General features: G+C 69.8%; 63 protein-coding genes (1 of these 63 running past the window's edge). 11 read left to right on the top strand and 52 right to left on the bottom strand.

Annotation, left to right across the window (positions count from 1 at the left end; all coding sequences use genetic code 11):
• Both ACZ7OO_RS39495 and ACZ7OO_RS39490 read right to left on the bottom strand, forming a co-directional pair.
• A protein-coding gene (locus ACZ7OO_RS39495; RefSeq protein WP_471512258.1) for a hypothetical protein crosses the window boundary here: on the bottom strand, positions 1-245 show its 5' portion. The gene continues 103 nt to the left of window position 1, outside the view; only the first 245 of its 348 coding nucleotides appear in the window; its start codon is at positions 243-245; its stop codon lies beyond the left edge, outside the window.
• Positions 242-709: a hypothetical protein gene (locus tag ACZ7OO_RS39490; RefSeq protein WP_471512257.1), complete on the bottom strand. Its 468-nt coding sequence runs from the start codon at positions 707-709 to the stop codon at positions 242-244. Before ACZ7OO_RS39490 ends, ACZ7OO_RS39495 begins: the two co-directional genes overlap by 4 nt.
• A 543-nt stretch (positions 710-1,252) precedes the next feature.
• Here ACZ7OO_RS39490 and ACZ7OO_RS39485 point away from each other — a divergent pair.
• From ACZ7OO_RS39485 to ACZ7OO_RS39465, 5 genes are all read left to right on the top strand, one after another.
• Positions 1,253-1,885: a hypothetical protein gene (locus ACZ7OO_RS39485; RefSeq protein ID WP_471512256.1), complete on the top strand. Its 633-nt coding sequence runs from the start codon at positions 1,253-1,255 to the stop codon at positions 1,883-1,885.
• A 93-nt stretch (positions 1,886-1,978) separates the two neighbouring features.
• Positions 1,979-2,965, top strand: coding sequence for a hypothetical protein (locus ACZ7OO_RS39480; RefSeq protein WP_471512255.1), 987 nt, complete (start codon positions 1,979-1,981; stop codon positions 2,963-2,965).
• 14 nt (positions 2,966-2,979) lie between these two features.
• Positions 2,980-3,897 carry a hypothetical protein gene (locus ACZ7OO_RS39475; protein WP_331725136.1) on the top strand — a complete coding sequence of 306 codons (918 nt, stop codon included), beginning with the start codon at positions 2,980-2,982 and terminating at the stop codon, positions 3,895-3,897.
• A gap of 23 nt (positions 3,898-3,920) precedes the next feature.
• On the top strand, positions 3,921-5,282 hold the full coding sequence (locus tag ACZ7OO_RS39470; protein WP_331725135.1) for a coiled-coil domain-containing protein: 1,362 nt from the start codon (positions 3,921-3,923) through the stop codon (positions 5,280-5,282).
• Positions 5,279-6,082, top strand: a complete 804-nt coding sequence (locus tag ACZ7OO_RS39465) for a 3'-5' exonuclease (RefSeq protein WP_331725134.1) — start codon at positions 5,279-5,281, stop codon at positions 6,080-6,082. Before ACZ7OO_RS39470 ends, ACZ7OO_RS39465 begins: the two co-directional genes overlap by 4 nt.
• 77 nt (positions 6,083-6,159) lie before the next feature.
• Here the strand turns inward: ACZ7OO_RS39465 and ACZ7OO_RS39460 are convergent, their stop codons facing one another.
• Positions 6,160-6,480 (bottom strand): SH3 domain-containing protein, encoded by a 321-nt coding sequence (locus ACZ7OO_RS39460; protein ID WP_405548094.1) that lies wholly within the window; start codon positions 6,478-6,480, stop codon positions 6,160-6,162.
• Positions 6,481-6,944: 464 nt separating this feature from the next.
• Here ACZ7OO_RS39460 and ACZ7OO_RS39455 point away from each other — a divergent pair, with 464 nt between their 5' ends.
• Complete coding sequence (locus ACZ7OO_RS39455) at positions 6,945-8,273, top strand: MFS transporter (RefSeq protein ID WP_405548093.1); 1,329 nt, start codon at positions 6,945-6,947, stop codon at positions 8,271-8,273.
• On the opposite strand, the gene ACZ7OO_RS39450 is transcribed toward ACZ7OO_RS39455, so the two are convergent.
• The 5 genes from ACZ7OO_RS39450 to ACZ7OO_RS39430 all read right to left on the bottom strand — a co-directional run bounded on the left by ACZ7OO_RS39450 (position 8,192) and on the right by ACZ7OO_RS39430 (position 12,326).
• Complete coding sequence (locus ACZ7OO_RS39450; RefSeq protein ID WP_405548092.1) at positions 8,192-9,601, bottom strand: TfuA-like protein; 1,410 nt, start codon at positions 9,599-9,601, stop codon at positions 8,192-8,194. The genes ACZ7OO_RS39455 and ACZ7OO_RS39450 overlap by 82 nt on opposite strands.
• Positions 9,598-10,770 (bottom strand): YcaO-like family protein, encoded by a 1,173-nt coding sequence (locus ACZ7OO_RS39445; RefSeq protein ID WP_331725130.1) that lies wholly within the window; start codon positions 10,768-10,770, stop codon positions 9,598-9,600. The genes ACZ7OO_RS39450 and ACZ7OO_RS39445 overlap by 4 nt, the downstream gene beginning before the upstream one ends.
• Before the next feature lie 102 nt (positions 10,771-10,872).
• On the bottom strand, positions 10,873-11,037 hold the full coding sequence (locus ACZ7OO_RS39440; RefSeq protein WP_266361575.1) for a hypothetical protein: 165 nt from the start codon (positions 11,035-11,037) through the stop codon (positions 10,873-10,875).
• Between the two features lie 33 nt (positions 11,038-11,070).
• Positions 11,071-11,685, bottom strand: coding sequence for a hypothetical protein (locus ACZ7OO_RS39435; protein WP_405548091.1), 615 nt, complete (start codon positions 11,683-11,685; stop codon positions 11,071-11,073).
• 5 nt (positions 11,686-11,690) lie between these two features.
• Complete coding sequence (locus ACZ7OO_RS39430; protein ID WP_331725128.1) at positions 11,691-12,326, bottom strand: hypothetical protein; 636 nt, start codon at positions 12,324-12,326, stop codon at positions 11,691-11,693.
• 229 nt (positions 12,327-12,555) lie between these two features.
• Here ACZ7OO_RS39430 and ACZ7OO_RS39425 point away from each other — a divergent pair, with 229 nt between their 5' ends.
• Positions 12,556-13,806 carry a transcriptional regulator gene (locus ACZ7OO_RS39425; protein WP_471512254.1) on the top strand — a complete coding sequence of 417 codons (1,251 nt, stop codon included), beginning with the start codon at positions 12,556-12,558 and terminating at the stop codon, positions 13,804-13,806.
• A gap of 320 nt (positions 13,807-14,126) precedes the next feature.
• Here ACZ7OO_RS39425 and ACZ7OO_RS39420 read toward each other — a convergent pair whose 3' ends face one another.
• The 17 genes from ACZ7OO_RS39420 to ACZ7OO_RS39340 all read right to left on the bottom strand — a co-directional run bounded on the left by ACZ7OO_RS39420 (position 14,127) and on the right by ACZ7OO_RS39340 (position 29,429).
• Positions 14,127-14,363 (bottom strand): hypothetical protein, encoded by a 237-nt coding sequence (locus tag ACZ7OO_RS39420; protein WP_331725126.1) that lies wholly within the window; start codon positions 14,361-14,363, stop codon positions 14,127-14,129.
• Between the two features lie 14 nt (positions 14,364-14,377).
• Positions 14,378-14,659, bottom strand: coding sequence for a hypothetical protein (locus ACZ7OO_RS39415; protein ID WP_331725125.1), 282 nt, complete (start codon positions 14,657-14,659; stop codon positions 14,378-14,380).
• A gap of 106 nt (positions 14,660-14,765) precedes the next feature.
• Positions 14,766-15,092 (bottom strand): hypothetical protein, encoded by a 327-nt coding sequence (locus ACZ7OO_RS39410; protein ID WP_331725124.1) that lies wholly within the window; start codon positions 15,090-15,092, stop codon positions 14,766-14,768.
• The gene (locus tag ACZ7OO_RS39405; RefSeq protein ID WP_471512253.1) at positions 15,092-16,762 is read right to left on the bottom strand and encodes a 3'-5' exonuclease family protein; all 1,671 of its coding nucleotides are present in this window, start codon (positions 16,760-16,762) and stop codon (positions 15,092-15,094) included. Before ACZ7OO_RS39405 ends, ACZ7OO_RS39410 begins: the two co-directional genes overlap by 1 nt.
• Before the next feature lie 142 nt (positions 16,763-16,904).
• Positions 16,905-17,510: a hypothetical protein gene (locus ACZ7OO_RS39400; protein ID WP_471512252.1), complete on the bottom strand. Its 606-nt coding sequence runs from the start codon at positions 17,508-17,510 to the stop codon at positions 16,905-16,907.
• A 98-nt stretch (positions 17,511-17,608) separates the two neighbouring features.
• Complete coding sequence (locus ACZ7OO_RS39395) at positions 17,609-18,361, bottom strand: nuclease-related domain-containing protein (RefSeq protein WP_331725121.1); 753 nt, start codon at positions 18,359-18,361, stop codon at positions 17,609-17,611.
• Positions 18,362-18,387: 26 nt separating this feature from the next.
• A complete protein-coding gene (locus tag ACZ7OO_RS39390; protein WP_331725120.1) occupies positions 18,388-19,266 on the bottom strand; it encodes a hypothetical protein in 879 nt (292 codons plus the stop codon).
• A gap of 12 nt (positions 19,267-19,278) precedes the next feature.
• Positions 19,279-19,662: a hypothetical protein gene (locus ACZ7OO_RS39385; RefSeq protein WP_405548090.1), complete on the bottom strand. Its 384-nt coding sequence runs from the start codon at positions 19,660-19,662 to the stop codon at positions 19,279-19,281.
• Positions 19,663-19,687: 25 nt separating this feature from the next.
• Positions 19,688-20,104: a histone-like nucleoid-structuring protein Lsr2 gene (locus ACZ7OO_RS39380; protein ID WP_331725206.1), complete on the bottom strand. Its 417-nt coding sequence runs from the start codon at positions 20,102-20,104 to the stop codon at positions 19,688-19,690.
• Between the two features lie 56 nt (positions 20,105-20,160).
• Positions 20,161-21,369, bottom strand: a complete 1,209-nt coding sequence (locus ACZ7OO_RS39375) for a peptidase M23 (RefSeq protein ID WP_405548110.1) — start codon at positions 21,367-21,369, stop codon at positions 20,161-20,163.
• Position 21,370: 1 nt separating this feature from the next.
• Positions 21,371-22,168, bottom strand: a complete 798-nt coding sequence (locus tag ACZ7OO_RS39370) for a hypothetical protein (protein ID WP_331725204.1) — start codon at positions 22,166-22,168, stop codon at positions 21,371-21,373.
• Positions 22,169-24,307, bottom strand: coding sequence for a hypothetical protein (locus ACZ7OO_RS39365; protein WP_331725203.1), 2,139 nt, complete (start codon positions 24,305-24,307; stop codon positions 22,169-22,171). It lies immediately after the preceding gene.
• 4 nt (positions 24,308-24,311) lie between these two features.
• Positions 24,312-24,923: a hypothetical protein gene (locus tag ACZ7OO_RS39360; RefSeq protein ID WP_331725202.1), complete on the bottom strand. Its 612-nt coding sequence runs from the start codon at positions 24,921-24,923 to the stop codon at positions 24,312-24,314.
• The gene (locus ACZ7OO_RS39355; RefSeq protein WP_331725201.1) at positions 24,920-27,466 is read right to left on the bottom strand and encodes an ATP-binding protein; all 2,547 of its coding nucleotides are present in this window, start codon (positions 27,464-27,466) and stop codon (positions 24,920-24,922) included. The genes ACZ7OO_RS39360 and ACZ7OO_RS39355 overlap by 4 nt, the downstream gene beginning before the upstream one ends.
• A gap of 14 nt (positions 27,467-27,480) precedes the next feature.
• Positions 27,481-28,032 carry a hypothetical protein gene (locus ACZ7OO_RS39350; RefSeq protein WP_331725200.1) on the bottom strand — a complete coding sequence of 184 codons (552 nt, stop codon included), beginning with the start codon at positions 28,030-28,032 and terminating at the stop codon, positions 27,481-27,483.
• On the bottom strand, positions 28,029-28,277 hold the full coding sequence (locus ACZ7OO_RS39345) for a hypothetical protein (protein ID WP_331725199.1): 249 nt from the start codon (positions 28,275-28,277) through the stop codon (positions 28,029-28,031). The genes ACZ7OO_RS39350 and ACZ7OO_RS39345 overlap by 4 nt, the downstream gene beginning before the upstream one ends.
• 36 nt (positions 28,278-28,313) lie before the next feature.
• Positions 28,314-29,429, bottom strand: coding sequence for a conjugal transfer protein (locus ACZ7OO_RS39340; protein ID WP_405548109.1), 1,116 nt, complete (start codon positions 29,427-29,429; stop codon positions 28,314-28,316).
• A 106-nt stretch (positions 29,430-29,535) separates the two neighbouring features.
• Between ACZ7OO_RS39340 and ACZ7OO_RS39335 the strand changes: the two genes are divergently transcribed.
• Positions 29,536-29,973 (top strand): helix-turn-helix transcriptional regulator, encoded by a 438-nt coding sequence (locus ACZ7OO_RS39335; RefSeq protein WP_331725197.1) that lies wholly within the window; start codon positions 29,536-29,538, stop codon positions 29,971-29,973.
• 256 nt (positions 29,974-30,229) lie between these two features.
• Here ACZ7OO_RS39335 and ACZ7OO_RS39330 read toward each other — a convergent pair whose 3' ends face one another.
• From ACZ7OO_RS39330 to ACZ7OO_RS39300, 7 genes are all read right to left on the bottom strand, one after another.
• On the bottom strand, positions 30,230-31,147 hold the full coding sequence (locus ACZ7OO_RS39330) for a lipopolysaccharide kinase InaA family protein (RefSeq protein WP_331725196.1): 918 nt from the start codon (positions 31,145-31,147) through the stop codon (positions 30,230-30,232).
• 117 nt (positions 31,148-31,264) lie between these two features.
• The gene (locus tag ACZ7OO_RS39325) at positions 31,265-31,576 is read right to left on the bottom strand and encodes a hypothetical protein (RefSeq protein ID WP_331725195.1); all 312 of its coding nucleotides are present in this window, start codon (positions 31,574-31,576) and stop codon (positions 31,265-31,267) included.
• Positions 31,577-31,685: 109 nt separating this feature from the next.
• Entirely contained in the window at positions 31,686-32,366 is a 681-nt protein-coding gene (locus ACZ7OO_RS39320; RefSeq protein WP_331725194.1) for a hypothetical protein, read from the bottom strand.
• Positions 32,363-32,560, bottom strand: coding sequence for a DUF5999 family protein (locus tag ACZ7OO_RS39315; RefSeq protein ID WP_331725193.1), 198 nt, complete (start codon positions 32,558-32,560; stop codon positions 32,363-32,365). The genes ACZ7OO_RS39320 and ACZ7OO_RS39315 overlap by 4 nt, the downstream gene beginning before the upstream one ends.
• A gap of 56 nt (positions 32,561-32,616) precedes the next feature.
• Complete coding sequence (locus ACZ7OO_RS39310; RefSeq protein WP_331725192.1) at positions 32,617-33,006, bottom strand: DUF6415 family natural product biosynthesis protein; 390 nt, start codon at positions 33,004-33,006, stop codon at positions 32,617-32,619.
• Positions 33,007-33,196: 190 nt separating this feature from the next.
• Positions 33,197-33,688, bottom strand: a complete 492-nt coding sequence (locus tag ACZ7OO_RS39305) for an ATP-binding protein (protein WP_405548107.1) — start codon at positions 33,686-33,688, stop codon at positions 33,197-33,199.
• Positions 33,685-34,170, bottom strand: a complete 486-nt coding sequence (locus tag ACZ7OO_RS39300) for a hypothetical protein (RefSeq protein ID WP_331725190.1) — start codon at positions 34,168-34,170, stop codon at positions 33,685-33,687. The genes ACZ7OO_RS39305 and ACZ7OO_RS39300 overlap by 4 nt, the downstream gene beginning before the upstream one ends.
• 556 nt (positions 34,171-34,726) lie before the next feature.
• Here ACZ7OO_RS39300 and ACZ7OO_RS39295 point away from each other — a divergent pair.
• The gene (locus ACZ7OO_RS39295; RefSeq protein ID WP_331725188.1) at positions 34,727-35,560 is read left to right on the top strand and encodes a helix-turn-helix domain-containing protein; all 834 of its coding nucleotides are present in this window, start codon (positions 34,727-34,729) and stop codon (positions 35,558-35,560) included.
• Positions 35,557-35,916: a DUF397 domain-containing protein gene (locus tag ACZ7OO_RS39290; protein WP_331725187.1), complete on the top strand. Its 360-nt coding sequence runs from the start codon at positions 35,557-35,559 to the stop codon at positions 35,914-35,916. The genes ACZ7OO_RS39295 and ACZ7OO_RS39290 overlap by 4 nt, the downstream gene beginning before the upstream one ends.
• Positions 35,917-35,981: 65 nt before the next feature.
• Here ACZ7OO_RS39290 and ACZ7OO_RS39285 read toward each other — a convergent pair whose 3' ends face one another.
• The 8 genes from ACZ7OO_RS39285 to ACZ7OO_RS39250 form a co-directional block, all read right to left on the bottom strand.
• Positions 35,982-36,221, bottom strand: a complete 240-nt coding sequence (locus tag ACZ7OO_RS39285; protein WP_331725186.1) for a hypothetical protein — start codon at positions 36,219-36,221, stop codon at positions 35,982-35,984.
• A gap of 126 nt (positions 36,222-36,347) precedes the next feature.
• Positions 36,348-37,511 (bottom strand): hypothetical protein, encoded by a 1,164-nt coding sequence (locus tag ACZ7OO_RS39280; protein WP_471512251.1) that lies wholly within the window; start codon positions 37,509-37,511, stop codon positions 36,348-36,350.
• Positions 37,511-37,927 (bottom strand): hypothetical protein, encoded by a 417-nt coding sequence (locus ACZ7OO_RS39275; RefSeq protein ID WP_331725184.1) that lies wholly within the window; start codon positions 37,925-37,927, stop codon positions 37,511-37,513. Before ACZ7OO_RS39275 ends, ACZ7OO_RS39280 begins: the two co-directional genes overlap by 1 nt.
• Before the next feature lie 21 nt (positions 37,928-37,948).
• Positions 37,949-38,968 (bottom strand): hypothetical protein, encoded by a 1,020-nt coding sequence (locus ACZ7OO_RS39270; RefSeq protein ID WP_471512250.1) that lies wholly within the window; start codon positions 38,966-38,968, stop codon positions 37,949-37,951.
• Entirely contained in the window at positions 38,965-39,165 is a 201-nt protein-coding gene (locus ACZ7OO_RS39265) for a hypothetical protein (RefSeq protein ID WP_405548105.1), read from the bottom strand. Before ACZ7OO_RS39265 ends, ACZ7OO_RS39270 begins: the two co-directional genes overlap by 4 nt.
• 56 nt (positions 39,166-39,221) lie before the next feature.
• Positions 39,222-39,368, bottom strand: coding sequence for a hypothetical protein (locus tag ACZ7OO_RS39260; protein ID WP_158708985.1), 147 nt, complete (start codon positions 39,366-39,368; stop codon positions 39,222-39,224).
• Positions 39,369-39,377: 9 nt separating this feature from the next.
• Positions 39,378-39,536, bottom strand: a complete 159-nt coding sequence (locus ACZ7OO_RS39255; RefSeq protein ID WP_405548104.1) for a hypothetical protein — start codon at positions 39,534-39,536, stop codon at positions 39,378-39,380.
• Between the two features lie 58 nt (positions 39,537-39,594).
• The gene (locus tag ACZ7OO_RS39250; RefSeq protein WP_331725182.1) at positions 39,595-39,759 is read right to left on the bottom strand and encodes a hypothetical protein; all 165 of its coding nucleotides are present in this window, start codon (positions 39,757-39,759) and stop codon (positions 39,595-39,597) included.
• A gap of 270 nt (positions 39,760-40,029) precedes the next feature.
• On the opposite strand from ACZ7OO_RS39250, the gene ACZ7OO_RS39245 reads away from it, so the two are divergent.
• On the top strand, positions 40,030-40,830 hold the full coding sequence (locus ACZ7OO_RS39245) for a GntR family transcriptional regulator (RefSeq protein WP_331725181.1): 801 nt from the start codon (positions 40,030-40,032) through the stop codon (positions 40,828-40,830).
• A 326-nt stretch (positions 40,831-41,156) separates the two neighbouring features.
• On the opposite strand, the gene ACZ7OO_RS39240 is transcribed toward ACZ7OO_RS39245, so the two are convergent.
• From ACZ7OO_RS39240 to ACZ7OO_RS39185, 12 genes are all read right to left on the bottom strand, one after another.
• Complete coding sequence (locus ACZ7OO_RS39240; protein ID WP_331725180.1) at positions 41,157-43,373, bottom strand: DUF2637 domain-containing protein; 2,217 nt, start codon at positions 43,371-43,373, stop codon at positions 41,157-41,159.
• Between the two features lie 244 nt (positions 43,374-43,617).
• Entirely contained in the window at positions 43,618-43,941 is a 324-nt protein-coding gene (locus ACZ7OO_RS39235; protein ID WP_331725179.1) for a hypothetical protein, read from the bottom strand.
• 113 nt (positions 43,942-44,054) lie between these two features.
• Positions 44,055-44,570 carry a hypothetical protein gene (locus ACZ7OO_RS39230; RefSeq protein WP_331725178.1) on the bottom strand — a complete coding sequence of 172 codons (516 nt, stop codon included), beginning with the start codon at positions 44,568-44,570 and terminating at the stop codon, positions 44,055-44,057.
• Positions 44,560-45,342, bottom strand: coding sequence for a ParA family protein (locus ACZ7OO_RS39225; RefSeq protein ID WP_266665153.1), 783 nt, complete (start codon positions 45,340-45,342; stop codon positions 44,560-44,562). Before ACZ7OO_RS39225 ends, ACZ7OO_RS39230 begins: the two co-directional genes overlap by 11 nt.
• Before the next feature lie 273 nt (positions 45,343-45,615).
• Positions 45,616-46,320, bottom strand: coding sequence for a hypothetical protein (locus tag ACZ7OO_RS39220; protein WP_331725177.1), 705 nt, complete (start codon positions 46,318-46,320; stop codon positions 45,616-45,618).
• A gap of 4 nt (positions 46,321-46,324) precedes the next feature.
• Positions 46,325-47,146, bottom strand: coding sequence for a hypothetical protein (locus ACZ7OO_RS39215; protein WP_331725176.1), 822 nt, complete (start codon positions 47,144-47,146; stop codon positions 46,325-46,327).
• Positions 47,147-47,186: 40 nt separating this feature from the next.
• The gene (locus ACZ7OO_RS39210) at positions 47,187-47,594 is read right to left on the bottom strand and encodes a DUF6211 family protein (RefSeq protein WP_331725175.1); all 408 of its coding nucleotides are present in this window, start codon (positions 47,592-47,594) and stop codon (positions 47,187-47,189) included.
• Positions 47,595-48,243: 649 nt separating this feature from the next.
• A complete protein-coding gene (locus tag ACZ7OO_RS39205; RefSeq protein ID WP_331725173.1) occupies positions 48,244-49,362 on the bottom strand; it encodes a hypothetical protein in 1,119 nt (372 codons plus the stop codon).
• Between the two features lie 240 nt (positions 49,363-49,602).
• Positions 49,603-50,631, bottom strand: coding sequence for a phosphoadenosine phosphosulfate reductase domain-containing protein (locus tag ACZ7OO_RS39200; protein WP_471512249.1), 1,029 nt, complete (start codon positions 50,629-50,631; stop codon positions 49,603-49,605).
• A 55-nt stretch (positions 50,632-50,686) separates the two neighbouring features.
• Positions 50,687-52,198, bottom strand: coding sequence for a hypothetical protein (locus tag ACZ7OO_RS39195; RefSeq protein ID WP_471512248.1), 1,512 nt, complete (start codon positions 52,196-52,198; stop codon positions 50,687-50,689).
• A 120-nt stretch (positions 52,199-52,318) separates the two neighbouring features.
• Complete coding sequence (locus tag ACZ7OO_RS39190) at positions 52,319-53,086, bottom strand: hypothetical protein (protein ID WP_471512247.1); 768 nt, start codon at positions 53,084-53,086, stop codon at positions 52,319-52,321.
• A gap of 99 nt (positions 53,087-53,185) precedes the next feature.
• Positions 53,186-53,755 carry a hypothetical protein gene (locus ACZ7OO_RS39185; protein ID WP_331725169.1) on the bottom strand — a complete coding sequence of 190 codons (570 nt, stop codon included), beginning with the start codon at positions 53,753-53,755 and terminating at the stop codon, positions 53,186-53,188.
• Between the last annotated feature and the right edge of the window lie 199 nt (positions 53,756-53,954).

Genomic DNA, 53,954 nt, shown 5'->3' with positions numbered 1-53,954 from the left:
TGACAGTGCTGGTCACGGCCGGTCTGGGGCACCTGTTCCAGGGCGGTCCGGATCGCCTCGCGGGCCTCGTCCAGTGCGGCGGGCCGGCTGGGGGCCTCCTGCAGAAGCTCCAGCGCCCGGCTCAGGGTCGCCCGGCCGAATGCCAGGCCGGGCAGCTCGGCGAGCGGGACCAGGTCCTCGCGCTGGGTGTCCGCCGCGTCGGCCTCCATGCACCACCGGCCGTACGGCATCCGGTCGTCGGTCACTCGCCGTTCTCCGGCCGCTCGACGGTGAACTCGACGCGCTGGACGCCGAAGTCGTCCGTGACGGCCCGTTCCTCGTACGAGAGGCCAGCGGCGTCCAGTTGGGCCCGGTACAGGTCGACGGCGTTGGTCTTCCCGCTGTTCAGCGGGCCCAGGATGGCGGCGATGGCGGCCCCCTCGGCGCCGTCCAGGATCGTCACCGGTCCGCCGCCGAACAGCTCGGGCGAGACCAGGGGCTGGACGGACACGGTCTTCTCCTCACCACTGCGGTCGACCACCGTGGTGGTCCACCCGGTGAGGTCGCCCTGCGGGTCGGTGTCGACCAGACCGGTGGCCCGGCCCTCGCGGGCGAGCTGGTCGAGCAGTTCGGGCCCGCTGACGCCGCGGCGGTCGGCCTCGACCTGAAGCAGCCGCTGGACGTCCTCGATCGACCGGCCCGGCTCCTCGGCCTCGTCTCGCTCCGGCATCGCCGCCCCCTCCAGTAGTTGTCAGCGCCTGTTATGAGCGTCCGCAAGCGCGCCGTTTCTGATTTCCGCTAAGGAGACGGTATCGGAAATCAGCCCGCCGGCAGGGGCCTTCGGCGTCGCCCGGACGGGTACTTCGAATGCCTAACGGTTCTGTGAGAGCGATTCTCCGCTCCGGTGCCAGCACGGCCGGTGGGCCGGTGCCCGCTCTCGTCGGCGCGCGAGGGGAGAAGGCAGCGACGGCGGCGGCCGGAGGGGCGAGCCGCTGTGTGCCGTTCTACGGGATTCGTTGGCGGACCCAGTAGTTACCTGCACTGAAATGAAACCTCTATCTCAGATTGGCGTGTGTCGGATCATGCCTGATCAAACCCCATGCCGAATCAATTTCATTGCGTTGCATTACATTACGTTTCATTACATTGCATTGCGATCTTGAAGCAGGTTCGACTACACTGCGGAGTCAGGTCGGTACACCTGTTCTTCGCTGAGAGCCGTCCTGCTGCACATGTTGGAAGTTCCGCACAGTGGCAAGGGGAGGACAACAAGGTGAAGAACCGCCATCGGTCTGTGAGGCGGGGCGCTACGGCGGCCGCCGTAGCGGGCATTGCCGTACTCGTTGCCGGATGCGCGTCGGGGGCCGGAACGGAGAAGGGCGCGTCCGGTGACGGTGGCGCCTCCGACACCACGGCCGCCGCCGTGCAGGCCGCCCGGACCTACCAGAGCGCCGTCAACGGTGACGACTGGACGAAGGCGTGCGGCCTGCGGACCGAGCGCTATCGGCACGGCTCCGTGAAGGAGTGCGTCGCCGACAACGCGCCGAAGACCCCGAGCCCGGAGCCGAGTCCGACCGAGTCCGATGAGTTCCCGCCGCTTCGCCGGGCGGACGGCTCTGTCGTGCGCCCCAAGCCGAAGCCGAGCGCCAGCGGCCCGGACCGGGCGGAGACGGGCGAGGTCAAGGCCAGCGCGCCGCAGAGCGTCCCCGCCATCGGTGACCACCCGGCCGGCACGGGCGTACGGGTCGAGTACACCGTCACCTGGCCCAACTCCACCACCACCAGCCGCAAGGCCCTGCGCGTCGTACAGCAGGGCGACACGTGGCTGGTCGACCAGTCCGAGGACATTGCCGAGTCCGACGAAGCCCACGGCAACCCGGTCCACGACGCACTGATGAGGGGATGACGTCGTGCTGGAACCGACGACCTCTTTGTCAGCGACACGTGAGACCGTGAGGCCCCGCGACGCACATAAGTCGGCACAGGGGAGGACCCGAAGGTGAAGAAGGAACCGCCGCCGTCACCGCGCCTGGCCGCCGTCGCCGCGCGGGACCCCGACCTGGCCGAGAAGGACCGGGACCTCTTGGTCCGGGCCGACCGTGACCCGCGCTCCTACCCTCGTGGCGAGGTGAGCGTCTGGTGGGCCACGGCTCCCTACCTGCTCCGTCCCGGTGTCGCCGTCGCTGGTCTCGGAGCTGGAGCCTGGGTCACCGGGGCAGTTGAGTGGTACAGGCCGAGCCCGCACGACGGCGGGGCCACGGTGAACGACGCCTTCGGTCGCCCGGTGCAGGAACTCTTCGACGGCCTCCACTCCGCCCTCCTCATGGCGTGGCCGATCGGAACCGCCGTCCTCGCGTTCATGGGATTCGCGTACGCGGCGAACGCTGTTTCACGGAACAAGACGGCACGGCGCCTGGCGGAGCTCAAGGACCGGTGTGTCCAGCCCTCCGACCTGAACGACGACGCCCGCGCCCTCCTCGCCCGTGCCCAGCAGGCGAAGAAGGCTGTTCGCACCTCGGCGGTGCACCGCTTCGACCTCATCGACCGGCAGCACAATGACGTAGCCCTCCCCCGGCAGGAGTGGGAGATCGCGGAGGCCCTGCGGGAGTACACCCGGCTGGTGAAGGCCGAGCCCTCGAACCTCAAGGGGGACAAGGTGGCCGCGCTGGTCGACACCCGGCGCCGGGCCCTGCGGGCGAGCCTCGACGGGATCACCCGGCGGGTCGAAGCCCTGGAGTCGTACGCCGAGCAGGTAGCCCAGGCCGATGACCGCTACCGCGAACTGCAGCAGATCCAGGCCCTGACCGACGGCAGCGACGACATCCTCGACTTCCTCGCCCGCACCGTGCGCGATGACCTCGCCGTCGCCGAGATCGACGGCATGACCGGAGAGGCCGCCGTCGTCGCCGACGCCTTCACCAGGGCGCTCGAATCCGCGAAGGAAGCCGCCGTCATCGCCCTGCCCACCCGCACGACCGCCGCCTGATAGGGGACCAGACCATGACCACGAAGAAGCAGGACGACGGCAAGTCCAAGCTGGTCGTCCCCCGACTGACCTTCGATCCCGCACTCCCCCAGGACCTCCAGGACCTGCTGCGTTCGGCGGAGCCCCGTGAACTCCACCGATCCCCGGATGACATCACCCCATGGAAGGGGATCTTCGCTCCGGTCCGGAAAGAGACCGGGGCCGTGGGCCTCGCCTGGCTCTTCGTCTGGTCCGCCCCCCAGTCCGAGGCGTTCGCCCCCTACCAGTGGACGTCGCTCGGGGTCGGCGGCGGACTCGTGATGCTCTGGGCTGCCGGGTCGGTCCTCGAACGCCGATCGGAGCGGGAACGGCTGCGCCGGATGCGTGACGCCCGCACTCAGTACGTGATGGACACGGACCTGTCGGAGGACGCCGGGCAGCTCCTGGCCCGTGCCAGCACCGCGGCGAACGCCGTGCTCCGCTCGGCAGTCCACAAGCAGGACCTGATCGACCGCCAACGCAATGAGGTTGCGCTGCCGCAGCAGCAGTGGGAGATCGCCGAGACGCTGCGGGAGTACAGCCGTCTGATCAAGGCTGCCCCGGTGAAGGCGGAGGGAGACAAGGTCACGGTCCTGCTCGACACCCGGCACCGAGCGCTGCAGGCGAGCCTCGACGGCATCACCCGGCGCGTGGTTGCCCTGGAGGGTTACGCCGATCAGGTCGCGGAGGCGGACCGGCAGTACCGGGAGCTCCAGCAGATCCAGGCCCTGACGGCGGGCGGCAGTGACGTCCTCGAACTCCTCGCCCGCACCGTGCGCGATGACCTCGCCGTCGCCGAGATCGACGGCATGACCGGAGAGGCCGCAGCCATCGCCGACGCCTTCACCACGGCGCTCGAATCCGCGAAGGAAGCCGCCGTCATCGCCCTGCCCACCCGCACGACCGCCGCCTGAGCGATGGGGAACGGAATCCACTGATGAACGACCAGAGCGACGGCCCCACCGAGACCGCCGTCCGACTGTGCGAGTTCCCCGCCGGGTGTTCCCGGCCGGCGAAGGCGAAGGCGCCCGGGACCCCTGGGCCGCCGTCGAAATACTGCGATGACCCCGACCACACCGCGCTCAAAGCCCTGCGCTGGGAGCGGAAGCACGGCAAGGACGCCGCCGCTCGTCAGGACGTGGTGCCGGACGACCTGTCCACACTCCCGCACAGTGCCGCCGTGGCGGAGGCCCAGACCACGGAGATCAGCCTTCGTTCCCTCCTGGTCCAGGTCCTCGAAGTGCTCCCCGGCCATCTTGCGGCGGTGGAAGCCGCGGGCGACCCGGAGCTGGCGAGCGTCCAGGTCGCGAACGCGCAGAACGCCGCCCGGCTGGCCGTCACCGAAGCACAGACGAAGCTCGGGGTGGAGCATGAGGCCCGGATCGCCGCCGAGCAGAAGGCGAAGCGGCTCAAAAGCCTGAAGGAGACGGCGGAGGAGGCGGCCGTCGAAGCGGACGGCCTCCGCGAACAGGCCGAGTCGACCGCCACCCTGATGTTCCTCCTCGCGCTGCACGCCGTGCGATCCCAACAGGTGGCCGAGCGGGAGGCTGAGGAACGGGTCACTGCTGCCGACGCGCGGGCGCACGACGCTCAAGAAGCCGCCCGTGCGGAGATCGAGCGAGTCACGACCGAGACGAAAGAGCAGATCGAAGCGGCCAAGGCGGCAGCCGACAAACAGATTGAGGAACACCGGGCCCGGATCGAGAAGGACGCCAAGGACGAGATCGCCGCCGCCCGGAAGAAGGCGGCGGACGAGATCGCCACCGCCCGGAAGGACGTCGAGACCATCGAGCGGACGGCCCGGGAGCGCGTCGACCAGCTCCAGACGGAGACCGCCCAGCACAAGGCGACGGCGGAGGCCGCAACGGCTCAGGTCGCGGAGGCCAAGCGGGAGCGGAAGGACCTGATCCAAGAGCACCTGACCGACCGGGGCAACCTGATCAAGCAGCACAACGAAGAACGCGATGAGCTGGTCAAGCGGCACAACGCCGACCGTGACCGGCTGCTCGAAGAACTCCGCCAGAGCCGGGAATTCGGCAAGGCCCAGGCGGCGGCGGCCGAGCGGACGGAAAGGGCTCGCAAGGCTCTGGAGACCCAGGTCCGGCGTCTCGAACGGCAGCCGAAGCCCAGCAGCGGCAAGGGCGGTAAGTCGGCGTCGGCCTCCCCCGCCGACGATGGGCACGGCCGCGAACAGGTCACCGCTGCCGTGGCCGAGGACGAACCGATCCCCGGGCAGTCCCTCATCGTGGACGACCAGGGCAAGCCGGTCCAGAGCGAGGGTGAGGGAGACGTCCAGTGACACTCACCGACCCCTCGCTGCTGGAGGACCTGTTCACCCATGAGGTCGACGGGCGGTCGGCCCAGTTCGTCCGGCCGGCGGACACCGACCTGCCCAACTGGGGGGTGTACGACGGGGGCGACTTCCTCGGGATGCTGTACTCCGACCAGTCCGGCGGCGGGACGGGGTGGCGGCTCGGGCAGTCCCACGAACGGCACGACGTCCTGGACGACGCGGTGCGGGCCCTGCGTAGGCCCCGGTCTTGGCCGCGCGAACGGGCGCAGGTTTCGGACTGGGCCCGGCGGCTTCTGGCGGACGAGTCCCTGACGGCCATCGACGTGGAGACCACGGGCCTCAACAAGCCGTGGGCCGTGCAGATCGCGGCCACCGACCGGAGCGGTGCTGTGCTCTTCGACGCCTACCTCGACCCGCGTGCCGAGATCGAGCCGGGCGCCGTAGCCGTTCACAAGATCACGCCGGAGAAGGTCGCCGGTGCCCCCACCTTCGGCGAGCTGCTGCCAGCCCTCACCGAGGCACTGCACGGGCGGACGTGCGTCGCCTACAACATGCCCTTCGACAGGGAATGCCTCGAACGGGAGCTGAGGCGGCATCACGGGTCTGCGGAGTCGGCCGCGCGGTGGCTGGGTGGGTGCCGGTGGGACGACGCGATGGAGCCGTACGCCGTCTGGAAGGGGCTGTGGTCAGCCAAGCGGGGGCGCTACCGCACACAGAAGCTCGGAGGGCCGCACAACGCCGTGGAGGACTGCCGCTTCCTCCTGGCGAAGGTGCGGGAGATGGCGATGTCCGATCACCCAGCCTGACGCTGAACCGCGCAAGAACGGCCCTGCTCCACGCTGCGTGGGGCAGGGCCGTTCTGTCTGCAGGACAGGTGTGCGGGTCAGTCCAGCTGCATACACACACTCGGCTTCAGGTACCGCTTGTTCACCCACCCGTCCCGGTCGATGGACAGGCCGGACTGCGGCTCGATCGTGGGCTCGACCTTCCACCACGAACCCTGCTTCTTCGACGGGTTGGTCACCGAGTCGCCCTTGCGGAGCAAACCCCACGACTTGTAGCTGGTACCCGGCCCCGACCGCAGATGCACCGTGCTGGTCACCTCGTACCCACAGCTGTTGGCCGTCGCCGGCGCGGCCCCCAGCAGGCTCGTAAGGGTGAGCGTCGTCGCTCCGAGAACTGCCGTCGTGATCTTCCTTCGCATATCTCGCTCAACGTCGCTCAGGTGCGTGCGGCACTGTCCGAACATGCGCACCACCCCGGAGAGTGAACCGCCCGCCGCGGTGGTTGTCGTGGACGGGTCGCGGGCTGAGCTCGCTTCGCGTGCGGCGCCGTCGTCGGCGAACGCCCGGTGGACAGCAGCAGCGGCTCTGAGTCTCGGGTGGCTGGGCGTCGTGACGATCAAAGAAGGGAAGCGTGGCCGATGTCCGCTGGGGTGTCGCCGTACGGCCTGGGGGCCGCACGGCTGGGTACCTCCGCTCGCCGGTCCTCGACTGCGGGCGCTTGGGGGTTCCGTTCTGTGGCTGAGGTGAGCGGCCTCACTGTTGGCTTGCCGGTGCCTGTTGGTGCGTCTGCGACAGACGATCTTCGGGTTGCTCTAGAGTCGGGACGACCTTCCCGGTGGCGCCTCGCTGCCGGGATTTCGTGTTCTCTGGGTGGAGTTGGATCTTGCGTAAGGCGCGGCTGCACGACCGGAATCCAGCGGGGCCCGTCCCACGTATCAGCTGGGCGGCCCGGGTCCGGGAGGCAGGCGCCCCTCTGGCGATCAGACCGTACCGGCTGCACTTCGCCGCCCGCCTGCTTTCCTGGACCGGCTCGGCCGTGGCGCCCATCGGGCTGGCCTTCGCGGTCCTCAAGATCGGCGGCGGCCCCGGAGCGCTGGGTGCGGTCCTCGCGGCGAGCGTCGTACCCCAGATCCTGCTGCTGCTCGTCGGCGGGGTCGTCGCGGACCGGCTGCCCCGACATCGGGTCATGGTGTGGTCCAACGTCGTCTGCGCGGCCGCCGAAGCGGCGGCGGTGCTGCTGCTCCTCTCGGGCACGGCCCAGGTCTTGCACCTGGTGGCGATGTCGGCTGTCTGCGGGGCGGCGGGAGCCTTCTTCACCCCCGCGGCCGGCGGCATCGTCGTGGAGGTCGTCCCGGCCGAACTCCGTCACGCGGCCAATGCCCTGCTGAAGATCGGGCAGAACACGGTGAAGGTGGCGGGGCCCGCCCTGGGCGGCGTCCTGGTCGCCGTGGTCGGCCCTGGCTGGGCCCTCGGCTGGGACGCTCTCACGTTCGCCGCCTCGGCCCTGCTCTTCTCCCGGATCAGCCTGAAGGCCAAGCACGTGAAGGTCCGGACCGGCTTCACCGCCGACCTGCGCGAGGGCTGGGATGACTTCCGCTCCCGCCGCTGGTTGTGGGTGATGGTCTGCCAGGCCGCCGTGATCGTTCCCGTGTGGCTGGTCGGCTACCAGCTCCTGGGTCCGGTGTACGGGCAGCGGGTACTCGGCGGTGCCGCGCCGTGGGGTGTGGTGGTGTCCGGCTTCACCGCGGGGCTGGTGACCGGGGCGGCGCTCGCCCTGATGTGGAAGCCGCGTCAGGTCGGGCTCGTGGTCTGTGCGGGCACCGGGTCAATGGCGGTGCCGCTGGGAGCGATGGCGGCGGCCGTGCCGCTGCCCGCCCTCGTGGTCGCCACGGCGTTGGCGGGCACGGGGCTGGCGGTCAGCATGACCGTGTGGGCCTCGTTGGTGCAGGAGAGGATTCCAGCGGACCGACTGGGCCGGACCCTGTCCTACTCAACGCTCGGCCAGATCCTGCCCGTGCCCTTCGGATACCTCCTGGCCGGTCCCGCCTCCCAGGTATTCGGGCTTCGCACGACCCTGGCGGCGGGCGCCCTGATCATTACGGCCGCCGCTGTCGTGCCGCTGGCCATTGCTCAGGTCCGGGGGCTTTGCCTCGCGCCGCTGGCGACCAAGCAGGGCGACGGCCCGGTAGTACCGGCGCGGGCGGAGAGGTAGAACGCTCGGGCCACCTCGACGGCGCCGGCGAAGTCGCGGAACGCCCGGTCCCGGGCTGCTGCGTCAAGCACAGTCCGGCCGCTTCGCTCAGGCAGCCCCCACCGCTGGACCAGCGATGCGGCGATGCGGTCAGCGCTCAGGTGGGCCGTGGTGCGGTGCGGGTCGGCCGCCTCGACCTCGGCGTTGAAGGTCAACGCGGCAGCCACGGCCTCGGCCACCGAGGGGACGGACCCGAGGAGGTCGCCCGCTTCCGCCACCGTGACCGGCCACACCGTCCAAGCTCCGTCCAGGCGGGCGGAGCGGACGACGATCCGCACCAGCGCTTCCCCCGGTGGGAGCTGGCTCACCTCGTCCTCGGTGAGCCAGTGGGCGAGCTGGCCGCCGGACATGCTGCCCAGCTCCACACCCGCATCGGCAACGCGCCGCAGAGCGGACCGCTCCACCGCCGCGGCTCGCACCGGGCGGCACACGTCGCCGCACTCTTCATGCGCGAGGGCAGCCAGAACCCGCGTGCGCCACCGGCTGGGGAACCCCGGGTCGTAGAGCTGCTGATAGTTCAGGAGAGCGAGGCAGTTCACGGACTGCCCGCTCGCCTCCGTGACCGGCCGGAAGGCCGCCTGCCAGTACCGGACGAAGCTGGTCTGCCACGGCTCGCCAACCCAGCCCCCGGCGGTGCCGGGGGCGGCCGGGGGCAGGCCGGCGGCCACCAGGGCAAGCGCCCGTTCGGCGTCCTCCCTCTTGGCGTCGCAGGGATACGCGCGACGCCAGGCGTCCGCCCGGTTGAACGCGGTCTTCAACCCCTCCCCCGCCGCGAGGCGGCCCAGGGCAGCCCAGGACCGGCGGGTGTAGGGCAGGGAGCGGGCCAGGGCGGTCAGCCGGGCTGCTTCGGTGTTGTCCAGCTGTCCGTCGGCGGCGGCCCGGGTCAGGGCGGCCCGCAGGTTCACCAGGGCTTCGGACAGCGGGCGGCCGTCGTCGGTGTGGACCACGGCGACTTCGTCGTCCGCGTCCAGGGCGCCGCTGCGGAAGTCCTCGAAGATCCGGCCGATGCCGACCATGCCGTACGGAGCGAGCTCGGCAGCCCGCAGGGCTCCCATACTGGCGGCGCCGACCACGGCAACGCCGTCGGCCAGCAGCGCCAGGATCTCCTTGTGCCGTACCGGGGCGCTCTGGTGCCAGAGACCGTCGATGATCAGCACCGTGTCGCCGGGGCCGGCTCTGAGCCGCATCAGGTCCCCGTGCCGGACCGGGGGGTGCGTCACGGCGTCGGGGAGGACTTCCCCGACGCGGGCGGCGGGCACGGTGGGCCCGGAGAAGACGTGAACGCTCACGCGACTGCCTCCTGGGTCGGTCGGGGGATGACGTGCCGGGCGTCGTAGCGCAGGGCCGGGGCCAGCACCTTGACGACGGCGAACTCGCGCCGCTGGTGGGGTCCGTGGGTGAGGTCCACGACCAGCGGAGAGTGGCCGGTGACCGCGCTGATGCGGGCCGCCAGGTGCTCGGCCTCGCCTTCGTCCGTGGCGAAGCCGGTGGTGTGCTCCGCGGTGACCTCCGCCCACGGGGCGCCAGGGCTCGCGGCGGGCTTGGGGCCGTGGTGCACGGCGGGCCGGTAGGCGGCCGGGTGGATGTCCTCCCGGCTGCCGGTGATCTGGGTGAGGCGGGACTGAGCCGCTTCCGTGATCGCCCTCGACAGAGCCACGTGGGGGTCAAGGTGGGCGCCGGAGCCGGAGACCAGCAGGGCCGGCTGGTCCTCGCGCCACAGGTAGCAGGTGATGACGGGCACCTCGAACCGGTTCGGCAGGTGCCACAGCTCCAGCCAGGCCCCTGCCGCCCGCACCCGGTCGATCAGGGCCGCACAGTGCTTGTCCTCGACGGTGCCGGGGTCGATGAGACGGCCGTGCCCCGACCCGTCGGCCAGCGCGCTGATCGTGTCGCGCTCGATCAGCTCGGCCAGGGCGTGGACGACGGCCTCGGCGCGCGTGTTGCCGGAGGCGAGACCGTTCGTGGACGCGCTGGGCAGGTGCAGCCGCCATCGGTCGTGGGCTTCCCGGCCCAGCTGTACGCACGCCGCCGGAACCAGCGTGGGTTCACCGTCCAGTGCTGATCGTGCCGTGATCCAGTCCAGGACGGTCCGGCTGGTGACCAGCGAGCCGGGGTGGCTCTCCAGGGCGGTGACCGGATAGGGCAGGTCCAGGCCGAGGCCGTCCGCCGGGGCCCGCACTTCGGCGGTCGGGACGGCCCGCTCGCCGTGCCATGCCTCGATCGCCTCCATGGCCCCGGAGACCCGGGCGGCGGCCAGCGTCGCGCCCTTGCCCTGGGCGACGGACAGGGTGCGGGCCAGCGGCCGCACGGCCATGGTCACCGGGATACCGAGGTCATCCAGCCCGGTCACGTCGGCGACGCGGGTGATGCCGTACGCCATCAGCAGCGGTCGGATCGCCTCCCAGGTCTCGTCGGGATGACGGGTCCGGTGGGTGCCGTCGAAGTACGCCTTGCGCATGGGCTCTTCCCTTCGCAGATGCCGACGCCCGGCCGCCGGGACACCCAGGTCATGAAGGGTGCCCCGGCGGCCGGGCGGGTTCAGCTACCGCCTGCGGAGCCGTCAGGCGGACGGCAGCGGGTAGGTGTGGGTGTCGGGGAAGGCGGAGTCCGGCACGGCCGGGTCGCCGCCGGAGTTCTGCGGCATGTTGCCCTCGGCGTGCAGCTCGGCCACGAAGTCGGCCGGGTCCACGGCCTGCGTCGTGGCGGACGGGATCTGCTGGGACATAGTCGTTCCTCCTGGGTCTGGAGAAGGACGCTGCTACACCGAGAGGTCGGTGAAGCAGATGGTGATCAGTACCTCGCGCGACTGGGAGTCGAGCGGGGTACGCCAGTGGGGGATGCGACTTCCGTCGAATCCGGTGAGGACGCGGTGGCGGACCGGGAAGGTCTCGCCGCCGTCGGGGTATGGGGTGTCACCGAGGCGGTCGGCCACCTGCTGGGTGGTCAGCCACCGCAGGCGGGGCAGCCAGCCCATGGAGACGAGACCGGGAGTCAGGCCGCACGAGAAGGTGATCTCACACTTCCCGTCGTCGCGGTGGACGTGCATGTAGTCGCCGGGCTCGTAGAACTTCAGGCCGAAGCGGATCGGGGTCATCCGGGCCCGGCCGGTCGCCTCGCCCGCCACCTCCGCGAGACCCTTGGACATGGCCAGCTGGCTGAGTGCGTCTCCCCCGGTGTGGACCCGGCACCGCTGGGGGGAGGTGATCGAGCCGTCCCGCATCACCAGCAGGCCCGGCCGCCGGTTGTGGCGGACGACCGCGTGCGGCTCGCACCGGTCGGCCTCCTCGGCAAGCTCCTCCCAGAGGCCGGGGTCGACCACGTCCTCCGGAACGACCGCCCGTCCTTCCGCCAGCCAGAGCTGACGTGCAGTCATCGCCATCACAGGTCCATGAACGACATCGTCACCAGCAGGCCCGTCGACGTGACCGGCCGGCGCCAGTGCGGCACGTGGTACCCGGCGAACGCCCGGACACTGCCGTCACCGTACGGGTGGGCCAGGGTCGTGAAGCCCTCCCCCTCGGGGAACATGCCGTGCTCGGTGACGACCTCCCCCAGGCGGTCGGGGAAGGCTCCCATCAGGTCGGGGGCCCAGCCCATCGGCGGCAGGTCCTCGGTCAGCGCGACCGCGACGGTCACGGTGGACTTCACCGAGTCCACGTGCAGGCCCTGGAAGTCGCCTTCCCTGTAGAGGACGACGGCGCCACCGCGCGGGATCAGCCGGGGAATGCCGGTGGCCTCGCGCAGGGCCATCAGCAGGGTCTTGTCGTAGGCCAGGGTCTCCAGCACCGGGCCGGGCGGAATGAAGCCGCAGTGGACCGGGGAGGCGAAGCTGCCGTCACGGTGCGCGGCGGTGTGCTCGTGGACGTGGGGGGTGACCAGGTCGACCCGGCCGTGTGCCTCCTCGACCAGGGCCTTGAAGCGGTCCGACTCAAGGACACCGGGAACGATGGCCGTTCCCGTCTCCTCCCAGGCGGCGCGAGCCGGCAGCCGATCCACGGGTGCTTCGGTGTCCATGATCCCCTCCAGTTGGCCTGTCTGTCCGGGTGGCGCCGTGCGGCCGGTGGAACCCCGACCCGCCGCCGAGACCGTTCCGGCGGCGAACCGAGGGTCGGCGGCGTTCGCCCATTGAACTGCCGGGGAACACAAGGAATGAGGGGCCACGAAGGGGTGCGTTTCCCGGCGGGGGGCCGCTCCGGGGGGCCAGGATGAGGGCCGCACCCGACGGCGACGGAGGGAAAGTGTCATGGTGGCCCCGGACGGCATCGGCGCCTTACTTCGAGCGATCCGCGAACGCGCCGGACGCACCCGAGATCAACAGGCCAAGGTCGTTCAACAGGCCCAGGGCGGCCGGTGGTTCGACTGGGAGAACATCAAACGGTGGGAACTGGAGAAGCGGTTACCGGTCCCGGACTGGCACGAGACGATCGCCCGCGCATACGGGCTGAGCGTCGCGGACGTGCAGCGGGCAGTCGCCGCATCGCGACAGCACCGACGCAGCCAGCGCAGGGAGAAAGAGGACGTGAAGCGACGCAGTTTCTTCGGGGTGGCGGCCGCGGTCGTAGGTACGACCGCGCTGCCCGGCATCACGCAGGCACGCGAGGGCATCGACGGGGCCCTCACGAGCTCCGGAGCCGGTGACCTGGCTTACCTGGAGTCGGCATTCGAGCGGCACCGGGGCGGCTACCACGGCCGGGCGCCCAACGACGTGTTGAGCGAAATGCAGGCGGACCTCGATCTCCTCGGTCAAGTCCTCAACCAGCCCCACCCCGCCGGCGCACGCGCTGATCTCGCCCGTACCGCTGCGGGGATTGCCGGTCTCGTCGCCATCGTCCAGCACGATCGCGGCGACAAGGGGGACGCCTTCCGATGGTTCGCGACGGCGGAGAAGGCGGCTCGCGAGTCCGGTGACCGCAGGATGACCGCCTGGGTGCTGGCACGGCACGCGATGGTGCCGCTGAACTACGGCGCCCCCGAGGCGGCCGTACGGATCGCCTCCCGAGCTCGCAGGGCCGCCGGTCGGACGCCCACCGCCGCCGGCGCATTGGCGGCGGCGGTCACGGCCCGCTCTCTGGCCGCCATCGGTGACCTTCGGGGCGCCCAGATGGCGATCACAGATGTGCGGAACCTCGTGGAACACCTCGACGGACAGGAGACAGCAGACACCTGGTTCGGCTATCCGGGACAGAAGCACTTCGTCCACCTCTCCCAGGCGTACACCCTCCTCGGGGACACGGAGGCTGCCTACGCGGCCCAGGACGATGCCCTCGACCTCACCGACTCCCCATCGGTGATGACCCGGGCCCTGATCGCGATGGACACCGCCGCCTGTCTGCGCCTCGACGGCGACCCTTCAGCGTCTGCCCAGATGGCGGCAGGCATCTTCGACCGCCTCCCGGCCCCCTACCGTGACGGCCTGATCCGGTCCCGGGCCGAGACCCTGCACCATGCACTCAATGGCCGCCCACGGGACCTTCTTGGGCAGGCTCTCGCCTGACAGGCGCTCTGTCGTGCCGAGCACCCAAAGGTTCAAATCAGGGTACGGGCGGGCAATTCCGTGGCAGAGTTGGCCAACAGCCCAGCGCCGAATCCCCCCGTTTCGGCGCTGGGCGTGCCCGTTCCCGCGTGACCTCACGGGCGGGCGCTCGTTCATCTCGGCGGAGGTCATTCCGCATCGACTTTCACGCTCGGCGCCGAGCGGTGTCTTCGGAACGGTCGCTGATCGGTTCCGCCCGCGGAAGGGTGTTGAAGACACCGAGGGGCTTCTCCTCCTACCCCCCGCGGGGGGTAGGAGGAGAAGCCCCTCGTCGTTCGTCGTCAGTCCAGGCCGGCGTACGCGATGCTGAGCACCGTGACGGTCTTGGTCTCGGCGCCGACCATCAGCACGACCGCCAGGTCCCCGGCAGCCCAGAGCCGCACCACGCCGTCATCGACGTCGCCGTACGGCTCGGTCGCGGCGATGGGGTCGGTGAGCGAGTCGAGCAGAAAGCGGGCTAGGCGGTCGCGGGCCCGGTCGGGCAGGCTCCGGTAGACCTCGTGTTGCGTGGGGTCCATGTAGAGCCGAAAGTTCACGCGACCCGCCGCTCGCTGATCAGCTCGGTGACGTCCGTGTACTCCGGCGGCAGCTCGCCGCCGTGCTGACGCTGGTAGTCCAGGACCTCGGGGGCCTTCGCAGCTCCGGCCCGCAGGTCCTCGATGAGCTTCCGCCACCGGGCACCGAGGGCTTCCAGCTCGCTGAACGGGGTGAGGTTCAGCTGACGCATGAACTCCATCCGCTGGCCCGGTGTCAGGGCGTGAGCGATGGCGTCCGGGGTCCACTCCCCCTCGCCAGGATTCGCCGCCTCGCGCATGGTCACCGCCTTCCCGTGCCACGGGCTCCGGACGGTCGCCGGGCCCTCGCCCCCAGAGTAGCGGCGGCAAGGGCCCGTGCGGGATACGACGGACAGCCCCGTCCGGCTACCCGCCGGTGCCCGGAGGAAGGGCGGGACGGTCCCGGCGCCCGCTCATCGGACGCCCGCCACGGCGCTCTCCTCGACGGCGGACGGGCTCCTCCCGCTCGACGTGCACGGTGTGCTCCTCGGCGGCCGGCGCCGGGGCCGGAGCGGGGATGACGGTGAACACGATCCGGTACGCGGGGGTGCCCGGCTCGGTCCGCCGATTCTGCAGACGACGCGGTTCGTCCACGGCGACCGGTACCGGGTACGCCGCGAGGGCCTTCCTGATCAGGTCCGTGACCTGCTCCTGCTCCTCGACGCTCGCGCCCATGATCCGGATCTCTGCCATCAGCGGGTCACCTCCTGGCGGGGTGTGGCCTCGGGGAGGTGAGCGCGGCCGCGGGCGCGGGACCGCCGCAGCAGCTCCTCACGTACGTACTCGCACCCCTTGACCGCAGGCAGCCCCCTGACCGGGGTGACCGGGTCGTCCCCCTCCCGCAGGGCCCAGGATTCGTCGGCGGCAAGGTGCATCGGGCGCTTGCCCGCCCGCGCGGTGTCGGCCGCGATCAGCTTCTGGTCCTCCCCCGGCCGGCCCGGGACGATCAGGCGCCCACGGGTCACGTCCCGCACCCGGACCAGTACGCGCTCCCACGGGGAGGCGTCCGCCAGGTCCTCGTCGGATAGCCCTCCGGCGTACCGCTCCCCCAGCGGGACGGACGGCTTCACCCGGCGGTCCAGCAGCACCTTGCCGGTGGAGGCGTCCACAACGGCGATCTCGATGATCTCGGTCGTCTCGGAGTCGCTGGTCGGCTGCCCGGAGGACCTGGTGCACAGCAGCACCGCCGTGTCCGACGTCAGGATCTCGCGTGCGTGACGTGCGCGCTGGCCCCACCGGGTGCCGCCGACCGTGATGTCCGCGCGGTAGCGGGCGGCCTGCTGGTCGGCGCGGAGCTCGGCGGCGACCTGCTCGCGCGTCGGACCGTCCTGGTCGTCACGGGCCCAGTCCAGCGCCCACGCGCCGGTGCGGTCGTCGTGGAAGGCCCACACCTCGACCTGGTGCCGGTCGGCGACGGCGGCGGCGAAGGCGTGGATCGCCTCGGCGCGGGTCGTCACCCGGCTGTACTCGCGGAGCGGACTCGGCTCTCCGGCTCGTACCGCGCGGACCTCCTCCCACGGCACACCCGGAAGATCCCGCAGGCCCTCGACGTCGCGGGTCCGGAACAGCGGGACGTCAATCCACCGGCTCTTGCCGACCCGGGCCTCGACGTGGGAAGCCGGGGTGATCCAGCCTGCGGCCACCACGTGCTGCCAGTCGGTGGGGTGCCGGATCTCCAGCAGTCCGGCCGCCTCGTCGGCCCGGATCAGCCGGTCCCCCGTCACCTTCTCGCACAGTTCCTCGTCCGCGGCGAGCACGTCCAGGTCCTCGACGGCGAACCGTCCGCCCCTCCCCGCGCTGATCCGCCCGTCCTGGGCGACCTGCTTCAACTCGGCCACCTTCCACCCCAGTCGGCCGGCTGCCTCGTCGGGCGGCAGGCTCACCTCGACCCACGCGGTCCACTCGACCTCGCTGCGGGCCTTCGCTTCCTGCCGGGCGGCGATCAGCTCGGTCATCAGCGCCTTGGCGTCGTCGGACACCGCGAGGGCCCGCGCGTCGCATACCGAGTAGAGGTCCCAGCCCTTGTACTGATCCACGACGCGCAACCTGGTCTTCTCGGCCAGGGGCGGCACGTCGGCGGACTCGACTTCGAGCCCGGTCAGCTCGGCCAGCAGCTCGGCCGTACGCCGGGCGCCGTAGCCCTCGCGGTCCGCGATGCCCTCGCGGATCTCCTCGACCCGCGGCGTGAGGGCGTCGGCTGCCTCGCGTGACCACCCCTTGGACGTGTCGCGGGGCGGGATGAGTCCCAACTCCTGTGCCCGGGTGACCATCCAGGGCTCGATGCCCAGTTCGGCCGCCAACTGCGTTCCGTTGACCACTTTCGGCCGCGCCTTTTGCGCCGCGACCGCTACCTCTTCGGACATCCGCAGAGCCTTCCATTTCTCGCTTACTTCACCGAAGCCATTTCATGGATAGCAGTACCGATGACGCTTGACAAGCAGAATCGGCAATCAGTCAGAAATGCGGCACGGAAACGATCCGCAGATATGTCGGTTCGAAATAACGTTATTGGTCAGAACCATTTCGTGATTCAGTTTGCAAAGCACCCTTGGTGGGCCAGTGGTCCGCGATCCCTTGCCGGACGATGGCGCCGAAGGTGAGCACATGGGCACCGAGGGCGGCCCGCCGGTCGCGCTGTTCCTCGGTGAGCCCGCGCAGGTTGCCCAGCCCCTGCCTCAGGATCTCCTCGATCCACGGCTCGCTGATCCGCCATGCGGCCGTGCGCGCACGCCAGACCAGGTCATAGTCGAGTGTGCAGGCGAAGGGAGTCCCGAAGTCCTCCCCCGGCCGCTCCGATCCGGGCCACATGCCGGGCAACGACAGCTCGGCCTTCTCCTCCTCGGTCAGCGGGAGCCAGTCGCGGGCAAGGTCCGGCTGCGCCATGCGGCCACGGACGCAGGCTTCGACAAGATGGTCTTCCGTCGGCCACTCCGTTTTACGGCGCAATTCCGCCTCTACTCGAATCTTCTTGCGCTCTCGGGAATCCCTCGCGTTTAGCAGGGAAAGGCGACGCCAGGTTTTTTCGGCCATCCGGTACGACCTGGCGGTACTGCTGATCCGTGTAGCAAGATCCTCGGACATGTGGACGGTGACGCGCTGCGTTGCTGCCATACACCCATTAAACTGCTCAGAAAACCCACATGCCAATGGCCCGGAAAGACTCCCGGGCCATTGGCATGATTTGTTCGACTTCCTGGCGGAGCGACGTTCTATTCCTTCGGGGGAAGGGCCTGGTCGGCTGCCTGCCCGGCCTGGGCGACCTCGGCCGGCGAGAGGACGCGACGCTGTTTGCGCAGGTGGCCGCGAAGGCGCCGGGCTTCGATCACCACCACGCCGTCGAAGACCAAGATGCCGCGACGGCCAACTGGAGCCCCATGTACGGCGATGATCGGCCGGACGTCGACCGGCAGCCCGTCCAGCGGGCGCCGGAGGGCGGCGGCTGCCTGCCTCGCCTCACCGTGGGCTTTCGCCACCTCGCGGTTCTGGGCGTGGGCGCCGTACCACAGGGTTCCGCCGTCGGGGCTAACGGCAACTCGCGCGCCTTTGGCCTGCCAGTTCTTGGTGTTAATGCAGGCAATGCCCCAGTGCCCGATGGCGAGATGGTCCAGATTCGCGACCTTGCCGAGTGCGCGGTCGTGGAGGATGACCGCACCGCGGCGGGCCAGCGGGGCGAGCATCCGCGCGGTCCGCCGCTCGCCTTCCGCGCCGGACCGCCAGGCCCGTACGTGCTGGGGGGCCGTGAGCGTTCCGCACCACGCGAGGACGACGGCGAGGGCAGCGATGTGGCCGAACAGCGGGACACCGATGCCGTGCCAGCCGACCCACCATTCCAGCACCCCGGCGAGGGCGAGTACGGGGGCCAGCCCGATGAGAAACCGCCGCCGTGCCGACGTCCTCCAGGACCGGAGACGCCGCTTGTACTCCTGCTGGGCCGACTGGCCCGGTCCCACACGGATCGCCATCCGCTCCCCCGTCTCGTGGTGGTGCGTCAGGAGGCTGCGGGCAGCAGCTTCGCCGCCCACTCCTCGGTCGTGGTGATGATGATCGGCTCGACGTCGACATGCCGGAGCACCCGAAGGAGGTCCTGGACGCGCTGCTGGGCCTGGGCGGGATCGTGAGTCCCGGGGTGCTTGGGGCACTGGGCGACCAGGTGCTTCCAGCAGAAGTGCGCGTTGCGGGCCAGCCTCAGCGTCTCGTCCCGGGGGGCCTGTTGGTCATGCCGGAGCCAGGCCGCGCGCATGTGCAGTTCCAGGCTGGTGGTCCATGCCGCCCTGCGCAGTGCCAGATTGGCCCTGACCGCGACGACGTTCACGGTGTAGGGGTGCGAGGCTCCGTACGCGTCGTCCAGCGCGTCTTCGAGATCCTTGGCCGCGACCTCGGCGGCGGGGAAGTTCCCCGCGATGTCCGCAGACCTCACCGCATCCAGCATCTCCCGGTACTCGGGAGGCAGGGGTGCCATCCAGTCGACGCCGGGGACGGCCGGCGGCGGGCCGGGGATGACCGGCTCACCGGTGGGCGGGGGAAGGTTGACGGGGGCGGCCGCGGTCGCGGGAGGCGGCTCGGGAGCTCGGCGTGCTGCAGGCGGGGCCGGCGGCGCCGGGTGAGGCTGTTCGAGCGGCGTCACCTCGCCGTCCCAGTCAACAATCAGGGGCCAGGTGCTGCCGTCCGGCTCCTTGGCGTTGACGCGGACCGGTCGGTCGAGCCGGGCAGCCTTCTCCTGGATGTGCGCCAGGGCGGCGTCGCGGGCGTCCTGGCCGGGGAGGGTGTCCACTGGATGCCCGTCGACGCTGGCCTCACCGCTCTCGCGGATCACGATCGTGTAGACCGGGGTCAGGGGGACGGCGTCATGGTCGGTCACAACAGGCATCGGGCCACTTCCTTACTGCGTGTTCGTGTGCAGCCGGTCCGGGTCGGTCCACGTGGCGGCACAGCACCTCTGGATGGCGTCGAGCGCGGGCCCGGCGCCGTAGTACAGAACGGTTCCCGGCCGTTCGCGGTCGGGCAGTTCGGTGCTGGTGGCGTTGATCAGGTGCTGAGCGTGGGGGGCGATCTCGTCCATCAGCTTGTTGGCCCGGTCCGCGGGTAGCGGGGCGACGGGCCAGCGGAGTGTCCAGCACACGGCCACCAGCCACGGGGGACTGGCCGCGAACTCATCGGTCGCGCGTACCTCCAGCTCCCCCGTGGTGAGGTTGAGCCAGACGAAGCAGGCCGCCTCTTCGGTCAGCCTCTTCGCTGCCTCTTCGGTCAGGGGCCGCCAGGCCACGGAGGGCCGGGTGCGTCCCTTCGGATCAGCGACCGGCATAGGGGTTCTGGCTCGCGGGCTCGGCGGCCTCTTCCTGTGCGCCCTGCGGCGGGACGCTCGGCCCCGGCTCGGTCTGGGCTCGGGCGTACGCCTCGCGGACCTCCGCCGGGACCGGGCCGCGGCCGGGCACGTCGTGCCCATGGGCCTTGGCCCAGTCGCGGATCTTCTTCGTCTCTGCCGCCGTCTCGGACTTGGACTTCACCGACCTGCGTGCCTTGCGGCCGGCGCCTTGCTTCACCCGGGCGACTTTCAGCAGCGGTGCGAGCAGGTCCCCGTACTCGCTCTCGTGAGTGGGGCTCAGGTCCACCTCGTAGTCCACGCCCCCCCAGCTGAATTCGATCCTTGTGACGCCCTCGGTGCTCGTCTCATCAAGGTCATCGACCAGGATCACTTTTTCAGCCACAACCGTCTCCTTATACTTTCTGCTTCCAAATGATGACAGAAGGCACTGACATCACTTCACCCGCTGGTCGGGAAGTACGGCGGGGCCCATCCCAGGTACGTCGCCCCCCACTTGGACTCGATGTCGCTGGCCGGAACGATGCTGATCTTTCCTGGTTCCCGGATGTCGTTCGAGGCAATTTCGCCGTTGCCGACGTAGATCGCGACGTGTCCCGCGCGGCTGTCGGTGCGCCAGTACAGCAGGGCGCCCAGGGGAGGATTGCGATCCAGGTTGTGCCGCATGCTCATCGGTGCCACGTAGTACTGATCGACTGCATACGTCTCGGTGGATTCCCACCCATACGCCAAGCCAACGAATCGCAGGCACTTCCGGTACCACCCGGTCGTGCCGGTCTCGGCCTGCTTGCGGGCCCATGCGACCGCATCGGCGGTGGAGCGCCTGTTCTTCACCTGCGCGGGCCAGTCGGCATGGCTGTCGTGAAAGGCCGTTCCCGGGTTGGCGGGAGTGTCCTGCTGGTCGCCCCCGTTCTTGCACCGCTCAGTGGGCGCCCCGCTGGGGGCGTCGGACGGAGGGGTCGCGCCACCGCTCGGGGTGCCGCTCGGCTGAGTGCTGGCCGTGCCGGAACGGGTGAGATTGATCCCGGCTTCCTTCGCGATCCGTCGGGCTTCGGACTCCTGTCCGGCGTACAGCGTTGGGGCTGCCGAGCGTTGCACCTTCTGGGCAGCGTCTCCCAGATCCATGCGTTCCCAGCCTGCTATGTCGGCGAGACCGGGCGGGTCGCCGCCGTCCCCGCCGAGGAAGAACATTCTGGCCGAGTAGCTGACGTTCATGATCTGTTCTTTGGTGCCCCACCCGGTGCTCGGGCGCTGCTGGAAGACGCCCACACTGTCGCGGTCGCCGTGATCCAGGTTGAGGAGGGTCGACTCCTGGAGTCCCGTCATGAGGGCGACCAGGGTCGCTCTGCCGGATAGCTTCGCCTTGATCGCTTCCGCGTCGATGATCTTCGCGTTCTTGACCTGCTGCGCGTGGAGTCCATCGGTGCTGTCCGTGCTGGTGCTGTCACCACCGCTCTCGTATTCAGCATCGGGCAGACCGGCGCCGCCGCAGGACGCGGCGGACGCCTGGGAACTTCCGGCGATTCCGCCGACGATCCCGAGTCCTATCAGGAAGCAGAAGAAGAGGATGCCGGCGGGGACGGCGAGTTTCAGCGCCGCCCCCCGACGCGCCACCCCCGAGGCCAGCATGGCGGCCTGGCGCGAGTTCACGTCAGACCCCCAGCACCCTCGACACGCGCCACTGGTCGCCGTCGCGCGTCATCTCCGCCTGGAAGACATAGGTCTTGTCGTACTTCTTGTAGCCCTCGATGGCGGTCTTGACTTTGACCTCCCGCCAGACCCGTAGCGGGGTGTCGATGCCCAGCTTCTCGTCGGCCTTGCCCACCTCGACCCCGGTCACGGTGGACATGCCGCCGTTAGAGATCAAGTTGTCCCACAGGCTGTCTCGGTTGCCCGCGAGATTGCGGGCCAGGGCCTCAGTCATCCACGGGGCCGCCCGCTCGACCACGGTCTCGTGCTCCTTGTCGACCGGCGGGTTGCGGGTCATGTACACCCTGCCCCAGCCCTCTGCCGTCTTCTCCGGCGCGCTCAGGTCCACGGCCGGAAGCGAGGCGGACGGCGACGCCGATGCGGAAGGGCTCGGCGGTGAGCTCGCCGTGGTCCCGCCGCCGGCGGGATCGGCGGGGGCGGAACTCGGGGCGGTGCTGACGCTCTGCTGGCCCTTGTCGTCCCCGGTGATCCACTTCGTGGCGCCGAAACCCACGACCAGGATGACGATGATGATCAGGGCGGCACCGGCAGGGTTCATGGGTTCCTTGGCCCGCTCGTCCTCCAGTACCTGCTTCACCGTGGTCTTGCGGTTGGCCTTCGTCTCGCGGCGAGCTCGGCGGCGGGCCTTGCGGCGCTGGCGCCGCTTGCCCTCCTCCTCGACCTCCGGAACCTCGTAGACCTCCCGCAGTAGCTCGCGGAACTCTGCGGGCGTACGCGGCTTCTTGTCGTCGTCGGCCACTTAGTTCCCCCCGTTGCGGCGCGTCACGGTCGGCACGGACAGGCCGCGGCCGCGGCCGCGACTGCGGGCCCGGCTGCGGTTCTCCGGCCGGGTGGGGTTGGGTCCGGTGGAACCGCCGGGACGGTTCGGTGTCGAGCGGACCACCTTGTGCGGAATGACCTTCGGCGCGGAGGTGCCCGTCTTCGGACCCTGCCGGAAGGTGTAGCTGGCTCCGTTGTTCTCGGTCCGCAGCGTCGGGGACGGGCGACTGGCCGCGCCCGCTGCCGGACGACTCGCGCTGTTCGGCGCGTGCTGGGTCGCCGCCTGGGCAGAGCCGCTTGCGGCGGGCAGGGCCTGGCGGGGCACCGATCCCCCGACCTCTGCCGGGCGACGCGTGCCTCCGACCTCGGCCGGACGGCGGGTACCCGGCACGGCCTTCGCCGGGCCGTCGGCAACGGACCGGCCGCGGGCCGGCGCGGTGGACGATGGCAGTTCGGGACGGCTAGTGAGGGGACCGACTTCCTTGCGGCTGCCGCTGTTCGGCAGTGCGGCGCCTGCTGATTGCCCGGAGGGCAGCGGCGGCATGGGGCGGCGGGCACCGGCCAGGGCGCCCGGGTTGCCGCCCGGCGGAAGCTGCGGGGTCGTCGGCCTGCCGGTGTTGCCGCCGCCCCCGCCGCCGCGGCTGGGCATCCGGGGCATCCGGGGGAGTCGCATCCCCGCGAGTCCGCGGCCGAGTCCCTTGGTGATTCCCCATCCGGCCTTGCCCGCCGCGCGGGCGGCGAGCAGTCCACCGATGGCGGCGGCCGGGCTGGTCAGGCCGGTGACGCCGACGATGGATTCCAGGACGCTGCGGAACTTGAAGGCGACGATGGCGGTGGCGATGCTGATTCCGGCGGCGGCCGCATAGCCGTACTCGCCCATCATCTTGGTGGACGCGGTGGTCACGACCAGGACCGAGCCGAGGGTCATCGTGGCGATGGCGCTCTGCAGGGTGTAGCCGAGGAGGAAGTCGAACCAGCGGACGCCCCACGTCCTGGGCCTGCCTGGGATGATCCACAGGCAGGCGAAGATCACTCCGGACACCAGCATGAGCAGGGCGCCGATCAGGGACGCCAGACTCGCGAACGCCAACATCAGGACCAGGGCCGCGAACAGGATCACGCAGATCAGGGCCGGGATGGCGACCATCATGCGGCCGACCGGGTTGTGGCCGTCGACCCAGGAGTTCGAGTCACCCCCGATGCGGTCGCCCACGTCCTTCATGTGGTCCTTGCGCGTTTCCGGGTTGATCCCCTTGTCCAGCAGTCCCTTACCCTCGGCCTTGCAGGCTTCCAGGCTGCCGAACTCGACCACGCACCACGGGGTGACGACGTACGTCCGCCAGACGGCATCGCTCGACTTCCGCAGCATGTTGTCGCGCTCGTTCTTGCCGTACGTGGTCCCGTGGCCGAGGTCGATGGGCTCCTTCGTGCCGTCGCCCAGGCCGGCGGAGGTGGCATTCATGGCGATGCTGGAGCCGACGTTGCGGGCGGAGTCGATCCCGTTGACCCAGGTCTGCGGGGCCATCAGCAGCGAAATGGAGAAGATGGTCGAGACCGCCACCCAGCCCAGCTGGGACAGGCTCGACCCGGCGGCCCGGCGGTGATTGGCGTACGCGACCAGGGCGCCGATCACCATCGCGGACGGCAGCAGCGTCTCGGTGAGCGTCTTCGCCGCACCGCCCACGGAGGCGGTGATCGCGTTCTCCAGCGGCGGGATCGTGGTCACGTTGAAGATCCACTGCACGATCGTGACGGCGGCGGAGCCGACCACGGCGGTGAGGGCCATGCAGATGGTCGCGGGGATCTCCAGCATGGGGTCCATGACGTCCCACATGCCGTAGTCGTCGGTGACCGTGTAGAGCAGGGGGTTGCCGTACTCCTCGTACAGCGTCCCCTGGCCCTTCGTGTACGGGATGTCCACGGAGGGCAGGAGGTCACCGATGCCGACCGGGGTGTAGTCCTTCGCCCATGCCGACTGCGCGGTGACCATCAGCGTCACGTAGATCCCCAGGATGGGGATCAGGAGGGTCCGCTTGCGGGGCAGCCGGAAGTTCTGCAGCCGGATCAGCAACTTCAGCACGCTGAAGCGGTACTTCTTCCGCGGTTCAAGACTGATCACGACGTCATCCCCTCATCAGTGCGTCGTGGACCGGGTTGCCGTGTGCCTCGTCGGACTCGGCAATGTCCTCGGACTGGTCGACCAGCCACGTGTCGCCCTGCTGTACGACGCGCAGGGCCTTGCGGCTGGTGGTGGTGGAGTTGGGCCAGGTGACGGTGTACTCGACCCGTACGCCCGTGCCGGCCGGGTGGTCACCGATGGCGGGGACGCTCTGCGGCGCGCTGGCCTTGACCTCGCCCGTCTCCGCCCGGTCCGGGCCGCTGGCGCTCGGCTTCGGCTTGGGGCGCACGACAGAGCCGTCCGCCCGGCGAAGCGGCGGGAACTCATCGGACTCGGTCGGACTCGGCTCCGGGCTCGGGGTCTTCGGCGCGTTGTCGGCGACGCACTCCTTCACGGAGCCGTGCCGATAGCGCTCGGTCCGCAGGCCGCACGCCTTCGTCCAGTCGCCATCGTTGACCGCGCTCTGGTAGGTCCGGGCGACCTGCACGGCGGCCGCCGTGGTGTCGGCACCGCCGCCCCCACCGGACCCGCCCTTCTCCCCCTCGTCCTGGGATGAGCACCCGGCAACGAGTACGGCGACGCCCACCACGGCGGCGATGGTTACGGCGCGCTTCATACCCCTACCCCCTGCGGTTCCTTGGTCAGATCGGCCCCGCCGGTGTCGACCTTCGGTGTCGTGCTCAGCAGTTCCAGCAGTTCTTCCGACGGGACGTCGAACTGGACGGTGGCGGACTGGAATCGCCGGTCGCGCATGATCGCGTGGCCGTGACGGATCTCCTGGTCGAAGCCCACACCGATCGCCTGGATCAGCGCCCGGGTGTGCTCACCCACAGGCAGGTCGAGCAGGGCCGCGAGGGCGTCCTGCTGCTCGGAGGTCGTGAGCTGGAAGCCGAACATGGTGGTGATCTGCTCGATGAGACCGGTCAGCTTCGCCAGCGACTCCGGGTCCTGGGTGTCGATGACCAGGGCGGTTTGGAGCGCCCTACCGACCCTGGCGATGTACTGGAGGAAGCTGCTTCCCTCGCGGGTCGCCGTCAGTACGTGCACCTCAGGGACCGCGATGGCCTTGCGCAGGCCGCGAAGGTCCTTGCGGCCGGCCATCGAGATCCCGAACGCGAGCATGGAGTGGACCAGGGCGACGCTGAGCCGCTGATGCACGGACCAGTCCTCGCGGTCGTCGTCCGGGGCGGGCAGCGAGATCCCGGGGATCTGTACCACCCAGATGCCCGGCTCGGGCCGCATGAACATGTTGTCGCCGGTCGCCCTGCCCATGAACGGGGCGCCGAGGCCCGTCTGCGCGAGCTCGTACAGGGCCTGGCCGGTCTCTCTGGACAGCTCGTCGGTCGACTGACGCAGGTGCTCGATGACCTTCCACACCCGCGGTTCCCCGGCGGCGATCACCTCGTTGACGGCCGACTGGATCGGCGTCTCGGCGCCGCGCATCCGTAGGTGCTGGGGAAGGGCGATGCCCAGCTGTGCGGGGACTTCGGTCTGGGCCCGCTCGGCGCTCTCGCCGGTCAGCAGGGTGAACAGGTCAGCGACACCCGCGTACTGGGCGCCGGTCTCCACCAGGTGGGCGTTCAGACCGTAGCGGTGGCCAGCCGCGGCAAGACCGCCCATGTCGCCCTTGAAGTCGAGCGCCAGGACGAAGCTGCCGCGGAACGCCGCGTCCAGCAGGCTCATCATCATCGCGGTCGTCTTGCCGCGTCCGCTTCGGCCGATGAATGCGGTGGTGGTCGCGTCACCGCGTGCGGAGCCGCCGGTCAGGTCGTTGCGGACCAGGCCGGGGGTGGAGCCGGTGAGGTAGCCGATCACCGGGCCGGTGTCGTCACCGACGGAGGCCCCGCCCCAGAACCAGCTTCCGGCGAGGGCGCCCACGGTACGGATGTGGGAGAGGTCAGGGACGCGCACCTTGTCGCCCGGCAGCGTCTCTAGCCAGAGTTCCTTCTGCTCCTCGGTGCCGATGGACACCTCGATACCGAGACCACCGTAGTGGGTGGTGACCGCGTCGATCTTCGACCGCAGGTCCTCCAGGGAGACGTCGCTGGAGACGACCAGACGGGGGTGGTCCTCCAACAAGGTGACGTCCTCGCGCTTCATGTCGCGCGCGAGCTGGGCCATGGTCTCTTCGGTCTCGATGATGTCGGCGGCGGGTGTGCCGGCGGAGTGCTGGGCGGCGGAGTCGCCCTGCTCCTTGGCCAGCTTCCGTGTCTCCTCGGTCAACTTCAGCGCGTCGCGCCGGTGCAGGACCTTGAAGCGCACGGACGGCTCGGGGTTGACGGGGAGGATCTGAACATCGGGGTCGACGCCGTCCTCGTCGTACTCAGGTACGTACGTGATCTCGCTGACCGTCCGCAGCCACTCCCCCGGTCCCGGGGACTCCATCTCTTCGGGGAAGGAGTCCATCGTCAAGACGCTGGTCCAGGCGGCGACTTCGCCCTGGGCGTCCATCACGCGCACGTGGTCCGGGTACGGGACGACGCGGCCGCGGGTGAGTGCGGCCAGCTTGGCCCCGGAGATCACGCCTGCGGAGTTCGGCGTCGGCAGACTCGTGGCTCGGTGCTGTTCGCGCGCGATCATCCAGGCCAGGACCTCGACCGGAGCGGGCTTGGCCCGCCACGGGGTCGTCTCCAACTGGCGTCCGAGCCGACGCGCGAGCGCGTCGAGCCGGGCCAGCTCGCGCTGCGGGATGCCAGTCTTCCTGATGCCGAAGGCGTCCTGCATACCGCTGCGGCTGCGGGCCTGTGTCTGCCCCGAGCGCTCTTGGATGCGGACACCCAGCAGTAGCTGACGCTGGGAGAGCGCGAGGTCATCGAGCCGTTCCACCCGGGCCTCCGCCCACGACGCGAAGTCTCCGGCGGTGAACAGCTCCTCGGCCTCGACGCGGTAGTCCGCTGCGTTCAGCGGGCTCCACAGTATCCGCAGGTGGCAGTCGTGCCCGGCGAGCGTGCGGGCGAGGGCGCTGGACGCCTGGTCGTGTTCGGCGTCCCTCGCCGTCTCCGACATCAGGTCGGTGTTGCTGCTGGACAGGACGTACCACGCCTCCGCGTGGGTCTCCGTCACCGTGAGCCCGTCCGCTAGGGCCAGGTATCGCGGCGGCGGCGCCGAACGGTCCCCCGTGATCCCGAGGAACTTCCCGACTGCCTTCGTGATCTTCATCCCCGTACCCCTCTTTACTGCGGCTTGCCGCCGGTGCGCTTGCGGGCGCGGTACACCGCGTCCGGCCCGTACATCCGGGTCTTGGAGTCGAACGGGACGGCCCGGCCAGCGGTGAGTCGGGGCGCGTCCTTGCTGAGCACGTTCTCGAAGGCGCCCATGCCGGGCAGTTCGACAAACGCCTCGGCGCGCTCACCGAGGCGAGCACGCATCGGCAACCACTCGTGCCTCTCGGCCGCACGGCGCCCGCCGTTGATCACAGGCCGGTGTCCCAGCGTCAGGTAGCGGACCCACAGCGCCCATTGGGTGAGGTTCCACCGGCGCTCGTTCCTCCGGCTGCGCTGGGCCCCGTAGTACGTGATCACTGCCGGGGGCGCGAAGTACAGCGTGAATGTCAGCTGACTGGGCAGCCCGAACAGCATCAGTAGAGACCCGGTCCACAAGACGTAAACGACCACGCCCGTGACCAGCATCCGGCGCGAGGGACCTTCACCCAGGTCCATGCCGAAGATCTCGTGCTGGCGAGTTTCAAGATCGAAATGGCGCGTGTAGGTGTGTCCGGTCCTCACGCGCCCGCGACCTTGTTGAAGATCTCCACGAACATGTTCTTCGTGGTGTCGGTGGCGAAGACGAACCCGGCCACCAGGATGCCGGTGATGACGTGACCGATCAGCTCACCCCACTCGCGCTTGGCGTAGTGGCCGATCGCTCGGACCACCAGGATGATCAGGAAGATGTTTCCCGCGATCAGGAAGACCCACGTCTTCAGGTCTGCGCCGCTGGTCAGCGCCAGCGTCACCGTGTCGGCAGGCATGCCTCGTATCCCCTCGTTTGGTTCCTTCAGGCGGAGTTAGACAGTTCCGCCGTGGACCTTGGCGACCTGCCACCGCTCGGCGGCGGCCGAGGCCACCCGGGTCAGCTCGACCCGATAGGTCTGCTCCAGCTCGGCGGCGCCGATCTGCCACCGCACGACGGCGGTTCCGGTGCGGTCACTGCCCTTGCCCTGGTCGACATTCCAGCTCTGGATGCCCTGGAGCGTCATCCCCTCGGGCAGCGGCGGAACGCTTGCGCCCGGGGCGGTCACGCTGTCCGCCTCACCCTTGGCGTACTCGGTGAAGAACGTCGTCACCGTGCTCTGGGTCTGGGCGGAGAGCTCGACATCGCTGTCGACCGCGTTCTGGTCGGTGACGGACGGGCCAGAGGTGGGGACGCCCACGATGCCCGGCTCGCCGGTGACGACGATCCGGCCGGCGGTGCTGAGGACCGGGACCTCCAGTCCGACCCACTTGCGTTGGGTCGGAGTCGGGTCCTTCTTGTCCTTGGCCGGTTCGCCGGGGACGCTGACCAGCACGTCCACGTGCACCCGGGCACGCTGCCCGCCGAGTTCGTTCACGGTGCCCGGTTGGGCGAGGAGTACGGTCTGCTGCCCCTTCGAGTTCCAGCCCGCGGAGGTGTCCGTGCCCTTGGGCATGTCCCGCGCCAGCGCCTTAGCCCGCTGGTCCGGGGCGGCCTCATCCCAGGTCAGGTACGAGTACGCGAATCGAGCGGCGACCGACTGGGCGTCCTGCACCGGGTAGGTGGGCCCCTGCTTCACCGTCGGCGGCGGGGAGGGAGCGAGCTGGGTGGGCCAGAACCAAGACCTGACACCGGTGATCACGGCCAGGCCGACCACGACCCACAGCACGATCCGGCCGGTGACGACCAGCGCCCTCGTGCCGGTCTTCTCCTCCTGCAGAACCCAGGGGGTGGCAGGCGTCCGCGTTTGCTTGGATTCGGTCGCAACCTGAGTCGGGGTGTGCCCGTTGCGCTCGGCCTGGACACGCTTCCCTGCGGCTACCCAGTGTGCGGCGCCGGCTGACGGTACGGTCTGCTGCTGGGGCGGTTCCGCTTGGGGAGCTGATGCTTCCTTACTCCGGGGCTCCGGGAGGTTGAGAACCTTCCACACGACCGTTTTGAGCGCACTCATCCCCAGACGACCTTCCCCGCGATAGGCCCGAACTGAACTGGACAGTACGCGGATCGGCCACAGTGCGTCAAAAAATTTCGTATGGATCGCGGTAGAGTGCGGCGCCATGCGCACGGGGGCAGACGGATGGCGTCTGCGGGGATGGCTTGTCGCTGAGTTGCGGCAGGCCCGTGGAATCTCCCAGAAGGTATTGGCAAAAGCGGTCGGCTGCTCTCGCAGTGCTGTCGCCATGTGGGAGTCGAAGAATCAGCGGCCCAGTCCACAGCATCTGCTCCGGCTGGCCAACAGCCTCGACGTATCCCCCCTTGACCTGGTCGAACTCCTCGACACTGACTGGACGTTGAAGATACTCCGCCGGTTCCTCGGCTTCACGCAGGCACAGGTGGCGAGGGCGCTCAAAGTCGCCGTCAGCACGTATTGCGATGTCGAGACAGGACGCCAGGTCCTGCCCGACAGGTGGGTGCCAATACTTGAATCCCTCTTCAACACCGACGAACACACCGTCAGGAATAGCGCTCCATTAAAAAAGGCGAAGAAGAGATAGCCCTTTGTCGACAAACCCACAGAATGAGTTACAGCCAGGAGGAACGTTTAACCGCGTACGTATACCTTGGTCCTAAAAGTACGATTTCGCGATCAATGGGGTATGGTTCCGCTTTTTCGGAGCTCGCACCCGACCGCGTCCGGCGCCGGGCCCGTCGACAACACGGACAGGCCCCGGGCATGTGACAAGAGCACAACTGAGCCCCGGTATACGGCAGTTGGCCGCTCTCCGGGGCTTTGCTGTCGTGCAGTGAGGGTTATCCGGGGCCGATCTGGCGAAGCCACTGACCCATCTGTTCGGCGGAGGGCCGCGCGGCCGGCGGTCGCATGAGGGCGTACTGCAGAACCTCTTCGAGCTGCGGCCAGTGCGTGATGTGCCCGTGCGGCAACCGTCTACGCAGCAGCAAGCCGCGGAGCACTGCTGCCGTAAACCGCGCCGGGTCGACCCCAGCCGCGGTGTAGTCGCGGTGCCATGTGCCTGTCGCCGCCCACCACAGTCCGGCCGCGAGGGCGTACACCTCGTCCGAGGGCTCGGTGACCACCGGACGCTTCCCCGCCTCGATGCGGTGCATCAATTCGGGTGACATCAGGTGCACCAGTCCGCCGAGGAAGGTGTGCGACGGTGCCAGCACCGGGCCCGACGCCCATGTGCAGTCGATGAAGCGGACCGCGCCGGACGTGTGGACGGTGTGGTGTGGCTGGAGGTCACCGTGCACCCACCCGGCCGCGTGCAGAGCTCCGACGGCCTGGCACACGTCGACCGCTGCGGCGAGGGCCGAGGATCGGTCCTCGCCGTGCTGCTGGCGTACGCTCTCGAACCGGGTCCAGGTGGAGGCGCCTTCGAGCCACGGCGTGATGAGCCACGCCGAACCTGTCCCCCGGCCCGCCTTCGCCCGCCCTCCGTACGACAGGCCGGGCACCAGCGAGTGCGTCTCTTGGAGCACCGCGGTTTCGCGGGCAACGGTGGCGGCCCCCTCGCCGGTGCCGACCTTCAAGGCCCACAGCCCACGCGGTCCGGACACCTGCCAGACGGCCGCGCCTCTGCGGTCCGTCACCTGCTCCCAGTGCGCGGGTTCTCCCGCCAGCGCCTCCGCGTCGGCCCGGCCGATCAACGGTGCCTGCGCAACGCGTTGCCCCGGCAGGCTGACGGACTTCGTCCCCTCAACGTCCAGCACGGAAAGGCCCTCTCTCTACGGTCCGCGACGGTCGCGGTCAGGTCGTCGGTGACGGGACGGCGGAGGGACCGGCGCCCACCGGCTGGCGGTGCGGCACCGGTACGACGCCGGTCCGCCTCAGAGCAGGTTCTGAGCGGCCGCGGCTGCGGTCAGGGTCCACATGGCGCCCAGGTAGGTGCACAGGCAGCGGACCAGCACCGGGTGGTCTCGGTACATGTGCTTCAGCGCGGCGAAGCCTGTCCTGCCGTGCGACCGCGCTCGGAAGCCGAAGAACGAGACGGTCACCGCGGGCACTTGCACGGCACTGCCCTCGACCTGCTCTTGGTCCTGGCCCTGGTCCAGAAGCATGTCCATGAGGGTGCGGGGCTCGAAGTCCTGCCGCGGCGGGCGCTTCGCGCGGATGCGACGCAGGTACGGGAAGTCAGGCATGGCGGTTCGCTCTCTCGGTTGTTTCGGAGGATGGTGCGGCGGGCGCTGTGCCCGCCGGCGCTGACCGTCCGACGACCCGGGCGCGAGGCACTGGGCCGCCGGACGGGGCTTAGACCGCGACGCTCGCTGTCGCGAGTTCGGCCAAGTCCACGGGGGTGCAGCCGTGCAGAGTCACGACGTCACGGGCGGCGAGGGTCCACCGGAGCGCGGGGTCCTCGAACGCAACATCGGTGAGGCCGTTCTTGCTCTTCGTCGGGACCGGCCGAAGGGTTCGCGGATCGTAGACGATCCCGGAAACTCCCCACGGCTCTGTCCGCTCGACCAGGGCGGCGGTGTGCCCCTTGACCAGGTGTGGGCAAGCCTCGGCGGCTTCGACGGCGCACGGCAGGCACACGGGAGGGGTGTCCGTCACATCACCGTCGCGAATCGGTCGCCCGTCAACCGCGCGTCCGATGAACAGGTGCTTCCCGCCCCAGCGGCGGCTGAACTCGTCATTGTCGAACGTGGAGGTCGCACAGACCATGCAGAGCATGTGCGACATGGCTTGACGCTGACGTAGAGGGTGGATATCCGCCAGACGGGGCCTTCCCCTCCCCCGCACTAGTGGGTACCGCACCCAGAGAGCGCCGTCCCTCCGGTCCGCGCCGCTGACCTCGTCGGCGTAACCGATTCCCTCCGCGCCGTCCGGACCGGCCCGCTTGATCAGCCTGGTCGGCAGCGGGTTCTCCTCGCTCCACGGCGCAACGAAGGGGACGTGGAGTCCCCGCCAGTGGAACTGAGTCACGGTCATGCCGCTGCCGCCGCGAACTTGGGCCGGTGCGGCGCGATGACCTGCCCGTCGGGCAGCAGGCTCCCGGTGTCGTCGAAGACGATGGTCCCGTTGCACAGCAGCGCCCAGCCCAGCAGGCAGTCCCGGCCGATCACCTTGGCGTGCTCACGGTCCGGCTCGTGCGCTGCCGGGCAGGGAGGGTTGTGCGGACACATAGCGCTCGTCCTCTCGGTGGTCTGTGCTGGGGAAGGCATTCGCTGGTCGCTCTGGTTCACGCGACCTGCTTGATCGCTCGCGTGGCGGTGAGCCGTTCCAGGAGGTCGTTCGCGACGGCGCCCACCAGCCGCAGGTGGAGAACGCGGTCCCGGAAGTGCTCCGGCAGTTCGACGGCCTGAAGACCGGCGGCCCGCTCGGCGAGCCGCAGCACCTCGGCGTCCCTGCTTTCCGCCGCAATAGCAATGGCGGCCAGTCGCTCCAGGTCGTCACGCAGGTGACCGTGAATCTCCTCGACCTTGTCCTCCTCGGGAGGCTGCGGGTCGAGCGCGTCCCCGATGTCGTCCAGGATCTCGGGGAGCGTGCGCATCCTTCGCAGGGCCGCCGCCAGCAGAGCCAGCTTCTCGGCGCTGACCGAGGGAGCGTGAACCGCGTACGTCGACTGCATCAGCAGCTCCCTATCGCGTAGGCGTGCCGCCCCCGGCGCGGGATACGGGGGGTTGGCCCTGCCAGGGGCGGCACGGGGGGCGCCGATAAGGCGCCCGGGGTCCGCGCCGGACGGCGTGCTCGCCGGTTCGGCGCGGTGGCTGTGGTGGTCGGTGCGTGCTCCGCGAGGGCGCGGCCGGCCGGAGACTCGGTCATCGGACATCGCCCGTCGCCTCGATCGCGGCCCAGACCCTGAGCCCCGGCCCCGCTTCCGTGGCGCCCCACCGGCTGGCCAACCGGCGCACCAGGTCGAGCCCGCGGCCGTGCTCGTCCCACAGGTCGGTGGTCTCCTCCGAGATCGCGCGGAGCGGTCTGGCGGGCCGGGGACCGCTGTCACGGACGGCCACCTCGACTTCGCCGTCACGCCGCAGCAGTTCGAGCTCGATGCTGGATGACGTGGTGTGCCGCACCGCGTTGGTCGTGATCTCAGACGCCAGCAGGACGGCCGTGTCGACGGTGTCCTCCGGCATCCGCCAAGAGCACAGGGCCTCGCGGACGTGGTGACGGGCGCGGGCCGGGGCCTGATCGTCGCCATCGAAGGCGTACTGGTGCGGCTCGGGCTGGACGTTCGGCTGCGTGGCACCGTCGGCCCCAACGTCGCGTGCCGGTGTCTTCGCCGAACGATTCGGCATCTCACGCGTCACAGCACACCTCCGTCGGCGGGGACCGACGCGACGCGGCGGCGGTAGGCGGGCATTGCGAGCCGAAGGGCGGTCCGCAGCTCGACGGCGCCCAGCAACTCACTTGCCGAGTACGGCCGTTGCACCCACCAGGTCGGGCAGTCGTATGGCCCGTACTGCGGGTGGGGGATGGTCAGCCAAGACTCACGGGGGAGGGTCCAGATGTCCTCAGCCCAGACTCCGCCCTCGTCCGGCTCGATGAAGAGGTAGAGGCGACGGTTCCAACGGTCTGCCAGCGCCGGGGGGCAGTGGCCCTTGAGCGTCCGGCACACTCCGAGCACGTCGAGCCCGACGGGGTATGGCATCGCCACTGCGTCCCATGCCCGGCCCGCCGGAAGCTGCCCGGTCCACTTCGGGTGCTCGGTCCACTCGACGGCCAACTGGTCGGGGCGGGGGTGGGCCGCGAGGAACCAGCCCGTGGCGGCGTCCGTGACGGCGGCCGTCATGACTCGCCCCCGGCGGCCGCCATGCACTTGTCGTGAGCCTTGACGTCCCACCAGAGCGTGTCGCCGCTCGGGCTGACCGTGCAGGCCCGGCCGGCGGAACGCAGCTCTCCGTCCGGCATTCGGCAGCACAGGCAGGAAGAGCCCTGAAGCACGCGTAAGACGGCCCCGCTCACGTCGGGGACCTCGAACCGGCGGCAGATCGCCGTCTCGGCGGCGGGTCCGCGTTCACCATCTGGGATCGGTGCTGCCGCCTGCGGAACTGTCTCGTTCTTCATCGGGGGCTTCCCTCCCGGCTCGGCGAGTCGCTGCGCTTCACGCGTCCACGCGCCGCGACCGGCTGGACGTGATCACCAGCCGTAATGAGCCCGTCACCCTAGAATGCTCTCAGAAGATTCTCTGTGCAACTTCAACGGGAAGATTCACTGAAGTTTCTGACGGTCGGAGGGTCACAGTGGACGGACCGATTACTCCTGGGCCCCGCCGTGCGGCAGGATGGAGCCGTGTACGCAGGCGGAGACTGAGGGGAGGTGCCGGTATGGCGAGAGCACAAGGACCCATGGTCAAGCGACGTCAGATAGGGCGTGAGCTTCAGGCGCTCCGTGAAACTTCTGGACTGACGATCGAAGAGGCGGGAGCCGCGATCGGCCGGTCGGACTCAACGATCAGCCGCATCGAGAATGGCAAGCGCGACGTCCAGCTGATCGAGCTGAAGGGGCTCCTGGAGGCGTACGACGCCCCGGCCGAAACCCGCGAGCACCTGCTGACCATGCACAGCGCCTCACCTGAAGCGTCGTGGTGGACGAACTTCGAGCTGCCGCCCAACCTGGACACGTACATCGCCCTCGAAGCCGAGGCCGCCGCGCTGAGGGTGTTCGCCCTCGCCTCGGTTCACAGCCTCCTCCGCACCGAGGACTACGCGCGGGCGGTTCTGCGCGGCACAAGCCCGTCGGCGCCAGCGGACGAGATCGAGACCCTGGTCAAGTTCCACATGCAGCGGCAGCAGGTACTCACCCGCGAGTCGCCTTTGGACCTGGTCGTAATCCTTGACGAAGCGTGCCTGTGGCGCCAGATCGGCGGGATCGACTGCCAGCGCGAGCAGCTGAAGCACCTCATCGAGCAGGCCGAGCAGGTCCCGAACATCACGGTGCAGGTACTCCCCTACAGCAAGGGCGCCCACACGGCCCTTACCGGCGCCTTCACCATCCTCGACTTTCCCGATCCCACGGAGCCCGCAGTGGTCTACGTGGACAGCCCCGGCGGGAACTTGTACCTCCAGAAGGCCAAGGACACCCGACGGTTTGACCAGTCCCACAGTCGACTGCGCGGCATGGCGCTCGATGAAGCCGAGTCGGCGCGGTTCATGAAGACCGTGCTGAAGGAGATGAAATGACCACGAACCCTGACCTCAGCAACGCCCTGTGGCGGAAGGCATCTCTCTCCGAGAGCGCCCAAGGGTGCGTTGAGGTCGCCTTCCTCGCCAGCGACCAGGTCGCGGTGCGCGACAGCAAGGACGTGACCAAGCCCGCCCACCTCTACCCCAAGTCGACGTGGGACGACTTCCTGGACCACCTGCGCGGCCTGCTGCCGGCCGAGGCGTCCCGGATCTCGGTCGTCATCACTCCGGAGGCGGCAGTGCTGAGCGATCGGGACTCCACCGCGGGGACGCCTCACGTCTACACCCACCGCGAGTGGCTGTTCTTCCTCGACGGCGTGTTGAGGCGGGAACGCCAGCTTGTCGGCGCGTGACATCACGGAACGGGCCCGGCAGACCATGTGTCTGTCGGGCCCGTTCCGTTTGTGCCGCGAAACGATCAGTGGCCGAGGGGCAAATCGCATGAGCGGGCCAGCACTGCGAGCACGGCCAGCACGACCAGTCCGTACAGGACCTGGCGGCCGGTGATCGGCTGACTGCCGCTTTGCTCGGGTCCGTCCTCGCCGTCGGGGATGCCCCCGAAGTGGGCCTGGTGGCGGTGGGCTTCGCGTGCAGCCGTCTCCCCCTCCGGGCCGATCGGGAAGCGGGTGCGGCAAGCGCCGCACTTCCAGTACGCCACAGGGACGCTCTCCTCTCACGGGCCGCCGAGGGGCGGCTGCTGATGCGCGAATCGAGCCTAGAACCTGCTCGGGACGGCAGGTAGCCCGCCTACCGAATCGGTAGGCGGGCAGTAGGCGGCGGGTAGTTATTGCAGGTCAGAGGACTGACCTACCGGTAGTAGGCGGACCAGGTTCGACCCCTGGGCCGGCAGGGGAGTGAAGCTCTGAGGAAGGTCCCCGGAGTGCACGCCGGGCCGGTTACGTGTGGCCCCGTCCTTGTCCGATGCGGGGGCCTTCACGCCGTCCCGGACGGGGATCTGGTGGGCCGCCAGGAGGGCCCTCACCCGGCCGATCTCGGACCGCATGTCGCCCCCCTCGGGGAGGCTTCCCAGGGCCAGTTCGCGAAGGTGCACGGCGGTGCCATTCCCCCGGGTTCGGATGCTCTCGCGCACCCACGCGTAGACCCTGATTCGCTCCGCTGCGGCGGCCTCTTCGGGGGATGGTTCCGCCACTTCCCCACCGGACGGATCGGGTTCCGCTTCCCCACTCCCCTGACCCTCTTCGTGATCTTCAAGGGGACCCGTATCCGCGACTCCCCTGTTCATGCTCTCTTCGCGATCTCCCGTTTTGTGATCTTCGTGGGCTCCTGTGACCACTCCGACGATCCAGGCGATCACCACGAAGATGATCACGGAACCGCCCGCTCCTCGGATCAGGTCCATTGGGTGGTCGACCGCCCAGTTCCCTACCGCCGCCGCCAGCTTCCCCACGGCCGGTACCGCCGTATTGACCAGGAACATGGCGCCCATGCCGATGAGTACCGCACCACCGATAAGGAGGTCACCGGTGCTGGTCCCTGACTTCGCGGGCGCCTTCTTGCCCGTCGACTTCTTCGCCGGGGACTTCCCCCTGGGCCGCTTCGGCTTCGCGGAGCCCTCAGCGCCACCACTCGCCGCCTTGGGGGCCGACTTCGCCCCCTTCCCCTTTCGCACCCGGCCGATGGCCAGCACCCAGCCTCGGCGCGCCAGAGTCCAGGCCCAGCGGAGGATGATCACCGACCCCGTCCGTACGGCGAGTAGGCCGGCGCGGTCGAATGCGTGATAGGCCGACAGGTCCGGACGGGTCACGGCACGGCCGGGCGCCCGGGGGGCGTCCGCGTGCTTCTCCAGGGACTCATAGATCTGGCCCCACCACGCCCGAGGGCGTGACGGCTGCTCCGCCGTCACGCCCTCGTCGTCCACCAGCTCGACGTCGTCCGCCACGGCCTTGTCCTCGTCGCCGGGGTCGGACTTGACCAGGTCCACAGTCATCAGGCGACCACCGTGCCGGTCAGGTTGCTGATCAGGTGGGTGGCTGTCGCGAAGAGGCCGCCCGCTGCCGTGAACATGTTGGGCAGCATCAGGGCGAAGAGACCGTTGCGGAATTTGGAAGGCTTCAGGCCGTACAGCAGGATGCACATCAGGAGAGCAACCGCACCGGCGCCGACGACGTTGGACCCAGGCCCGAAGCTGCTCTGAATGGCCTGGGACAAGCCGCCGCTCATGTCAGCCACGAAGCTGAAAGTTTCGCCCGCCTGCGCGTAAAGCTGGCCCGTGATGAACGCGACCGCGATGACACCCTCGTGCGACAGCTTGATCTTCCACTGGCCCCGCGCGCCAACAATCAGGAACGCGGTCATGACGACGGCGCCGCCGGTGAAACCGATCGCTCCAAAAATCTGGCCCATGTCTGTGATCTGCCTTCTCAGTTAGTTCGTGCCGTACAAGAGGGATGCGACGGTGGCCGTGGCGGCGGGGATGTGGGCGGCCCAGACGACGCCCTTCCAGGGCCACCGCTCGCCGTAAGGGCCGACCCAGCCACGGACCATGCGGTAAGCGATCTGGAGGCCCAGCGAGATGCCGCCGCCGACGACCCAGGCGGGCCGAGCCATCTGCAGAGCCGTGATCAGGACCAGCGAAGAGACGAAGACGACGCCGCCCAGCTTCGACCGCGTGGCCAGGCCCAAGACCCCCAGCCCGAGGGCGCAACCGGCCACGGGCGTGGCGTATTGGTCGGCCTGGGCCAGCAGTCCCGTGACCCAGTCGTCCAGGTGCAGACCCCAGCCCACGGCGTACGCGGTGCCGGCGAAGACGACCTGACGGCCCCGGGGGTTGTTGATCAGGCCGCCGCCGTTCGCGGTGCCAGCGACGACCGGACCGGCCTTCTTGACAGCGGCCACGAACCGGCCGCCCGTCGTCGCGGCCGGTTCCGGAGCCTCGCCGGTGCCCGCCTCGTCGTCCTCGGCGTCCTGGTCCTTCTTCCGCCAGGTCCGGGTCTTCTTCGACTCGGGCGCCCCGCCCTGGTCGTCGCCGTCCTCGTTGTCGGCATCGTCCTCTTCAACCACCGGCTGGGCCGGGGCGGCGGCGGGAGCGTGCTTCGGCGGGGGCGGCACGGCCGCCGGAGTGGGAGCGTTGCCAGTGAAAGTGTCCTGGTCCGCGGCGTCGTCCTTGTAGACGTCGCTCCACCAGTCCTTCGCCGGTGCGACCGGGGCGGGTGCCTCGACCGGGGCCGGGGCGGGTGCCTCGACCGGGCCGACCACGTCCAGGTCCAGGTCGACGTCGGGCATGGTCGCCGCAGCGTCAGGCTCCGGGTCCGGCTCGGTTGCCGGTGCCGGGATCGTCGGCGCGGTCGACGTCGCCAGGACGTCGTCCAGGTCCGCGAGGAAGTCGCTCACGTCGCGGACACCCGCCTCGGTGGCCTGCGCCTTCTGCTCTGTGTTCGTCGTCACCGGGCCAGCCACCCCCATTTGCGGACGGCGGCGGTCATCAGCCGCCGGATGCGGATCTCGTCGGGATCGAGTCGCCCCGTGGGCTCCTTCGGGGCGGTCGGCGTCGTCGCCCGCTCGAACCCGGGAGGGAGGTCCAGGGAGAGCGGCGAGCGCGCATGCTTCGGGGCGGTGCGGGGGCCGGGGACGTGCGAAGTCACGGCAGCCGCAGGGGCGTTCGGCCTCTGGTGAGCGCGCGTCGCGCGCTGGTTCACCGTCACAGCTGGCTCCAGATGATGAGGACCGCCAGGGCGGAACCGATGGTCAGGGCGTCCTTCGCGATGCGGACGGCTCGGGTCTGCGGCCGACTGAGGTGAGTCGCGGCCAGCACGATCAGCACGCCGCCGAGCAGGAGGTCGAGCACGGGATTCCTTCAGGAGTGCGCAACACCGAGGGCGACGGCGAACGCCGCGACCAGAGCGGTGCTGCAGGCGAGGGCCTGCCGTCCGTGGGGCCGGGCGCCGAGTGCGGCGGCTGCCCCTGCGGCCGAGACCGGGAACATGAGGGTGAGAACTAGGTGCAGCGCGTACATGGCGCCCTCCCGCCGGGGCGGCCGGAACCCGTCCGGCCGCCCACGGCCTCGCGGCCGGCTACTGGGTGCGGGGCTCGTCACCCTTGGGGGTGCCGGGGACCGGCTTCGCGGTCTCGGGGAACCAGCCGCCGCGGCTGGCCTGGTACGTCGGGCCGCTCGCCCGCTGCTCGGGCGTCAGGTTCTCTCGCAGCTCGGCCTGAGAGATCGACTTGCGAAATGGCATGATGAAGGTCCGTTCCGTGATCGGGATGGGACCGGGACGGCCGTCTGCTGTGGAAGGTGGGAGGCCGTCCCGGAGCTATCGGCCCCGGCTGCGCTCAGGCGTCAGTGCGGGGCCGTTGTCATGTAACGAAGCGCCGCAGCAAGCGCGTTGGCGTCCTGCGGTACCTCTAGTAAACGCCAACCTCCACGGGAGGTCAATCAAGTTCCACGGGAGATTTAGAAATCTCCTCGGGAGATTGAGTGATCTGCTGCGGAGCCTTACGCTCAGCTCATGACACAGCACCCGTCCGCCACCCCGGAGTTCCGTCACGTCGCTCAGCGACTGCGGGACGCCGTGACGGGCGGCACGTACGAACCCGGCTCCCGGCTCCCGGCCGCTGCCGAACTGGCCGACCATCTGGGGTGCACCCGCTCCGCTGTAGAGCGGGCCGTTCGGGTCGCGGCTGCCGAGGGCCTGGTGACCACGCGTAAGGGGTCCGGGGCCTACGTCTCCCGCCTGCTGAAGCGGATCACCCGGCGGACGGACTTCCTGCTCCACTCCGTCCCCGATGGCGAAGCGGACGGCTCGGACGACGCGCTCGAAGCGGAGCTGCGCACGCTCGGGCTCGTCGCCCGCCATTTCCCCGACGTCCGCACTGAACGGGCCCCACAGGACCTGGCCGCTCCGCTCGGGCTGAAGCGGCACGGGCAGGTCCTCGTCCGCGAGACGCGGACGTTCGCCGTGGCGGCCGGCTCCGCGCCCGCCGATCCCGGCACTCCCGTCCAGCTCGCGTTCACGTATCTGCCGCTCGACATCGCGCGGCACACCGACCTGGAGCACCCGAACCTCGGCCCCCGGGGCGTACAAGGCCTTCTGGCCGAGCTCGGGCACCGGCCCACGGACTTCTCCGAGACCGTCGACGTCCGCCCGCCGCATGAGCACGAAGCGGCCGCGCTGGAGATCGACGCGGATAACAGGGTCATCCAACTGACCCGCACTGCCGCCACCGCCGACCGGACCGTGGCGGTCACCGTCAGCGTGCTCCCCGCACACCTGTGGTCGCTCTCCTACCGGTGGACCACCACCGCCTGACACCCCGCTCCCCAACCGGCCGGGCCGGCGCGTCCCGCCACCCGGTAGCCGGGTAGTTCCGCAGGTCAGAGGCCACCTACCGGCGCCTACCCGCCGCCTACCTACTGGCCTACCAGCGTCCTCGCCCCCCCGACTCGGGACCGACCTCGCGGCCGCTGGACGCCCGTCCGGGACGGCTCCGACCCTCCCGGCCGGGGGGTTGCCAGCAGGGCCGCAGAACGGCGCTCAGGGCCTCCTGCGATGCCACGCCAAGGCAGTCGGCGGGCAGCAGAACGGGGGCTGGCCGGACCCTTTCCAGGTCCGGCCAGCCCCCGTTTGCGTCTAGATCAGATCCGCGCCAGGGCCCCCTTCGATTCGAGCGCGTCCAGGTCCGCGATCGGGCGCCCGAAGGTGTCCAACAGCTTGCCCTTGCCCTTGTCCTTGGCCTCGGCCGTCTTGGCGGGCGCCTTCTTCTCCGCCGCGGCCTGCTGGGCGGCCTCCCAGCGCTCCATCGCTTCCTGCATGTAGGTGCGGGCCGTCCCCTGCGACGTCAGCCCCAGTTCAGCCTGCACCTGGTACGCGACATCGGTACGGGTGCGGGGAGTCACCGCCGGTCCGAGCAGACGCGATTCGCCCTGCTCGCACAGCTCGTGCACCCGCTGGATGAAGCGCTGCTTCAGCGAGCCCTTGGCCAGTGTCGGCATCGACTTCGACGCCTCCCTCGGCTTCGGCGTCCGCGGCTGCTCCGCCGTCCCGGCGGGCGCGGTCTGCTCCGGCTCCGCCTGCTTCGCGTCGAGCTGAGCCTGAAGCTGCTCCGCCTGCTCCTGCGCAACGGTGATCTTGTGCTCCGCCTCGGCGCGCTCTGCTTCGACCTTGCGCTCCGCCTCGGCCCGCTCCGCTTCGATCTTCCGCTCCGCCTCGGCCCGCTCCGCCGCCAGCCGCTCGGCCGCTTCGCGCTCGACCCGCTCGGTCGCTTCACGCTTCGCCTGCTCTGCTTCGGTGCGAAGCTGCTCGGCCTGCTCGCGAAGCTGCCGCTCTGCTTCGGTGCGAAGCTGCTCCAGCTCCCTGCTCCACCGGTCCCGCTCCGCACGGACCTGCTCGGCGCTCTGCTGCTCGAACCGCTCCGCCTGCTCCTGAAGCTGCCGCTTCGCCTCGTCACGAAGCTGCTCGGTCTGCTCGTGCCACCGCTTCGCTTCGCGCTCGGCCCGCTGCTCGGTGGTCTCCCGCTCCGCTCGGCGGTCCTCCGCTTCACGCGTCGCACTCTGCTCGACGGCGTCACGGACAAGCTGAACCTGCTCGGCCGCTTCACGCCTCGCCTGCTCTGCTTCGGTGCGAAGCTGCTCGGCCTGCTCGCGAAGCTGCTCGGCCAGTTCCTCGAAGCGCTCGCGCTCCTGCTGCTGCTCCGCCTGGAGCCGGGTGCGCTCCTCCCGCTCCGCCTCCAGTGCGGCCACGGCCTCGTCCCGCTCCGCCTTGGCGGCCCGCTCCGCTGCACGCAGCTCGTCCTGAACCTCGGCCTTCTGCTCCTCCAGCTTCTGCGTGACCTTCTGCTGCAGCGCGGGCAGCGAGACCACGGTGTTCACCACGGCGTCGACATCCGCGTAGTCGAGCCGTCCCAGCCGCCCGGCCTGCATGTGGCCCATGGTCCGCCGGACTACGGCAAGCGCCTGGTCGACGTTGACCGGGGCGTCCGCGCGGTCCAGTGCGACCGCCGCGTCCTCGGTCCGCCGGTCCACCGCCCGGTCGGCCAGCGACTTCCGCCAGCCGAATCGGAACGTACGGTCGGCACGCTTCTGGGCACGGGCCAGCACGATGACCGCGCGGGCCGCACGCTGGGCCAGCAGCCGGCGGGAGGTCTCACTGGTCGTGGACGTCGTGTCCAGACCCAGCCACGCGAAAGCCGCGATCCAGATCCGTCGCCACAGCAGGACGAACAGACGAAGGGGGCCCGGCCGGACGCCGTCCTCCTCCTCGGCCTTCGCCAGCTCCGCGATCCGCAGGTCCAGCCCGTGTTCCAGCAGCTTGACCGACACCACCGGCACACCGGCCAGGGCTACCTTCGCCCACAGGCCGCCGCCCTCCGGCGCGTGCACCCAGTTCGCCGCCGCCGAGAGGGCCACCAGGCCCCACGCCATCCGGCGGGACCGGATCATGCCCTCGGTCCACCGCGGGACATCCTGGGCAGCCAGGGACCGCGCCAGGCCCAGCATGAGGCCGATCTCCGCACCGTCGAAGATCGCGATGAAGAAGATCCGCAGCAGCAGCGGCAGCCCCGCGGTGTCCTCCGCGAACCCGTACAGGCCGTACATGCTGACGGACATGCCGCAGATGCCGACGATGGTCCGCCAGCGGTCGTCAATCATGGCCATGACCCGGGCACGGGCCTCGCTGTCATCGTCGCGGCGAGCCTTCTCGACCGCCCGCGTCGCCGCCCGGCCGGCCAGGCGCACGACCAGGATCAGCAGGGCCAGGGCCGCCACGCACGCGAGCACTCCACCGAGAGCAACCGTCCACGGCGGCACGCCCAGGGACTCCGCCACGGCGTGAATACGGGGAAGCACGTTCACGCCCCCACCTCCGGCAGTAGAGCACCGGAAGGTGCACGTCCACCCCAGAATGGGGTGATACTGAAGTACGACATCGGAGCCTCGTCTCTGGTGTGAGACCCCGGGATGCCTGCCCTCCAAGCAGTGGCACCCGGGGTTTCGTGCGTAATGGGCGCGCATCAACCTCTTGCGCTATCCCTAATTATGCCTTACTTTTTGCGGCTTGTCAAGATCTCTGCGTAAGCCTCCACAAGAGACCTATTTCTCACTTCTCACCCTTCGCGGGGAGGGGGGCAGGAAGGGGAGGGGGAAAGCCCTGTGCCCTAAGCCAGCTATCGAGCGCCAGGGCCACGACGTCCCCATGCTGGGTTCCGTGCTCTACGTGATACCTGCGGATACGGCGCTGAAGGTCCAGTTCCTGCGGTACCGAGTAGTTGAACTGCCCCCTCTTTGTCCCCCTTGACTCGATGATCCGAAGAGTGTCGGGGTGCGCCTCATACGGATCACTCCCTCCCTCATCGGCAGATTCGGCCTCCAACTCGTCCGCGATGGCACGCAGAGAAGCGATCTGACGTTCCTTGGCACTCAAGCCCGAACCTCCTGGCGGATCAATAGGCGACTACCTATCAGCATAGGCGACTATTGAAATAGTCGTCCGACCCTCCCCCCTCCCGCACGATTGGCGTGAGGGGGGAGATGAGATCAGAAGCCGCGGGAAGTAAGCCAGTCGTCCAGAGCGACGGTGACGATGTCACCCATAGGAAGGTGATCCACGTCGTTGTCCAGCGCGAAGCGCTTAAGGCGCTTCTTCAGCCGGAGTTCGGCTGCAACAGATGCATCCAGGGACTCCCTCCTAGGAGAGCGCTGGTTCAGCACTTCAGCCGCTGTGGGTAGGTTCTCGGGGCGTCCCGGCCCCACCTCCCACCCCTGGCCGTCGTTGACAGAGACCTGAGAGGGAACATATCCAGGCGAGGGAAGTGAGGCGGCCGGAACGGTGGCTACCTCCCTTCCAGCAGAGTTGGAAGCGGCTGGAGCGCGCTTCTCACCCTGGGCTTCTTCCCGCTTCTCTCCCTGGGGAGCCGTGGGGGCCTTCCTGTGAGCGGGGGCCGGCGGACGTGTCCGGCTACGTCCCCTCTGCTGCTGATCGAGCTCGTCCAGGCCGTTCAGCTCGCCCGTACCCTGTCCCTCTTCCACTGCCTGCTTCTCCTCAGTTGCCATACCGAACCACCGCCTGGTGAACCCTCTTCATCTGCTCCACGAACGCCTCTTCCTTCTTGAAGACGGGCTCAGAACAGATGGCCACGCGCTTACGACGCACGCCGACCCATGCGTACTCGGAGACGATGGGGCCGACCGGAACCTGGAACTTCTTCGCCAGCCGCTTCAGCTCGTCCTTGTGCCAGGTCGGGACCGACTTAGGCACCATGTAGGGGACCAGGAGAAGCGGATAGTCGCTGATGTCCTGAAGCAGATGCTCCAGCGACGCCATCTCTCGCGTCTTCAGGATGACGGGCACTACCGCGACACGCGAAGCTGCCAGGGCGCCGTGGGTAGAGGCGCAGGCATCAGGATGCGTATCCCAGGTGATCTTCCTCTTCAGCTCTTCTGCCCAGCGGATGAGGGAAGTCTTCACGACCTCGGGGGAAGGCTGGAACTCACCAAACGTGCTGTGGCCGGGGATCAGGTCCAGCTTGCGCGGACCGCCTCGCAGCGGCCTGGGCGTCCGGTCGTTCTCGAAGGCTTCGATCAGCGGAGCTCCGGTTCGCGTCTCTTCGTTGTAGCCCCAGCCCTTGGACAGACCCCCCTTCGACCAGTCCATGTCGCCGCCAACACCGTCGTCCAAGTAGGCCAGCTCCTGAGCGAGGGTCGTCTTGCCGATCCCGCCCTTCCATCCGACGACGCACTTCGTCTCTGGCTCCTGCACGGGAAAGGGAGTGACCTGGTGGCCGACGGTCTCGATGCTGGCTTCCACCAACGCGTCTGACGTCATCGCTGTGTTCCCTCGGGCTGGTTATGGTGGTACTTCACGGTTCTCTCTCCTTCTACGGGTGGGTTCCGACTGCGTACGCCGGGGGCTCTCCCGGCGTTCGCGTTTTCCGGGGACTGCGCTCGAACGGTACCTAGAGCGTGTCGATGCGACCGTACCGGTCTGACGCGGGCCGGTAGCCCCATATCAGCCCGCCGCGAGTCAGACACGTCTCGACAGAAAGAGGGGCGGGCCGCGTCATGTGACGCGGCCCGCCCCTCTTTCACGCAAAGCGGATCAGGAAGCACCCACACCTGTCTCCAACCTGACGGTTCCTCCGACCATCCGCCCGTCTCGCAGGGCAGCAGCGTAGGCCCGAAAAGGTGGCTGGTCAGCATAGATGTCCACATGGGACAGACGGCCGAACAGCAGTGTCACAGCTCGTGCGGGGGCAGCCAGACGCAACCAGGACGGCGGCGCCACGACGTGGCCCCGGAGGTGCACCCGCACATCCGACTGCACCCTAACGAGACCTTCCGAGCCGAGAACGATGCACCAGTTGGGACTGTCCGGCGCTGCTTTGCCCAGTCCCGGCAACTCGTGCAGACCTTCCGAGACCAGCTGCCTCACTACCGGGTCGTAGGTCTGCCCGCCCTCGGTGACCGCCACCTGCTCCTCAAAGGCAAGCAACAGGGCGGGCTTGGTGCCGTCCACTGTGGGCAGGCCGATGGCGCGAGGGACCAGTTCGGTCTCCTCCGTGAGGGCCAGGTCTCCCGGGCCGTAGTCCCGTACCTGCGAGTCCGCACAGCGATGGTGCGCGACTCCCAAATGGGAGAGGCCGGGGCTGCGACGCAGCACGACCACGGCGGGTTCCGTCCTGGCGTCGCCTGCGGTCCCGCACTCCACGCACTCGAACCCCGTGACGCGGCTCTGGAACTGCGCGGCCTGGTCCAGGCCCACTTGGTCGATGACCTCGGAGGCGATGGTGACGCTGGTGGTCATCTGGTCAGTCCTCCGGATTCTGCCGTGCGCTGCTGACGATGTGCGACCAGGTCCCGGCAGCTCCACCGTGCTCGCGGGCGAGCTCGCCGGCGAGTTGAGCGGTGGGCATGTCGGGGTTCGCCTTCAACGCCGTCCTGGCCTTCTCCAGCCGCGGGTCCCCGTCGTACGGGTAGCGGCGTGTGGTCCCGGCCGTGCCGGCGGGGCGCCCGCCGCCGGTCCGCTCGCGGCGCTCGCCGTACGTCCAGATGTCCCCGCGGCGGTAGTACCGCTTCAGGCGGCCGCTGTCGGTGGTCTCCACCCTGACGGGCTCGGGCCAGTGCGCTGGCTTCCGGGTGGGGTACTTCGTGATGCTGGTGGGCTCCATGTGCAGGACTCGCGCGGCCTGAGCGAGCGTGATTTCGTCCTCGGCGTTGCCGCTGCGGTCGATCTCCGTACGCCACGCCTGTCCGGCCTGGTAGCCCTTGTACCAGCGGTCCCACTCCTTGGAGTTCCAGTACATGGTGTTACCGACCGTCTTCTCCGGCTGGGGGTGCTTGTTGACCTCCCTCTCACGCCAGAGCAGTTCGAGCGTGCTCCGGCCCAGCCCTGTGCGCTCCTGCAGCTCAGCACGGCTCTCCAGCCCCGCCGTGCCCGTGAGGTCCTTGTACCAGCGGCGCCAGTCCGCGTCGTACCAGGTCAGTTCCCGGCCGGCGGAGTCCGGGACCGGCTCGGGGTGCCCGTTCGCCTCCCGCTCTCGGTACAACTTCTCCAGGTGGGTGACGCTCAGGTCGTGCTTGTCCGCGAGCTCCCTGCGGGTCGATACCCGGCGCCCGTTGAGAATGGCCATGAGGGAGTCCTCCGTTGTCTTTCCGTCTCGCGACGGGGCTTCAGTCGTCATTGCCCGCCCCCTGGTCGCGGTGGTGCTGGTCGTGGCCGGCGGTGCGGGGCAGGAGTACCACGCCGGACTCCGTCAGGCCGTGCTCGACCTCCGGCTCCTCGTCCGCGTCCTCCTCGACCTGGTCCTCGTCGTCCTCGTGCTTCCAGTTCATGACGCCGGACTCGATCGGCCTGGTGATCGTGTCGATGTCCTGGCTCTGGATGGTCGCCGCCCAGTCCTGGGCGCCGGGGGCGGTCTCGTCCGCGAGCTGGATGAACCAGCCCCCGTCGCCGGGGAGGGGGCCGTCCTCGATGCGGTAGAGCGGCCCGTGGTCGACACCGGCCGTGTTGCCCGCGTGCAGGGTGATCAGGTCGTCAAGGGCGGGGGCCGTGTGCAGCTCCGCGTCGTTTACCATCATGCGTAGATGCCTTCCTGGTATATGGGCTTGTTGAAGGGCCTGGGGCTAGGGGGCTTCAGGACGGTCAGCACTACTGCCATTGGGCTGACCGTCCGCCCCACTTCCTCCCGCGTCACCGCGGAAGAGCCGAGCATCGAACCTCTCGGCTTCACTAATCGTGCCTTACTCGGTTACTGCCTGTCCAGTCGTTCGGCGGACACGGCCGAAGCGAACGACCACACGACACCGACAGGCTGTTTCAAACCTGCCGGAATCCCTAATTATGCCCCCTCCAATTGAGGGGCACAAGCCACAAAATGCCAGCTCAATGGCTTGTCCGGACGGTTGGGACTACCCGCGTCCGGCTTCTCTTCATACCTACAGGACCGCCTCCGGCGGGGGCCCTTACTCCCAAGGGGGCGGGAGCTCCGCCGTCGTGTGCGGGCCGTGGGTGGCTGGGGCGTGGGGGTGGCCGGGGTCTCCCCTCGGCCGGTCGGTCACCCGGAGGGCTACCCGGAACCCGGCGGGGCCGCCAGGCCGGGGCCGCTTCGCGGTCGCTTCGCGAGCCTGGCAACCCCGCCGGAACCCGGGTACGGGCGGAGCCTGCCCGACCGACCGAGGGGAGCCCCCGCCCACCGGGCGGAGCCGTGGCGGACGCCGTCGACCAGGCTCAGGCCGGCGCGACACGGCACCGGGTCAGGTACGTCTCGACCTTGCCCTCCCGGACCGCGTTGCGCACAACCCGGCCGGTGACACGGAGATGCTGCCCTTCGTCGGGGAAGGGCTGAGCCATCGAGTCCCACGCGTAGAGACGTCCGGCACCGTCGGTGAAACGGATACGACGGCGCTCACCCCACTCGCTCGCGAGTGGGCTGACCTCCGTCACCGTGGCCGTGATCGACTCGCGGTCCTTCGCGGTCAACTGGCGCTGGGCCTCGCGCAGATACATCGGAACCGCGGATACCAACAGGCCGATGTCTCCGGGCGCCACGTCCCGCGCGACCGCGCGGGCCAGCTTGCGGCGGTAGTCGCTCGCGGCGGTGTCGTCTCGACGGCACCAGTCCCGGACGGCGGCGGCCGTGGCCGCGACGTCCTCGGCGGCTCGAAGGTGTTCGTGCAGCTGGTCCAGGTCCTCCCGGCCGGCGCCGCCCAGCAGAAGCGCGCGAACCTGCTCGGCGGTCGTCCAGCCCTCGCCCCGCTTGACGTACCCGGCCTGGACCGTCAGGGCGACGGCGTACTCCAGGACCTGGTCGACGTGGAGCCGAAGATCCGGCGGCACCTCTCCCGGCTCGTACGGCTCGACCGTCGTGCACCAGCGAATCAGGCGCCACAGGTCGCGCAGGACGGCCACGGGGAGATCCGCGTACGGGCCCGCGCACGTCGCGCCCAACTGCATCGTGCTGCCGTCCTCGTGGCGGAGAAGATAGCTGGTCAGGGCCCCCCGCTCCCCGCAGGCGTCGCAGTGCGCGATCCGGTCGGCGGCCTCGTCCTCGTACGGGGGGAGTGCGGTGACAACGCTGCCCGCCGCTGGGTCGTGCTCGACCTGGGCGATGACGGTCCACCCCTCGAACCGCAGCAGAGGGAGCGTCACAGTGACGTCCTGACTGGCCACGGCACCGATGGGGACGCCGTTGACGTCGGGCCACGGCATGAGCTCGACGGGGCCGCGGGTGAGGTGGCACCCGCCCAGCCCGTGGGCCCGGGTCTGCCGGTCCGCCTGCTCGATCGCCTGCCGCAGGGCGGCCAGTTGATCGGTCCTGACGGGGAAAGTGAGGGACATGCTGGTCATGCGTTCTCCTGGGGGGCGGCGCGGCCCGGCCGTGCGGGACGGCCGGGCCGGCGGGATGGTCAGCTTCGGTGGACCTGGCGGGTCCGCCCCGCGGAGAGCACGGAAAGCGCGGTGGGGCTCATCGCGGCTCCTCGTCGTTGAAGGTTCGGGGTCCGCCCGAAGGAACTGCCACACCTTCGGACATAGCTAATTCTGCCTTATACAGGTGGCAGGGTCAACGCCGTTCTCCCTGCTCTGGGCCTACATCGTCAGGGTGCAGGTATCGCACCCGCCGGTGGCGTGCACCAGCGGGGCGGCCCCGGTACGGGCCTTGGACTCGTACGTTGGCGGCCGCCGGAGGGCGGCGTGCACGTCCCGTTCCATGCGCTCGAAGTCGGCGTTCTCCTCGACGCGGACGCCCGGGTCGGGGGCGTCGCGGCGGCGGGACTGCTCGATCAGCTCGGCCATCGTGATGTTGGGGTTGAAGGGGACCTGGCGGACGCGCTCGACCAGTGCGCACAGCTCGGCAAGCCGGGGCCGGCGGGCGACGCCCAGCAGCAGATCGCGGTGGCTGGCCAGCGTGCAGGTCGAGCAGGAACAGCGGCTGGACCCCCGGCGGTCCCCGGCGCCGGGGTGGGAGTCGTAGCACCAGTGGTACGGCACCTCCTCCGCGAGGGTCCACGCCCACACGTCGGCGGTGCTCACCCGGTGGGCGGGCAGCCACTCGTCCACCACCCGGTGGGAGTTCTCGGTCGTGCGGCGCCACACCTGCCGGTTGCGTCGGTCGCGGCTCTCCTCAGCCCTCAGGCCGAGGACGTTGGCGAACATCAGCGGCCCTTGGACTTCCTTGCGCAGAGCGCGGACCTGCGGGGTGAACGCGCCGAACACCATCTTCGTCTTCCACGGTCCGGTGCAGGTGCGGGCCTGACCCAGCCAGGGCCAATCCCCCCGCTCGGCGATGAACGTGAGCAGATCGAAGGGGACCGTGCGGCCGTCGACCTGCCGGGTGCGGCGGACCTCGATGTGCCGCTCCGGGGGGACGCCGAGAATCTGGCTGTGCTGAGCGGCGAGCTCGCTCGCGCTGGGCCACCGCACACCGTCCACGGTGACGGCGGGCCACTCCATCGGGCCCAGGCTGGCGTGGGCGGTCCAGACGCGGTCGGCGACCCCGGCCCGGCGGGCGGCGTCCATCGCCTTGGCGCCCGCGATCACGCCGTCCTTCCCGCCGGACAGGTTGATCACGATGCGGTGCCGGGTCGCGGCGAAAGCGACCGGATCGGTGTAACTCATCTTGCTCTCCTCGGTGTTGGGCGGGCTCCGGCGGTTCCGGAGCCCGCTGGGTGGTTCAGGCGATGAGGGTCACGCCGCCGACGGTCTTGGCCCGGCGGATCAGCGGCTTTCCGCCCGTGGGGCGTGGGGGTTCGGGCGCGGGCAGCGGCCGGAGCGGGTTCCAGCGGGTGCCGACGTCCCCGGTGTGCCGGGTCCACGCCTCCTCGAAGTGCTTCCTCTGCTTGTCGCGGACTCCGGCCGGCGCCGCGACGGCGAAGGCGGCGGCCGCCGGGAACCCGCCGTCGGCGGTGAGGTAGTGGGCCCGCTGGATGCCGGACGTCTCCCCGCGCTCCAGGGCGAGCCCGTGACGGGCGGCGAACTGCCGGATCAGTTGCTCGGCGGTGCGGCGGTCGCCTTCCCACACGGTCCGCACCGACCGCCAGGCGGGGCCCTTCTTCGCCGGTCCCCGGCATTCGCGGTGCCCGGGGCACCAGGGCTCGAAGTCCCCGGCGGGGTGGTCGGCCCGGCACTGCTCGGTCCGCGGCTGTCGGCACCACCACTTCGGTGACCGGCAGGACCGGCCGTGATGGGTGCGGCAGTCCGGCGTACGGGCCGCGTAGTAGATCCTCCGCACCTCGTAGATCGCGTACGGGGCCTGGTCCAACGACTCTTCGAAAGCCGAGAGCACGGGGTGGTTGCGGCCGTCCTCGGTGAGCCTGCGGTACAGGCTGTCCGTCCCGTACAGGCTGGAGCGCTCGTTGAGCGCCATCGCGACGTGCTCCATCCGCAGGACGTCCGCAGCGATGTGCGGGTGGTCCCGCAGACGCGCCTCGTGGGCCTCCCTGCTCGCGCACACGCCACTGAAGGGGCACTGCGAGCAGTACGACTTCTTCACCGGCTCTCCGAGCCGTTCCAGGACGAACCGCTCGACGTCCGCCCGGTCCTGACGGGCCAGGATCAGGGGATAGAACGACTCGCAGATGGTCCGGCCCGCAGTCCGGTTGTGCTCGCGCTGGATGCGGCTGTCCTTCTCCGCACGCTTCAGCTCGCCGTAGTGGTAGCCGATCACCCGGCGGTAGCTCGCGCCGCCGAACTCGGCCTCCGTCCACTGGTCCAGCACCCAGCCCTTGAAACGGATGCTGCACGTTCTCCGGCCGTTGGCGATCTGAGGGACGGTTCCGGCCTCCCGGAGCTCGTCGCTCAGACGCCACGGCCCCCGCGCAAAGATCCGCCGGGGAGACCGGCTGTCGTCCAGGACGACCACGCCGTCCGCGTCCTGGCGGCCGGCGCGGGCGACCTGCACCAGCCGGACCCCGGCCCGGCGGAGGCGCGGCAGGACCAGCCGGTCGACGTAGTCCAGGGTGTCCGGCCATTCGTCGCCGGTGACCGCGTGAACCACGATCAGGTCGGAGAGGTCGGGGGCCAGTCCGTACCGCTCGGGGTGGTCCAGGAACTCGATCAGGATGGCCGTGCTGTCGGCTCCGAGTCCGTAGCTCAGCACGGTCATCCCGGAGGACCGGCCGAACGTGGTCCGCTCCGAGGGCTCGGGCAGGTCAAAGAGGGCTGCGGGCAGGGCGGTTGCGGGCACGGGAACTGAATCCTCGGGTCGAATGGCTTCGCGCCGGCGGACGACGGCGGTCGTGGCGGGCGGCTCGGTCGCCGCCCTGTTGCCGGGGGCACGGGCGTGGGCCCGTGCCCCCGGTCCAGGTCAGCCCTTCTGCGGGGGCTTGACGATGTCCCGCATCACCGCGGCGCGGGTCGGCGCCGCCGGGCAGGGACCGAGCAGCCGGGTGAGGTGACCGCGCAGGGCCTCGATGTCACCGGCCTTGCGGGCGCGGTCGGCCTCGTCCAGGAGGCCGGTCACCGCCTCGTGTTCGGTCGGGTGCTTGATCTCGCACGGGCACTGGGTGGGACGCTTGCCCACCAGCTCGGCCACGCGGGCGGCCTGCTCCTCGAACGGGACCTTGCACCCCTCGTGCCGCCACGCGGGACGCGGCGTCGGGTCACCGTTCCGCCCGCGCAAGTGGCTCCACCAGCGGTTTCCGACCCAACCGCAGATCAGGTCTTTCATCTCGAACGGGTTGTCCGACCCGGGATAGCCGTGCTTGGGGTCCCATGCCAGTTCATCGAGCCTGCCCAGGCAGATACCCGCGCTCAGGATGTTGCGCCGCGTCGGCGCCATCCGCGGGTGCAGCCACGGGACGATGCCCTCCAGTGCCGCGTCACCGGCCTGTTCCGTCCGGGGAAGGGTGGCGCCGGACTGGGTGACGGTGTCCAGGTGGGCGGCGGCCTTGTCGCGGTCCTCGTGCTGGCTCTCCTCGACCTGGCCCAGCACTCGCGCATGCCAGTCGCCGTGCCAGCGGTAGATGTGGCCGATCAGCTTCCCGTCGACCGTGACGGGGTACCGGCCGTCCGGGACCCGGTCACCGATGCTGTACCGCTTCTCCGGGGTGTCGGGGGCGTCGTTCGTCGCCATGTCGTTGTCTCCCTGTGTTGAAGGTTCGGGGGCGGGCTTCTGCCAAAGCCCTTGCGGGGTGGGCCCGCCCGGCTGCCACCGGGCGGGCCCACCGGAGTCCTACCGGCGGCGGTGCTTCAGCAGCGCGCTCAGGCTCGGGGCGGACGGCCGCGCGTTCTGCGGGTGCCATCCCTCACGGAGGAAGGCGACGGGCCGGTTCTCGCAGTTGCGCACGATGACCAGGTCCGAGCTCGTCGCGACGGTCTCGCCACGGCGGGCGGCGCGGACCAGGAGGTCGCGCACCTCGTAGCGGTCGGCGCTCTCGGGCGCGGCCCCGGCGGGGCGGGTGAACAGCGGGCTGCTCACCCAGCGGGCCGCGAGGGGGATGCTGCGGGCCTCCGCGAGGGTGGGGGTGTGGTGGTCGAGCATCCCGGCGGGGACCGGGACGATCGTGGTGACCACGGTGTCGTCCTCGGCGTCGAGCAGTCGGACCAGTTCCGAGTCCGAGGACTGACGGACGGTCAGCTTGTCCGTCACGTCGGCGGCCCGGACGGTCCACCACGTCTCGGTGACGTCGGCGGCGGTCGTCACCAGCCGGGGGCGCCCCTCGGTCCACACGTAGGTGGTGGACAGGTAGAGGGCGAATCCGCCGATCTCGCGCGGGGTCTCGGTCTCCAGCTCTGCGTACATCGTTGCTCCCGTGTTGAAGGTTCGGGTTGCCGGGGGGACTGCCATTCCCTTCCGACATCACTAATCATGCCTTATTTCGGGACGGAAGTCCAGCCTGAAAGACCCTCCAAACGAGTGATCTACATCACATGTTTTCGCAGGTCAGCGGCAGTTTCCGCCCACCCGCACGGGCCTCGCCGGGCGGCGTCCGCCACGGCCC

The sequence above is a fragment of the Streptomyces sp. NPDC111744 genome (assembly GCF_055634995.1).
The sequence above is the reverse complement of the archived record's forward strand: the minus strand, read 5'-3'. Positions and strand labels throughout refer to the sequence as shown.

Excerpts from the sequence above, each read along its gene's own strand:
- ACZ7OO_RS39490 (WP_471512257.1), bottom strand. The coding sequence starts at position 709 with ATGCCGGAGCGAGACGAGGCCGAGGAGCCGGGCCGGTCGATCGAGGAC.
- ACZ7OO_RS39475 (WP_331725136.1), top strand. The coding sequence starts at position 2,980 with ATGACCACGAAGAAGCAGGACGACGGCAAGTCCAAGCTGGTCGTCCCC.
- ACZ7OO_RS39470 (WP_331725135.1), top strand. The coding sequence starts at position 3,921 with ATGAACGACCAGAGCGACGGCCCCACCGAGACCGCCGTCCGACTGTGC.
- ACZ7OO_RS39460 (WP_405548094.1), bottom strand. The coding sequence starts at position 6,480 with ATGCGAAGGAAGATCACGACGGCAGTTCTCGGAGCGACGACGCTCACC.
- ACZ7OO_RS39445 (WP_331725130.1), bottom strand. The coding sequence starts at position 10,770 with ATGCGCAAGGCGTACTTCGACGGCACCCACCGGACCCGTCATCCCGAC.
- ACZ7OO_RS39440 (WP_266361575.1), bottom strand. The coding sequence starts at position 11,037 with ATGTCCCAGCAGATCCCGTCCGCCACGACGCAGGCCGTGGACCCGGCC.
- ACZ7OO_RS39435 (WP_405548091.1), bottom strand. The coding sequence starts at position 11,685 with ATGACTGCACGTCAGCTCTGGCTGGCGGAAGGACGGGCGGTCGTTCCG.
- ACZ7OO_RS39430 (WP_331725128.1), bottom strand. The coding sequence starts at position 12,326 with ATGGACACCGAAGCACCCGTGGATCGGCTGCCGGCTCGCGCCGCCTGG.
- ACZ7OO_RS39425 (WP_471512254.1), top strand. The coding sequence starts at position 12,556 with ATGGTGGCCCCGGACGGCATCGGCGCCTTACTTCGAGCGATCCGCGAA.
- ACZ7OO_RS39420 (WP_331725126.1), bottom strand. The coding sequence starts at position 14,363 with ATGGACCCCACGCAACACGAGGTCTACCGGAGCCTGCCCGACCGGGCC.
- ACZ7OO_RS39415 (WP_331725125.1), bottom strand. The coding sequence starts at position 14,659 with ATGCGCGAGGCGGCGAATCCTGGCGAGGGGGAGTGGACCCCGGACGCC.
- ACZ7OO_RS39410 (WP_331725124.1), bottom strand. The coding sequence starts at position 15,092 with ATGGCAGAGATCCGGATCATGGGCGCGAGCGTCGAGGAGCAGGAGCAG.
- ACZ7OO_RS39405 (WP_471512253.1), bottom strand. The coding sequence starts at position 16,762 with ATGTCCGAAGAGGTAGCGGTCGCGGCGCAAAAGGCGCGGCCGAAAGTG.
- ACZ7OO_RS39400 (WP_471512252.1), bottom strand. The coding sequence starts at position 17,510 with ATGGCAGCAACGCAGCGCGTCACCGTCCACATGTCCGAGGATCTTGCT.
- ACZ7OO_RS39395 (WP_331725121.1), bottom strand. The coding sequence starts at position 18,361 with ATGGCGATCCGTGTGGGACCGGGCCAGTCGGCCCAGCAGGAGTACAAG.
- ACZ7OO_RS39390 (WP_331725120.1), bottom strand. The coding sequence starts at position 19,266 with ATGCCTGTTGTGACCGACCATGACGCCGTCCCCCTGACCCCGGTCTAC.
- ACZ7OO_RS39360 (WP_331725202.1), bottom strand. The coding sequence starts at position 24,923 with ATGAAGCGCGCCGTAACCATCGCCGCCGTGGTGGGCGTCGCCGTACTC.
- ACZ7OO_RS39355 (WP_331725201.1), bottom strand. The coding sequence starts at position 27,466 with ATGAAGATCACGAAGGCAGTCGGGAAGTTCCTCGGGATCACGGGGGAC.
- ACZ7OO_RS39345 (WP_331725199.1), bottom strand. The coding sequence starts at position 28,277 with ATGCCTGCCGACACGGTGACGCTGGCGCTGACCAGCGGCGCAGACCTG.
- ACZ7OO_RS39340 (WP_405548109.1), bottom strand. The coding sequence starts at position 29,429 with ATGAGTGCGCTCAAAACGGTCGTGTGGAAGGTTCTCAACCTCCCGGAG.
- ACZ7OO_RS39335 (WP_331725197.1), top strand. The coding sequence starts at position 29,536 with ATGCGCACGGGGGCAGACGGATGGCGTCTGCGGGGATGGCTTGTCGCT.
- ACZ7OO_RS39325 (WP_331725195.1), bottom strand. The coding sequence starts at position 31,576 with ATGCCTGACTTCCCGTACCTGCGTCGCATCCGCGCGAAGCGCCCGCCG.
- ACZ7OO_RS39320 (WP_331725194.1), bottom strand. The coding sequence starts at position 32,366 with ATGACCGTGACTCAGTTCCACTGGCGGGGACTCCACGTCCCCTTCGTT.
- ACZ7OO_RS39315 (WP_331725193.1), bottom strand. The coding sequence starts at position 32,560 with ATGTGTCCGCACAACCCTCCCTGCCCGGCAGCGCACGAGCCGGACCGT.
- ACZ7OO_RS39310 (WP_331725192.1), bottom strand. The coding sequence starts at position 33,006 with ATGCAGTCGACGTACGCGGTTCACGCTCCCTCGGTCAGCGCCGAGAAG.
- ACZ7OO_RS39300 (WP_331725190.1), bottom strand. The coding sequence starts at position 34,170 with ATGACGGCCGCCGTCACGGACGCCGCCACGGGCTGGTTCCTCGCGGCC.
- ACZ7OO_RS39295 (WP_331725188.1), top strand. The coding sequence starts at position 34,727 with ATGGTCAAGCGACGTCAGATAGGGCGTGAGCTTCAGGCGCTCCGTGAA.
- ACZ7OO_RS39290 (WP_331725187.1), top strand. The coding sequence starts at position 35,557 with ATGACCACGAACCCTGACCTCAGCAACGCCCTGTGGCGGAAGGCATCT.
- ACZ7OO_RS39280 (WP_471512251.1), bottom strand. The coding sequence starts at position 37,511 with ATGACTGTGGACCTGGTCAAGTCCGACCCCGGCGACGAGGACAAGGCC.
- ACZ7OO_RS39275 (WP_331725184.1), bottom strand. The coding sequence starts at position 37,927 with ATGGGCCAGATTTTTGGAGCGATCGGTTTCACCGGCGGCGCCGTCGTC.
- ACZ7OO_RS39255 (WP_405548104.1), bottom strand. The coding sequence starts at position 39,536 with ATGTACGCGCTGCACCTAGTTCTCACCCTCATGTTCCCGGTCTCGGCC.
- ACZ7OO_RS39250 (WP_331725182.1), bottom strand. The coding sequence starts at position 39,759 with ATGCCATTTCGCAAGTCGATCTCTCAGGCCGAGCTGCGAGAGAACCTG.
- ACZ7OO_RS39245 (WP_331725181.1), top strand. The coding sequence starts at position 40,030 with ATGACACAGCACCCGTCCGCCACCCCGGAGTTCCGTCACGTCGCTCAG.
- ACZ7OO_RS39230 (WP_331725178.1), bottom strand. The coding sequence starts at position 44,570 with ATGGCAACTGAGGAGAAGCAGGCAGTGGAAGAGGGACAGGGTACGGGC.
- ACZ7OO_RS39225 (WP_266665153.1), bottom strand. The coding sequence starts at position 45,342 with ATGACGTCAGACGCGTTGGTGGAAGCCAGCATCGAGACCGTCGGCCAC.
- ACZ7OO_RS39220 (WP_331725177.1), bottom strand. The coding sequence starts at position 46,320 with ATGACCACCAGCGTCACCATCGCCTCCGAGGTCATCGACCAAGTGGGC.
- ACZ7OO_RS39215 (WP_331725176.1), bottom strand. The coding sequence starts at position 47,146 with ATGGCCATTCTCAACGGGCGCCGGGTATCGACCCGCAGGGAGCTCGCG.
- ACZ7OO_RS39210 (WP_331725175.1), bottom strand. The coding sequence starts at position 47,594 with ATGATGGTAAACGACGCGGAGCTGCACACGGCCCCCGCCCTTGACGAC.
- ACZ7OO_RS39205 (WP_331725173.1), bottom strand. The coding sequence starts at position 49,362 with ATGACCAGCATGTCCCTCACTTTCCCCGTCAGGACCGATCAACTGGCC.
- ACZ7OO_RS39200 (WP_471512249.1), bottom strand. The coding sequence starts at position 50,631 with ATGAGTTACACCGATCCGGTCGCTTTCGCCGCGACCCGGCACCGCATC.
- ACZ7OO_RS39190 (WP_471512247.1), bottom strand. The coding sequence starts at position 53,086 with ATGGCGACGAACGACGCCCCCGACACCCCGGAGAAGCGGTACAGCATC.
- ACZ7OO_RS39185 (WP_331725169.1), bottom strand. The coding sequence starts at position 53,755 with ATGTACGCAGAGCTGGAGACCGAGACCCCGCGCGAGATCGGCGGATTC.